A 57,671-nucleotide genomic window follows, 5' to 3' on the forward strand; every position below is an offset into this window, starting at 1 on the left:
TACGCACAAGTTCACCCGGCCCTACCGACCCCAAACCAACGGAAAGATCGAACGATTCCACCGCACCCTCGCCGCGGAATGGGCTTACGCCCACCACTACAACTCAGACGCCGCCCGAGCAGCCACCTACCAGGACTGGATCCATAGCTACAATCACCACAGACCCCATACCGGCATCGGCGGCAAATCACCCATCAACCGTGCTCACAACGTCAGTGGGAACAACACCTAGATCGACACTGAAGCCCCGCCCATGAGCCAACACGTCGCAACAGTCCGGTGCTCAATGTCTGGCGAGCCCTGCGAAGGGCCGGAACGGTTTTCGATGGACGAAGCGGGAGCCAGCCGCGCCGCAGCAGGTTCTTGAGGCAGAGGACGTCTGCTCTGCACGGGCGGGCAGACGAATCACGAAGCCGGCACGCAGTTGATCTAGCGATATGCGCATTTTCGGCAGCTACAGTCACCTGAAGCGACAGTGGGCCTTTTCGGCGGAATCGTGAGATTCGAGCTTTGACTGAGTAAGGCTGGAATTACCAATCCTGACCACAGGTATGAACTTTTGGGGCCCGGCGCGCAGCGTGAGGCCAGTCAGGCGGCGAAGTCCTCGTACCTTCTCGCGAGGGCGACGCGAGCCGGACGGTCGATCGCGCGACCTGGAAGCGTAAGGGTCTTACCGTGCATGTCCTGCAGGCCGTAGCGGAGCATTGGTCCGTCGACCTCATCGAGTAATTCGCCGTTGATGCGAACGACATAGTCCGGTGTGATTCCAAGGAGATTCCGGTCGTAGGCGGCATGGTGGATCTTGCACAGCGATAGACCGTTGGTCACGTCTGCAAAGCCATCCCGCTCGACATCGGGGATGATGTGGGCGGCATCTAGAAGTTCTAGATGTTTGAGCGAACAAATGGCGCAGGTGCTCGCGTAGGCGTGCATCACTTTGGCACGGAACGCAGGCTGATGAAGACGCGCTTTGACAGTCCGCTCGGCATACGCGCGTAGGTCCGGTGGGAGAGCTGCAGGATCGCCGAAGAACCGAAGGGATTCATCCATGGTGATCGTGAAGACCCTATCGATTGGGTCATCCGCCACAACATATACCGGGTAATGCGCCACGAAGACACCGGGGCGGATGCCTTCGAAGTAGATGAGGGGAGCCTGATGCTGAAACGCTCGCTTCAGCTTGAAGTTGTCTCTGTTCTCTCCAGCTCGATAGTCGTATTTTACGAATGCCGCAGTGTCAAGCCTGTCGGAATATGGGCTATTCACACTCGTCATTATGCTCAGCGTGGACTCGAAATCACGCGGGTTACGGATTCCCCTTCCGCGATCGATTAGCGGGATGCGGATGTCGCCAACGTGGAAGTTAGCGAGTTCATCGCGCGTGAATTCGTATTGACCGCCGAGTTGGCGCTCGTCGAGCCATCGGAAGATGGCGACGCGCAGATCCTGTTCGATATCGGGCGAGTACATGTAGCAGTTCTACCAGGTAATCCGTGTTGAGTTGGAACCTCTGTGCGAGACCATTTGTGCCGATGAGGGCGGCTTCTCAGATCGGTATGTAGCGCCGAAACGGAAGCATTCCACTCCTGCCCGCGTTACCCCTGACATGAAGTCCATTGTGTACAGCCAGACCGGTGACCCGTCCGTGCTCCAGCTCGTCGATCGGCCGGTGACCGAACCCGGAGCCGGCGAGGTGCGGGTTCGGATCGTGGTCAGCGGCGTGAACCCCACCGACTGGAAATCACGGCGCGGCTCGGCACCGGGCCAGGCGCTGGCGTTCGACGACGTCGTACCCGGCCAGGATGGCGCAGGGATCGTGGAGGCGGTCGGCTCTGGGGTGCAGCACGTGGGCGTGGGCGACCGGGTGTGGCTAGTGCTCGCCGCGTACCAGCGCGCGAACAGCGGCACGGCCCAGGAGCTTGCGGTGCTTCCCGCGGAGCGCGTGTTCCCGTTGCCCGCGAATGCGAGTTTCGACCAGGGCGCGAGCCTCGGAGTGCCGGCGATCACGGCGTACCGCGCGCTGACGGTCGCCGAAGACGGCCCGCGGCGGCTGCACCCGGGCGCCCTGGCCGGAAAGGTGGTGCTGGTGGCCGGCGGAGCAGGTGCGGTCGGGCACGCGGCGATCCAGCTGGCCCGATGGGCGGGGGCATCCGTTGTCACGACCGTGAGCGGACCGGCGAAGGCGGCGCTCGCCACGGCCGCCGGCGCGCAGCACGTGCTCACCTACACCGACCCGGACGTCGTCGCCCAGATCCGGGCGATCGCACCGGAGGGGGTGGACCTGATCGTGGAGGTCGCACCGGCCCAGAATGCGAGGCTGGACCTGGCCGTCATCCGTAATCGGGGGTCGATCGCGGTCTATGCCAACAACGGTGGCGACCAGGTGACGCTCGACGTGCGCCAGCACTTCAGCCTCAACGTGCGCTACCAGTTCGTATTGCTCTACACGGTGGGTGCCGACGCGATCCGGGCGGCGGCCGAGGACATCACCGCGGCCCTCGTCGACGGCGCACTGAGCGTGGGGGAGGAGGCGGGGCTGCCTTTGCACCGCACCGATCTCGCGCACACGGCGGATGCCCATGCCCTGGTCGAGAGCGGCGTTGTCGGGAAGGTGCTGATCGACGTCTCGGCGGGCCGGTAAGAACATGCGCGCCGGGCTTACACAAGATGGAATGTGCGAGCCCGGCCGGTTGTCAGTAGCTGCCAGCGCCTTCGGCCGAAGACGCACCGGAGAGCAGCGCGGCGCTACCGGAGACGCCGAGGCGGGTGGCGCCGGCTTCGAGCATGGCCAGGGCATCGTTAAAGGTTCGCACACCGCCCGAGGCCTTGACTTCGGCCCGGTCGCCCACGGTCTGCTTCATCAGGCGAACGGCGTGCACGGTCGCCCCGCCGGCCGGGTGAAAACCGGTCGAGGTCTTGACGAAGTCGGCCCCCGCGGCGACGGATGCCTGGCACGCGCCGACGATCTCGGCGTCGGTCAGCGCGGCGGATTCGATGATCACCTTGAGCACCTTCGGTGCGGGGACGCCTACACGAACGGCCGCGATATCGGCCTGCACGTCCGCGAACCGGCCGGCCTTGACGGCACCGATGTCGATGACCATGTCGACCTCGTCCGCACCCTGCTCGATGGCGAGGGCGGCCTCGGCGGCCTTGATGGCGCTGTGGTGCTTGCCGCTGGGGAAGCCGCAGACGACCGCGACCTTGAGGTCGGAGCCGGCGGGGATGCAGAGCGGCAGCATCGACGGGGAGACACAGATCGAGTAGGTGCCGAGCCTGATGGCCTCGGCGATGAGTGCGGTCACGTCTGCTGCGGTGGCCTCGGGCTTGAGGAGGGTGTGGTCGATGTGCTGGGCGACGATCGCGGAGCTGAGGGAGAGGGTGGAGGTCGAAATCATGGTATGTCCTTAGTTGGTTACGGGTTCGGGTGCGGGTTCGCCTTGGCGCTCCAGGACCACGATGAAGGCGCGGTAGAGCACCAGTCCGAGGGCGGCGACCGCCGCGAGAATCAGCAACACCGTTCCGTAAGAGGCTGCCTGGTCGGTGCCGGTGATGCCCCCGAGCAGGTTGGGCTTCAGGTCCATCAGGGTTGCGGTGTAGGCGATGCCGATCGGCACTGCCATGTTGATGGTGAGGTTGTAGAAGCCGATGGCGATACCGGATTTCTCGACCGGCACCCGCCCAATGGCGGTCGATACGAGTGGGCCGTACATCAACGCGAAGCCCATGCCGAACAAGACCATCGAGATCACGAAGATCCCGATCCACTTGTCCACCACCAGAGCCGGGATCAGCATCGAGGCGGTGATCACGATCAACGCCGTGGTGATGGCCTGCTTGGAGGTGAGGAACCGGGCGATTTTGCCGGTGGCCGAGCCGACGATCACGGCGGCGATGTAGCCGGGGATCAGCAGCAGGGAGACCTCACCCAGGTTGTAGCCGTAGATGTCGGATACCAGGAATGGGAAGAGGAACGTGTAGCCGAGCTGGACCGTGTAGATGACGAATACCACGCTGATCATCAGCGAGTATTGTGCGTTGGCGAAGAACGCGATGGTGATCACGGCGTTGTCGTTGGTTCGGATGTGCCAGATGAACAGGATCAGCCCCGCGATGACTGGCACCAGGTACCACGGGTTGAAGTTCTGCATGAACAGGATGATGCCGGTGGCGAACACCGCGATCAGGAAAAGCCCGAGCACGTCCACGTGGCTGTCGTTCGTTTCCTCCGCAGCAACCGTGCGGAGCACGAGCGGGATGGTCAGCAGGGAAAGCAACGTGACCAGGAAGAAGGCCGCCCAGCCGATGTAGGTGGCGATGAAGCCGCTGCCGACGGTGCCGATCAGTAGCGACAGTTGGAAGGCTGCGGTGCTGAAGCCCAGGTACTTCTTCTGCTCGTCGCCCCTGAAATGCTTGGTGACGTAGATCACGTAGAGGGTCTCGGCGGCCGCCAAGCCGGCGGTCTGGATCAGCCGGCCGACCAGGACCAGCCAGAAGTTGGCCTGGAAGATGAAGCCGACGATCGACCCGATCGTCATCACGAGGATCGCGAAAATGATGAGTTTCCGGATACTGATCGAGTCGGCCAGCGCGGCGTAAACTACGGCACCGATACCGATCAGGATGCCGGTCAGCGTGGCTTGCAGGCTGACGGTGTTGACGGGCAGGTTGAGGTCCTGCGCCAGCGCCGGCGACATGAACTTGAAGCCGTTGTCCAGCACCAGCGAAAACACGAAGAGGAACAGCAGGATAGGAACGGCCCGGGTCGGTGTGAAGGCCGGGGTTGGACGCTTGGCGTGACTCGCGTTGCTCATCAGATCAGTTCCAGCGCGATTTCGATCATTCCGGTGAAGGCGGTCTGCCGTTCCTCGGGGGTGGTCTTGGCGTTGGTGACGAGCTGGTCGCTAACAGTGAAGATGCCCAGCGCATCGACGCCCCCGGCCGCGGCGTTGGCGAACAGCCCTGCCGACTCCATCTCGGCGGCCAGGATGCCCATCTTCATCCACTTCCCCATGGCGTCCGGATCGGCGCCGTAGAACAGGTCGGACGAGAGCACATTGCCCACGTGGGTGCGTTGACCGCGCTCGTCGGCGATCCGTTTGGCGTGCTCGAGCAGCCTGTACGACGACAGCGGCGCCCATGAACCGGGCAGGTTGAACTGGTGCAGGTAGTTGGAGTCGGTCGACGCGCCCTGGGCGATAACTACGTCGTAGAGCTCCATGTTCTTCTGCATGGCGCCGCAGCTGCCCACCCGGATCAGGTTCTTGACCCCGAAAAAGTGGATCAGCTCATAGCTATAGAGCGAGATGGAGGGGATGCCCATACCCGTGCCCATCACGGACACGGGACGCCCCCGGTAAGTGCCCGTAAAGCCCAACATGTTACGAACCTCGTTGAAGCACCGGATGTCGTCGAAGTAGGTCTCGGCGATGAATTTTGCTCGCAGCGGGTCCCCCGGAAGGAGGATCGTCTCGGCGATGTCCACCCCTTTCGGATCAATGTGCGGCGTGCTGCTCGTGGGGGGATACAGACCCTTCATCGTTAACGGTGATCCGACCCTCGTGGTGGTTGAACTCATATTGACCCCTTCGTCTGCATAGTATGAAGTTATACCTCTCAGGTAGCATATCAAATGTGATACGTTCGGGGTGACAAGGAGGCCTCGTGGCGACCCGTTTGGAACCGCACCCGTTCTTTCACCAGCAGCTCTACCTCACGGTCGGCCAGCCGATTCGAGTCGCCGTCTACACGCGGCTCGCAGATGGAATCCGCTCTGGTGTGTTCCGGCTCGGCGAAATGCTGCCGAGGGAAACAGAGCTCTCGGCAATGCTCGGCGTCAGCCGCACACCCGTACGCGAGGCGCTGATGCTCCTCGAAGAAGACGGGTTACTCGTCACCCGTCGCGGAGTTGGACGATTCGTGACGGACTTCATCCCGCACGGCGGACTGGAGCAGCTGCGGCCATTTGAGATCGCCTTAGCCGACCCGAACATGACGTTGACTGTCCAGCCGGTGCGCTTCGAGTTGGAAGGGGTTACAGACTTCGTGTCCCACCGACTCTCGCTCGACCCGGCTGCCAACGCCTGGATCCGCGAGAGCGTCTTGCTGCAGGATGGCGTTCCCGTTGCCACTGTTCAAGAGCATCTCCCCGCTGGGCGCTACCTCAGTGATGTGAGCGCGCGAATCGCATCCGAACTCTCGGAGATCGCCGCCGAACCACGGACACTCCTCGCATCCATGCAGGCCAACGGCCACGTCTTCACAAACAGCGTGTGCCAGATCGTCGCAACCGACGCTGGCCCCACGCGAGGGAAACTGCTGAACATAGAGCCGGCAGCGGCGGTCCTCGTTCTGACCCAGACAGCGGAGCACGGCGGAGTTCCGATCTACGCCGCAAAATGTGTCGTCGCGCCCGGGCACGGGTCACTGTCGGTAAGGCAACACAACCCGAACTAGGGGTGCTTTTCGGCGACTGGGCTTAGTCGCGGGCGATGCGCAAAGCTGCGGTCTCTATCGCGCAACGGTGAACCCTTATCGAATGTCGACGATCTGCTTGCCGAGCGGCATCAGCGCCACCGGAATCAGCTTGAAGTTGGCGATCCCGAACGGGATGCCGATGATCGTGAAGCAGAGCGCGATGCCCGAGAAGAGGTGCCCAAGGGCGATCCAGAAGCCGGCCAGAATCACCCACACGACGTTGCCGAGGAAGGACCCGACGCCCGCGTTCGGCTTGTCGACCACGGTCTTGCCGAACGGCCAGAGCGCGTAGACGCCGATCCGGGCCGCTGCGATGCCCCAGGGGATGGTGATGATCAGCACGAACATGATCAGCGCCGCCAGCATGTAGCCGAGGAACAGCCAGAAGCCCGAGAACACGAGCCAGATGACGTTGAGGATGGTTGTCATAGTGATTCCATTCTCTCCCTGGTGGCCGGGTCGCCGGGCCGACGGTGTGGCTCACCGAGCGCGTGATCCTGCCGATTCCCTGAGCCGGGTGGCGGCGAGGGTGGCGTGCGCTGCCGCGATGACAGCGTCGAGGTGGATGCCGCGGCGCCGCAGAACCTGAGGGCCGCTGCCCGACTCGCCGAACTCCTCGATCGACACCACGCGCCCGTCGAGGCCCACCCAGCGGTACCAGGCATCGCCGCGGCCGGCCTCGACGGCGACCCGGGCACGCAGGGCCTCCGGCAGCACGACCTCGCGGTAGTCGGTACTTTGCTCCGCGAACCACTCGACACAGGGCATGGACACGACCCGGGCGCAGATGCCGTCCTCAGCCAAGCGTGCGGCGGCTTTGATCGCGAGGTGGACTTCACTGCCGGTGGCGAGGATGGCCAGGTGGTTCCCATCGCCGTGCTGCCAGCGCACGTAACCGCCGGCCGTGACCCCCGCGGGGGTGGTGTCGTGGCTCTCGAGCACGGGCAGGTCCTGCCGGCTGAGGACGAGGGCGACCGGCCGGTCGGGGGAGGCGAGAATACGACGCCAGGCGGCGACGACCTCGACGGAGTCGGCGGGGCGCACCACGTCGAGCCCCGGAACGGTGCGGAGTGACGCGATCTGCTCGACCGGCTGGTGGGTGGGGCCGTCTTCGCCGACGGCGACCGAGTCGTGGGTGTACACGTACACCGCGCCGAGTCCCATTAGTGCGCCGAGACGGATGCTCGGCCGCATGTAGTCGCTGAACACCAGGTAGGTGGAGGCGAACGGGCGCCACGGCCCTTGCAGGGCGATGCCGTTGAGGATGGCGGCCATGGCGTGCTCGCGGATGCCGAACCGGATGAACTCGCCGGCAGGGTTCGCGGCGGAGAAGCGGTCGCCGTCGACCTCCACGGTGGTGGAACCGGCGAGGTCGGCGGAGCCGCCCCACAGCGGGACTGAGCCCTGCAGCGCGCGGAGCACGGCGCCGTTGGTCTTGCGGGTGGCGATGGTGTCGCCGGCGCTGCCGACGTTCACGGTGTCGAGGGCGGAGCTGTCGAACTCGCCGCCGCGGAAGGCGGTCCAGCGCGCCGCCGCCTCGGGGTCGCCGGTGCTCCAGGTGGTGAGGTCGGCCTCCCAGCTGCTGTGTAGTTGCTCGCCGCGGGCGCGCGCACCTCGGGTGTGCTCGAGGGTCTCGGGGTCGACGAGGTCTTCGAGGGGAGCGTCGGGTGCGAAGCCCAGTGTTGTCTTCACCGCGGCGAGTTCGTCGGCGCCGAAGCCGCCCGAGTGCGCAGCCGACGAGCCACCGAACTTCGCGGAGGGGGTGCCGATGACCGTGCGGAGAGCCACGAGGGTGGGGCGGCCGGTGCGTTCCGCTGCGGCGCGGAGGGTGTGTTCCAGAGCGTCAAGGTCGTTCGGGGTGTCGATCTCGAGCACCCGCCATCCGTAGGCCCGGTACCGGGCGCGCACGTCTTCCGTGAAGGTGTCGGCGGTGCTGGAGTCGATGGTGATGCCGTTGTCGTCCCAGATCAGCACCAGGTTGTCGAGGCCGAGCGTGCCGGCCAGGCTCGACGCCTCACCGGAGACACCCTCCTGTAGGCATCCGTCGCCCGCCAGTACCCACACGCTGTGGTCGAGCAGGGTGGAGCCGGGGGTGAACACGGCGCTCTCGTGCCGGGCGGCCATGGCCATGCCCACGGCCGAGGCGACGCCCTGACCGAGCGGCCCGGTGCTCATCTCCACGCCCACGGTGTGGTGCACCTCGGGGTGCCCCGGTGTCTTCGAGCCGAGGGTGCGGCTCTTGGCGAGGTCGTCGAGGGTGAGGCCGTAGCCGGTGAAGAACAGCTGGGTGTAGAGCAGAAGACTGGCGTGACCGGCCGAAAGAACGAATCGGTCTCGGGCGGGCCAGTCGGGATGGGCGGGGGAGTGGCGCAGAACTCGGGAGAACAACACATGGGACAATGGCGCCAATGCCATGGCGGTGCCGCCGTGTCCGTGACCTTTTGCCTGCACTATGTGGGCGGCCAGGGCCTGGGCGCTCGCGACGGCGCGAGCGTCGAGTTCGGTATGCGTCATCGTTGACGAAAGATTCGGGATTTCGGTAGCCATGCGAGATACTTTGGTATACAAATGTACGTAAGTCAATAACGGATCCGTCGGGTGTGTAGCGCGCCTACGGATGCGTCGGAGGGGTATGAATACGATGGCGCACACTCTATCCACGGGCTCGGGCGTGGTGCTCGGCCTGATCCGGTCCGGTCTCGCCACCACCCGCAGCGACCTCATCGACCAGCTCGGCTGGTCGCGGATCACCCTGGCGCGGCGCCTGGACGAACTGTTGCTCGCGTCGATCGTGGTGAGTGTGGGGCAACTCGATTCCCGCGGCGGCCGCCCACCCGAGGAGTTCGCGGTCAATCCGCACGCCGGCCTGTTGCTCGCCGTGGACATCGGTGGATCGCACACCCGGCTGGCCATCACCGACCTGGTGTCCACCATCCTCAGTGAGGATGAAGCCGACATCGGACTGAGCGAGGGGCCGGCCGAGATCTTCGAATGGGCCGGCCAGGTCTTCGACCACATGCTCGATCGGCTCGGCAAGACCCGCGCCGACGTGGTGGGGATCGGCGTGGGTGTGCCCGGACCGGTCGATTTTGTGACCGGGCGGCTCGCCACCGGGCAGGTGGACGCGCAGTGGGACGGCGTCTTGGTGAAGGACTATTTCGCCGGCCGCTTCGACAATGCCGTATTCGCCGTGGACCGAGACGTGAACATCATGGCGCTCGCCGAGGCGCGGCGGGGCTGGAGCGAATACCGAGACGTCGCGGTGCTCAAAGCCGGCATCGGGGTCGGTCTGGCGTTTGTGCTCGACGGCGCGATCTACCACGGCTCCCGAGGAGGCGCAGGCGATCTCAGCCCTGTGCGCACCGGCGGAGCTCGCACCGAACGGCTCGAAACGAGCGCCAGCGGTGCGGTGATCCGCCGCGAACTGCAGCGCCAAGGCTACCGGGTGCGCACCAGCAACGACATCGTCGGCCTCGCCAACCAGGGCGACCCCGAGGCGCTGCGGCTGCTCAACGAGACCGGCACCGCCATCGGGCAGAGCCTGGTGCACGTGGTCGGTCTGCTCAACCCGCAGGCCGTGGTGGTCGGCGGCAACCTTGCCCAGGCCGGCGAGCCGTTCCTCGGCGCCATCCGCGACGCTATCTTCGCCGGCGCCCGGGATTTCGCTCTACAGGGGCTTGTGGTGGAGAAATCTCGTCTCGGCCACATCGCCGGCATCACGGGAGCCTCGCTCATCGCCCAGGACGCACTCTTTGAACCCGACCGCATCAGCCGGCTCACTCGTGGCGGCCTGCCCGCTCTCTCCCTGCCCGTCCCGTCGATCTAACTCGCGCTGGAGTCCTGGCAGTTTCCACACTTCCCGCGCCCGCCATTCGTTGCCCACGACGCCATTTGGCGACGCTAGATAGTCAATTTCAAAAACTTTGGTACATTTGTAGACAAAAGGTCGCTTAGGCTTGTACAGTCATCCCAATCGCCCTCGCAGTCAGGGGGTGGATCGAATCCAAACAACGGAGTTAATTCGTGGCATTCAACCTCGCCGAATCACTGTCGTCCATCGTGACCCAGGCGGATGCAGCCGACTGGCGCGCCGCGATCCGTCTCGCCGGCGACGGCCTCGTGTGGGGTGGAGCAACCACGGATGCCTACACCGACGAGATGATCGACGCGGTCGAAAAGCACGGCCCCTACATCGTCATCGCCCCGGGCATCGCCCTGGCGCACTCACGGCCGTCGTCGGCGGTTCTCACCGGCGGACTCAGCTGGGTGAGCCTGGCCACCCCCGTCGAATTCGGCAACAAGGCCAACGACCCCGTCAACCTCGTGATCGGGCTCGCCGCCGTCGACCACGACGCTCACCTCACCGTGATGCGTGCACTCGCCGGTGTTCTCTCCGACAGCTCGGCCATGGAGCGCCTCACCGCGGCCACCAGCCCCGACGACGTTCGCGCCGTGCTCCGCGGGCTCTCCTCGGTCGCGTAAAGCGCGGCACACGCATCCACCCCACTCTTCTTCACTCTTCTCTCACCCAATCGAAAGGCACCCCATGAAGATCGTCGCCGTCTGTGGAATGGGCATTGGAACCTCAGTGCTGCTGAAAATGAACGCCGAGAAGGTTCTCGCCAAGCTCGGGATCGATGCGGATGTCGAGGCCGCCGACATGGGCGTGGCTCGCGGCGCCGCTCAGACGGCCGAGATCGTGCTCACCTCGGCGGAGCTGGCCGAAGAACTCGGCGATGTTCCCGCCGAGGTCATCGTCATCAACAATTTCTTCGATCTCGAGGAGATCACCGAGAAGCTCACCGCCGCAGTCGAGTAACCCCTTTCACCTTCCCTTCTCACAGAATATGGAGCTCCCACAATGGAGTGGCTCGTCGTCGTACTGAACTTCATCGGACAACAGATTCTCAATGTGCCGGCCTACCTGATCGGCATTATCACCGCCATCGGCCTGATGGCGCTGAAACGCAACGCCGGGCAGGTGATCGGCGGCGCACTCAAAGCGGCGCTCGGCTTCCTGATCCTCGGCGCCGGCGCCGGCGTTGTGGTGGGCTCCCTTGACCCGCTGGGCAAACTGATCCTCGCGGTCACCGGCGCCCAGGGCGTTATTCCCACCAACGAGGTCATCACCGCCATAGCGCAGGATGAGTTCGGCGCTCAGAGCGCCTACGTGCTCACCCTCGGGTTCCTCGTGATGCTCGCCCTGGCCCGCTTCACCCCGCTGAAGTACGTCTTCCTCACCGGGCACCACATGGTCTTCATGGCCACGATGCTCACCGTGGTGCTCTCCGTCGGATTCGGAGACGGCGCCGGCTGGCTCGTGGTCGTCATCGGCGCTCTGCTGCTCGGCGTGATCATGGTGGTCATGCCCGCGTTCGCGCACCCCTGGACCAAGAAGATCACCGGCAACGACACCATCGCGATCGGCCACTTCGGCACCCTCGGCTACATCGCTGCCGGTGCCGCCGGCCAGGCCGTCGGTCACCGCAGCAAGTCGACCGAAGAGATCAAGTTCCCGCAGGGCCTCAAATTCCTGCGCGACTCGATGGTCGCCACCTCACTGTCGATGGTTCTCATCTACATGGTCTTCGCCATCTGGGGCCTCATCGCCCTGCCGCTGCAGGAGGCGCTGGACATCTTCGGCTCCGCCGACGCCGGCGCGTTCATCATGGCGGCCTTTGCCCAGGCCCTGCAGTTCGGTGTGGGTGTCGCGGTCATCCTCTACGGTGTGCGCACCGTGCTCGGCGAGCTGGTCCCCGCGTTCCAGGGGATCGCCGAAAAGGTTGTGCCCGGTGCGCGTCCCGCGCTCGACATCCCGATCGTGTTCCCGTTCGGCGCCAACGCCGTGCTCATCGGCTTCCTGAGCTCGTTCGCCGGTGGCCTCCTTGCGCTAGGTGTGCTGGCAATCTGGCTGAACCCGATGTTCGGGCTCGCACTGATCCTCCCCGGCATGGTGCCGCACTTCTTCACCGGTGGTGGAGCCGGTGTCTACGGCAACGCGACCGGCGGACGCCTCGGTGCCATGCTCGGTGGCTTCGTCAACGGCGTGATCATCACCATCCTGCCCGCCATCCTGCTGCTGGTCCTCGGCGACTTCGGCTTCGCCAACAGCACCTTCGGCGACGCCGACTTCGGTTGGTTCGGCACCCTCGTGGGTGTCAGCGTCGGTGTGGGCGGCGGACTCGGGGTCGTCCTTGCGATCCTCATCGCCGTGGTGCTCGTCAGCGTCGCGATCGTCTACCAGATCCACGTTGTGGACAAGGGCTGGGTGCCCGGGGCCAAGCGTGACGTCTGGATCGCCGAAGAGAAGGCGGCCGAGAAGGCCGTTCTCGACGCCGAGAAGGCTCGTCGCAAGGCGGAAAAGGAAGCGGCGGCCGAGGCCGGTTAGGTTCACCGGCTCGACGTTTCGCCAGAGGGCGGCCCCGCGGTGCGGGGTCGCCCTCTGTTCCTGTTCGGAGTGCTTCGGGGCTGGGTTCTGACACCTGTACCGGCTGGGAGCACGGTCAACGTATTCGACCTGGTCACGCCGATCGGCATGAATCGTTCCAGGTGTGTTCGCTCAACCGTGCGTGCGAGTGCCGCGTTCAAGGCAGCGATGTCGAAACTCGACGGATCATTGACATCTAGGCCATCTTTCGCCAAGAGCGGTGCCATCTCCTAAAGAAGGTCATTGGCCATGCCTGGCCGGTGGACCATGCCGGCTGCGCCGAATGCGCTTCGGAAGTTGGGGTCGTCTAAGGGAGTGGACATGCTCCGAGCTTGGGCGCGGGGCGGCTGCGAAGTCGCGGTGAGGAAGGCGGTTTCGTGCGATTTTCGGTATGCCTGCGCGATCGGTGATGCCGCACTGGTGCGCGTCGTGGGGCCGAAGCCCGAGATGAGGGCAAGGCGAGAATCTTTCCACCCCCGCCCGCGTTGCCCCTGACGTGAAGTCCATTGTGTACAGCCAGACCGGTGACCCGTCTGTGCTCCACCTCGTGGATCGGCCGGTGACCGAACCCGGTGCCGGCGAGGTGCGGGTGCGGATCGTGGTCAGCGGCGTGAACCCCACCGACTGGAAGTCGCGCCGCGGCTCGGCACCGGGCCAGGCGCTCGCCGCGTACCAGCGCGCAAATAGCGGCTCGGCCCAGGAGTACGCCGTGCTGCCCGCGGAGCGCGTCTTTTTGCTTTCCGCGAATGCGAGTTTCGACCAGGGCGCGAGCCTCGGAGTGCCGGCGATCACGGCGTACCGCGCGTTGACGGTGGCCGAAGACGGACCGCGGCGGCTGCACCCGGGCGCCCTAGCCGGGAAAGTGGTGCTCGTGGCCGGCGGAGCAGGTGCGGTCGGGCACGCGGCGATCCAGCTGGCCCGATGGGCGGGGGCATCCGTTGTCACGACCGTGAGCGGGCCGGCGAAGGCGGCGCTCGCCACGGCCGCCGGCGCGCAGCACGTGCTCACCTACACCGACCCGGACGTCGTGGCCCAGATCCGGGCGATCGCACCGGAGGGGGTGGACCTGATCGTGGAGGTCGCACCGGCCCAGAATGCGAGGCTGGACCTGGCCGTCATCCGTAATCGGGGGTCGATCGCGGTCTATGCCAACAACGGCGGCGACCAGGAGACGCTCGACGTGCGCCAGCACTTCAGCCTCAACGTGCGCTACCAGTTCGTATTGCTCTACACGGTGGGGGCCGACGTGATTCGGGCGGCGGCCGAGGACATCACCGCGGCCCTCGTCGACGGCGCGCTGGGCGTGGGGGAGGAGGCGGGGTTGCCGCTGCACCGCACCGACCTGGCGCACACGGCGGATGCCCATGCCCTGGTCGAGAGCGGCGTTGTCGGGAAGGTGCTGATCGACGTGTCGGTGGGGTTCGCTCCGGCGGCGTGAGCAATGTGAACCGTGAACCGTGAACCGTGCGCTCTGAGCAGGGAGTGACGGCCCGCGCCCGCCGAACGCGCCAACGCTCACCCCCAGTGTCGCCGGAGCTTCAGCCCATTGAATGGCCAACCGCCGACCTGCGCCCATCGTGTGCACTCTACGGGGAACGAGCGCCGAGTAAAACCCGGGACAATTCTGCGTCAGCTGCGTGCGCAAGACATCAACTGCGGCATCGCTTCCAACGGCGTCAGTACAGCCAGTTAACGCAAGGCGAACTTTCGTTCAGGTGGCCTGGGGCGGTATTTGCTGCGACTTAGTGTGAATGAACCGTTGCTAAAACTTGATTCGGTCGGTGAGTGGCCATCTGCCCTCTCGCGGCCCAGAAAAGGACTCACAATTGAACAAGCGCATTCTCACAGCGGCCACTCTTGCGGCCGTGCTTCTGGGCACCGTCGCGTTGGCGTCATGCAGCAGCACGGCAGGCGAGGCGTCGTCGGGGGAATCCTCCGGAACCCTCATCGTCTACACGAACAGCAATTCGGATGGGCGAGGGGAATGGGTGACCGCCAAGGCCGCCGAGGCCGGGATGAAGATCGAGATCGTGGGGCTGGGCGGGGCCGACCTCGCCAACCGCATCGTCGCCGAGAAGAATAACCCGGTGGGCGACGTCGTCTTCGGCCTGAACAATATGTTCTTCGAAACGCTGAAGGCAGAGGATGCCGTCACCGCCTACACGCCGGAGTGGTCGGGGGATGTCGACAAGAAAGCCGGTGACGCCAAGGACGGGGCGTTCTGGCCCCTCGTCGAACAGGCCATCGTCACCGTCTACGACACCAACACCGTGACGAGCGCAGACGCCCCGAAACAGGTCAGCGACCTGTGGGACGGCGCCGAATACCACGGCCGATACGAAGTGAACACCAGCCTCGGCCAGGCCACCCCGCAACTGGTTCTCGCCGGCATGCTCGCGCCCTATGCCGACGAGAAGGGCGACCTGGGCATCTCGGATGCCGGCTGGAAGCAGGTGCACGACTACTACAAGCACGGTTCACCAGCGATCGAGGGCACCGACCTGTATGCGCGCCTGACCCGCGACGAGGTCGACTACGGCGTGCTCCCGAGCAGCGGAATCACCAGCCGCGACGCCGAATACGCCACCAAGACCGGCGTGATCAGCCCGGAAGACGGTGTCCCCTACGTCACCGAGCAGATCGCGGTCATCAACGGCGCGCCGCGCCAGGACCAGGCCGAGAAGTTCATCGACTGGTTCGGCGGAGCCGAGGTGCAGGGCGAGTTCGCCGCCGAATTCGCGTCCTACCCGGTGAATGAGAAGGCTCGCGCCGAGGCGCTTCCGGAGGTCGTCGAACTGATCGAGTCCCTCCCCAAGCAGGACATCGACTGGTCGCTGACCCGCGAACGCATCTCCGAGTGGGTCGAGAAGACCGAGCTCGAGTACCTGCCCTAAGTCTCGGCCCGGGCACGAACAGTCATGATCAGATTCGAGAACGTCGAAGTGAGCTTCGGCGAGAAAATCGCCATCCCGGACCTGACCCTCGAGATCGAGCAGGGTGAGTTCTTCACCCTGCTCGGGCCCTCCGGGTGCGGCAAGACGACGGCCCTGCGCACGCTCGCCGGGTTCATCGAACCGTCCCGGGGTGAGATCTACATCGACGGGAAGGTGGCCACCCGGCTGCCGAGCGAAAAACGCAGCGTGGGCATGGTCTTCCAGAACTACGCGCTGTTCCCCAGCATGAGCGTGTGGGAGAACATCGCGTTCGGCCTGCGGGTGCGAAAGACCAGGAAGGCCGAGACGGCGCTGCTCGTCGACGAGATCGCCGCTCAGGTCGAGCTCAGCGAGGAGCAGCTCGCGAAGAACGTGTCCGAACTCTCCGGTGGCCAGCAGCAGCGGGTCGCCATCGCCCGGGCCCTCGTGCTCAAGCCGCGCATCCTGCTGCTCGACGAGCCCCTCTCCAATCTCGACGCCAAGCTGCGCGTGCAGCTGCGCGAACAGCTGAAGAACCTGCAGCGGGAACTCGGCATCACCACGGTGTACGTCACGCACGACCAGGAAGAGGCCCTCACCATGAGCGACCGGATCGCCGTGTTCAACCACGGTGTGGTCGAGCAGGTAGGCACCCCGGAGGAGATCTACAACCGCTCCGGCACCGAGTTCGTCTGTACCTTCGTCGGTGCGATGAACAAGCTCTCGGGCGACGTCGTGCACCAGCTGCGCCAGCGCGGTGGCACCGGTCTCGCACCAGCGAAAACGTCGTACCTGCGCCTGGAGAAGGTGTCGTTGCAGGCGCCCCCAGGCAACACGGATGCGATCCGGCTCGATGGCGTTGTCGCCGGCCGTTCCTACCACGGCTCGCACAGCACCTACACAATCGACAGTCATGGCAGCAGCATTCGTGCTCTGGTGCCCGAGGGCGGCGGATCTGCGCTCGAACCGGGTTCTGCGGCGCGACTGTATATCGACCCGTCGTCGATCCTGCAGTACTAGAGGGGAACATCCGTGCGCACTTCGTCGTGGGCTTCAATGTTCCGATCCCCGTTCGTCGTCATCATCACCCTGGTGACGCTGTGGTTCGTGGCGACGTTTTTGGTCTTCCCGAACGCCAACCTGCTCATCAGAACCTTCTTCCCGGAGGGTCAGTTCAGCTTTCGGGCCGTCGAGAAACTGGTCAGCTCCGAACGTGCGATGAACAGCCTCTGGCACAGCTTCGCGTTGGCCGCCACGCTGGCCGTCACGGTGAATGCCGTCGGCATCTTCATCGTTCTCGTCACCGACTATTTCAAGATCCGGGGCGCACGGATGCTGTGGCTCGGCTACGCCACCACCCTTATCTACGGGGGCATCGTGCTCGCCGCCGGCTACAACTTCATCTACGGCCGCTACGGATTCGTCACCAACGCCGTGCGCAACTGGTTTCCCGAGATCGACCCGAACTGGTTCTCCGGTTACTTCGCGGTCGTCGTCGTGATGACGCTGGCCACGACGACGAACCATATGCTTTTCCTGGGATCGTCGCTGGCGAAGATCGACTACCAGACCATCGAGGCGGCGCGCAATATGGGCGCATCGACCATGGGCATCCTCTGGCGAATCGTGTTGCCCGCCCTGCGCCCGATGATCTTCGCCGTGACAGTTCTCACCTTCCTGACCGGTCTCGGCGCACTGACAGCGCCGCTCGTGTTGGGCGGCACCGATTTCCAAACGATCGCCCCGATGATCCTCACCTTCTCCAAAAGCACCGGGTCGCGTGACCTCGCCGCGCTGCTCGCCGTAATCCTCGGCCTGGCGACCATCGTGCTTCTGGCAATGATGAACCGGGTCGAAAAGTCGGGGGTGTACTTCTCGGTGGCGAAGGTGGCGACCCCGCTGCAAAAACAGAGAATCCCGAACCCAGTGGCGAACGCTGCCGTGCACGTGGCCGCCTACGCTCTCTTCGTCGTCTACGCGACGCCGGTGCTGCTGATCGTGCTGTTTTCCTTCGTGCACTCGAGTGCCATCGTCACGGGGAGCATCAGCTGGAATTCGTTCACGCTCGACAACTACGCCACGGTCTTCGGCACGCCCGCGGTGCTCCGGCCGTTCGTGGTCAGCGTCGTCTACAGCGCGCTGGCGTCGGTGATCGTGGTCGGCGGGATGCTGTTCGTCTCACGGTTGCTGCAGAAGCACCGCAACCCGTTGACCGTCACGCTGGAGTACCTGCTGCACATCCCCTGGATCCTGCCGACGATTCTCATCGCCCTCGCCCTCGTCATGACGTTCGACCGACCCAACGCGATGGTCGGCGGCCAGGTGCTGACGGGAACGACGAGTCTCCTGCTGATCGCCTACGTGATCGTAAAGATCCCGTTCACCCTGCGGTTGCTCAAGGCGGCTTTCTCGTCGGTGCCGGAGTCGCTCGAGGAGGCCGCCCGCATCCTCGGTGCCGGGTCGATGTTCACCCTTCGCACGGTGCTGGTTCCGCTGGTTCTCCCGACCGCGGCTGCGATCACTGCGCTCAATTTCAACAGCCTGCTCGACGACTATGACGCCGCGGTGTTCCTGTATCACCCGCTCTACCAACCCCTCGGTGTTGCGATCAAGGCGAGCACGGAGGGGGAGAACAACCTCGACTCCATGTCGATCACGTTCGTCTACACCGTGCTGCTCATGATCATCATGGGGTTCACCATGTACCTGGTCTACGGGCGAGGAGGCTCGTCGACGAAGCGCCGTACGCGCCGCGCGCGCACTGTCGCGGCGAAGTAGTCGGGGCGGAGTCCTCCCTGCGGCTGAACATCAGCCCGAGCGGTCAGGCTTCACGTGCGGCAGGGCAAGCGCCTTGCCCGCGTGACCGAAGGTCGATCTGCGACCTGGAGTCAGACTGCCGACTCCGCGGCATGCGTCACCGCGTCGAGCACGGCCCGCACGGCCGCCGGGTCGCCGAGGATGCGGAAGTGCCCACCAACCCGGAGCTGGATGTTGCGGGCGCCGACGAGTTCACTGCCCTCGGGGATATGCGGGTCGAACACCCCGTAGATAGACGTGATGCGGTTGTTGACCCGGTGGTCCAGGCCGAGGTCGTGCAGGGCCATGTTGACGGGGGCGAAGGCACGGATGCTCGGCACGACCCAGTAGCGCGCATAGCGGGAGCCGCCGAAGGGTGAACTGATCGCGGTCATTCCGCTTACCCGGCGGCCCGGGTCATCCGTCGTCATGAGCAGTTTGCCGATCAGGCCGCCCTTGCTGTGCGCCACGATGACGACGCCGTTCAGGTTCTCCCGCTCGAGGTAGGCGGCCACGGTCGCTGCGGCATCCGCCAGAGACCGCCGGTTGCGGCCGAGCTTCGCCACCACGTGCACCGGATGCCCGTGGCCATGCAGAATTTCAATCAACGGTCGCATGAACTGCCAGGATTCGTACACCCCCGGGATGATCACGATCGGGGCTTTGGCGCCGGAGCGGAAGTCCGTGGGCCGGGCGCGGGAGAGGAACGCACGGGTCTGGCCGGTCGCCGCATAGACGTAGTCGAGCAGCCACCACCAGGCCTCGCGCAGATGGCGACTGAGCAGACGGGGGTTCAGGAGACGGCGAATCATTGTGCCGGGTGCGCGACCGACGGAAGCCGGAGGGCGTGCCCCTCGATGATGGCGGCGGTTTGCACGGCGGCACTGTGGTGCACCAGGTGGCGGTGCCCCGCAACCTCGAACACATGCCCGTCCGGCGCGGCGGCGGCCAGTGCTGCGCACCAGGTGCTGCCGGAGACGGGGTCGTTGGTGCCGCGGATCACGAGGACGGGGGAGCGCACCTCGCCAAGGGCCAGGTCGGTGCGGTAGCCGAGCATGGGGACGAGCTCGGTGGAGAACCAGCGCGGGCCGCACTCGAGGTAGTCACGGAACACGATCAGATTGCCCGACGGCGACTCCTTGGTCACATCCCGGGTCAGGCCCAGGGCCTGTTGCACGGCTGTCGACCGGCGGGGATCGGTGACAGGGCCGATCAGAACCAGGTGGGAGACGGCATCGGGGCGTTGCCGGGCCACCTCGGAGACGAATTGGGCGCCCATCGAATGGCCGACCAGGACCGCCCGCGGCACCTCGAGTCGATCCAGAAGCCGGCCGAGCAGGGCACCGTATTCTTCGACAGCGAGCGGCCGAACGGGCCGGCGGGTGCCGCCGAATCCGGGCAGATCGAGCGAATGGGTGTGCCCGGTGGCGGCCAGGCTCCGCTGCACCCGGCGGTAGTAGCGGTGCGACGCCCCGATGCCGTGGACCAGCAGGTAGGTCGGCGCGTCCGGCGACGGCGAGGTGCTTTTCAGGGAGTGCACGGTGAATTGATGCCCCTCCACCTCGATGCTGCGGCCACGGGCAGGAACAGCGGCCGCGCGCCGTCGTTCGACACGCACTCGGTCGGTGCTCGTCACAGGGTTTCCTTCGGGTTCAGGTGCCAAAATCCTAGCCTCCGGCAGTGTCGGGTGGCCTGGGCGCTCATGGGGGCTGAGACATCCGTCACTGATAAGACGAATGCGGGCCGGATTCGTCACGCCTGCGGCGCCGATCGGCGGCTCTCGACGACCCGCGCCATCCCGCAGGATAGAAGGCATGGCCCACCGTCAACGAAAACCCGCCGATTCTGACCCCGCCCGCGACCGGGCGGACAAGACGTGCGCCTCGTGTGGGCGGCGCATCGAGTGGCGCGCGAAGTGGGCCGACAACTGGGATTCGGTGAAGTACTGCTCGAGCGCGTGCCGCGCACACGGGGTCACGGCGACCGACCTCAAGCTGGAAGAGAGCATCACCACACTGCTCAGTGCGCGGGCGACGGATGCCACGATCTGCCCGTCCGAGGCGGCGAAAGTGGTCGGCGGTGAGAGCTGGAACGACCTCATGGAGCCGGCCCGACGCGCCGCACGCCGTATGGTCGCCCGCGGCGACCTGCAGATCACGCAGGGCGGGGCCGTGGTCGATCCGTCGACGGCGAAGGGTCCGATCCGGTTGCGGCGGGTGCGGGCATAGGCGCGGTGACCCGCGCGGGGCGAGCATAACTCCTGCAAATTCTGCCTGCCGATTTGTCCACCCGCGTAATCACGCGGATCATGCGGGAAGTCTCACCGTATTGCAGGAGTTATGCGATGAGGGTCGGCAGCGGCAACTGACCTGTTCGCCGCCACCGCGCGGTCGCCGCTCGTCACCTAACGGATTGGTTCACCCCGAGCCGATAATCGGCTCCGTGGTGCTCCTCGGGCAGACGGTCGCCGCGCCCGTGCAACTTGTTGCGTAGAGTGCCCTCGACGTACTCCTCCGGGTAGGCCCCGCGACGACGCAGCTCCGGAATCACGAACTCGACCACGTCTTCGAACGTTCCGGGTGTGATCGCGTAGGCGAGGTTGAATCCGTCAACATCGGTATCGGCGACCCACTCCTGCAGGTGATCGGCAACCTCTTCCGGTGAGCCGACGATGAACGGCCCCAGGCCGCCGATTGCGCCGAGCTTCGCGATGTCACGCACGGTCCACTCGGAGCCGTCATCATTCGCCGCCTGAAAATTTGCCACCGCCGACTGGATCGCGTTGCTCTTCACGTTGCCGATCGGCTCGTCGAGGTCATACCGAGAGAGATCGATGCCCATCCAGCCCGACATGAACACCAGGGCGCCTTCTTCGCTCGCGTAGGAAAGGTAGTCCTGATGTTTTGCGTGCGCCTTCTCGCTGGTCTCGTCGGTGATGATTGTCAGCAGCGTGTAGATCTTCGCGGAGTACCGGTCTCGACCGGCCTGCTCGAGCGCATCCCGGATCTTGCTCACGGTCGCGGTGAGGCCGGACTTGGTCGAAGCGGCCACGAAGATCGCCTCGGCGTTGCCGGCGGCGAAGGCGATACCGCGCGGCGATGCCCCGGCCTGATAGATCACCGGCGTGCGCTGCAACGACGGCTCGGACAGGTGGATCCCCGGCACGGTGAAGTTCTTGCCGTAATGCCCGATCTCATGCACCTTGCTCGGATCGGTGAACACCCCGGTCTCCCGGTCGCGGATGACGGCATCGTCTTCCCACGAGCCCTCCCACAACTTGTACAGCACCTCGAGATACTCGTCGGCGACGTCGTAGCGGTCGTCATGCTCCAATTGGTCTTCATGCCCCATGTTGCGGGCGGCGCTCGGCAGATAACCGGTGACGACGTTCCAGCCGACGCGACCCTTCGTCAAATGGTCGAGTGTCGACATCCGTCGCGCGAACGGGTACGGATGCTCGTACGCTGTACCCGCGGTCACGCCGAACCCGAGGTTCTCGGTCACCGCCGCCATGGCGGAGACGAGCAGAATCGGGTCGTTCACGGGAACCTGGGCCCCGTGCCGGATCGCTGCCTCGTTCGAACCGCCATAGACGTCGTACGTTCCGAGCACATCGGCGATGAAAATGCCATCGAAAGTGCCTCGCTCGAGCAGCCTGGCCAGGTCGGTCCAATAGGAGAGGTCCTTGTATCGCCAGGACTGGTCAAGCGGATGCCGCCACATTCCTGAGGACTGGTGGGCGACGCAGTTCATGTCAAAAGCGTTGAAGCGAATTTGTCTGGGCATGCCACCCATCCTGTGGCGCGGTCGTTGACGGCGCCACAGCACTCGCCATTTTGCGTAACACACGGGGAGCTACGGGCTGATCGTCTTCTCGGTCGCCCCTGCATCGGCTCCAGCACTTCGGGCGCCATTCTCAGCGTGCTCGGTTGGCGCTGAATGTTCAACCTCGTGCTCCCGATCGCCCTCAGCAACCTGTTCGCGATGCCCGCAGCTTTCTTTATCCGACGGTCGGTGGCTGCGGCACGCCTGATCGAGGTGCACGGCCTGCCGAATCCCGTGTCAATCCCCGGCTACCCATGACCCTCGCAGTTTAAAATGAGCGTTTGTACAGAAACATGAGGCAGGATAGGAAATCTTGCCTGCGCCGTCACCCGAAAGCGCAGGCGCGAGGCTCAGTGAGCCGGCGCGCTCATGCGTGCGGGCTTGCGTAACACGGAAGTCAAGCGCACATACATGCCCGAAACACCCGAAGAAATCCGCATCCGATTCGCTGCCCAAAATAAGCGAAGCAACAGCATTCCCAGCAGCAACGGCACCACCGGTCCCGGCACGATCAAACGCCCGCACCGCATCGCTATCATCGCCACGAGTGTGCTCGCCATCACCGGCCTCGCAGTCGGCGCCGGCTTCGCCGGTCAGTCCGCCTCCGCCACCCAGGACCGCGTCTCGGCCACAACCGCACTCGCCGACAGCACCGGCCTGCACCGTGAACAGCTCGGCGCCTACAGCGCGGTCGCCAAGGCGCACGTCGACAACTCGGCCTCCATCACCCTGAACGAGGCCAACCAGGTCATCGCCGCCACCCAGGACAAGGTGGATGCCTCCAGCCTCGCCGCGGTCGCCAGCTCGCTCGCCAGCTACGAGATCCTCCCTCTCGACGAGATCACCTCGCTGACCGCCCAGACCAAGGCCGAGACCGCCGCCGTCACCGCGGCGTCGATCGAAGCCGACCGCGTCGCCGCCGAGGCTGCCGCCGCGGCCGCAGCCCAGGCCGCAGCCGAGGCAGAAGCGCAGGCCGCCGCCGAGTCCACCCGCGCCCAGTCGGTGGCGGGCGGCAACACTCCCGCCGCCGCGCGCGCCACGGCCCAGGCCATGGCCGCATCCCAGTACGGCTGGGGTGAAGACCAGTTCTCCTGCCTGAACCAGCTGTGGCAGAAGGAATCGGAGTGGAAGTACGACGCCGTGAACTCCAACGGCGGAGCCACCGGCATCCCGCAGGCGCTGCCCGGCAACAAGATGGCGACGGCCGGCAGCGACTGGGCCACCAACGCGACCACGCAGATCGCCTGGGGCCTGGGCTACATCAAGGCCTCCTCCTACGGCACCCCGTGCGCCGCCTGGTCTCACTCGCAGGCCAACAACTGGTACTGATGCCCTGATTACCCGCAGCACCAAGGCCGGTCGTCCCCTCGTGAAGGGGCCGACCGGTTTTCTCGTTGCCGGGCTCTCAGCTGTCGGTTCGCATGCACCGAAAAAACCCGTGCTGCACTAGCCTTCGAAGAGCGGATGTTGTGGGGACAGCATGGCTCGGCGCGTTCGACGCCGCATCGAGGCGCCCGGCTCCGGCAGAAACAGGGGAGCGACAGCATGCACGAGATCGCACCGACCGGACATCCGTTACGGCGCTTCGTGCAGGTCATCGCCGCGCTCGCGGTCGCGGTCGCGGCGGCGCTCGCGCTCGGGATGTCGGCCGTCGGGATGCCCCTGGCCGCGTCGGCAGACACCGGTGACTTCACATTCACCTCCTTCGAGGCCGACTACTACCTTTCCCGTGATGACGCCGGGCACTCCACCCTGCGCACGGTCGAGACGTTCGTGGCGCAGTTCCCGAACTTCGACCAGAACCGGGGCATGGTGCGCCTCCTCCCCAACGATTACAACGGGGTGCCGCTGAACACCACCGTCGAATCGGTCACCGACGCCACCGGAGCCCCCGTCAACTTCGAGACCTCTGACCAGGGCTCCGTCACCGAGGTGCCGCTCGGCACCGATGAGTTCGTGCGCGGCCAGCAGACCTACACGATCACCTACACGCAGCAGAACGTGGTGCGCGCGTTCGCCGACACCGACGACGACGAGCTCTACTGGGACACCAACGGCACCGGGTTCGACCAGTCGTTCGGCTCCGTCACCGCGCGTGTGCACGTCGACCCGAGCATCGCCGAGTTCCTCACCGGAGACACCGCCTGCTATTCCGGCGCCCAGGACGACGGCGCCCGGTGCGAGATCAGCCAGACGACGGATGCCGCAGTGCCCGGATCCACGGGCCAGCTGTTCACCTCGTCCGTGCAGGGCCTCGGTCCTCGGCAGAACCTGACCGTGGCCATCGGCTTCGCACCCGGCACCTTCGTGCCGGTGCCGGCCTCGGCCAGCGACGGTGCGAGCGATTCGGACAACGGTGGGGGAGGACCGGCGACCGGGCTGCTGTTCCTGGTGGCGGCTGTCGGCTTCCTCGGGGTCGTGCTCGCCTTCATCCGTCGCCGACTCGGCCAGCGCGACGCCCGCGGCCGAGGCACCATCATCGCCCAGTACAGCGTGCCGAAGGGTTACAACCTGCTGGAGGCGGGGGACCTTGCGAATCGGTCGAAGTCCGCTATCGCCGCAGAGCTTGTGAGCCTGGCGGTGCGCGGCACGGTGCGCATCCTCGACTACCCGGTCAGCGCCGGCGGCGGCGACTACACGCTGCAGCTGCTGACCGTGGAGGGCGTGGACGCTCAGGAGCGAAAGCTGCTGGAGACGCTGTTCCCCCGCCTGACGATCGGAGCGACGCGGGAACTGGGGGTCGCCGACAGCGCGCTCGCCGCCAAACTGAGCGCGTTCCTCCCCGCCGCGACAGCGTCGGTCATCGAGCGCGGCTGGCGGGCCAAGGTGGCCGGCCGCGGCGGCAGGTGGATCGCCATCGGAATGGCCGTCGTGCTGCTGCCAGCCCTGGCCGTCCTCGGGGCGGTGGCGCTGATCGACGGCTCCCCGAAGTTCGGCGAGGTGATGACGGTCGCCGTCATCGCCGCGCTGTTCCTCTACCTGGCCCTCTATCTCGCCCAGGGCACGGTGCAGCTCACCGATTCCGGGGCCGATCAGCGGGACTACCTCAAGGGGCTGAAGGTCTATCTGAAGCTCGCCGAGGAGGAGCGTTTCCGCATGCTGCAGAGCCCGGACGGCGCGCTGCGGGGCACGACGCCTGCCGTGCCGGGTGTCGCATCGGGGGCGCTGCCGAGCCCGGGGACGGATGCCGCCGGCGCACCCGACACCGTCGAACTGGTCAAGCTCTATGAGGAGCTGCTCCCCTTCGCGGTGCTCTGGGGCGTCGAACGGGACTGGGCGAAGGAACTCGTCGTGCTCTACGAGCACGGGGCGCCGGAGCCGGGCTGGATCGTGTCGCAGGGAGGCTTCAGCGCGAGCGGCTTCGGCGTCGCCATGAACGGTTGGGTCGCCTCGGTCCTCACCTCTGCCACGGTTCCCGTCAGCTCCAGCAGCGGCGGCGGGTACTCCGGCGGCGGCGGAGGCGGCGGCCGTTGACGGCTGTGCAGCCGTCCCGCAGCCGTCCCGCAGCCGTCCCGCAGCCGTCACTCATCCGTCGCCGGTGGTGCCGGCGCGGGTGCCGCGCCGCTGCGCTGGTGGCAGGCCACCCGCAGAGCGGCGCACGTCCCGCGCGTCGAGCAGAGTGGAACGGGGAAGGGCGACGGATGCCCCGCGCCGCCTACGCGGCGTCGCTCGGCATGCGCAGGGTGAGGCTGCCGGCATCCACCCAGGTCTTGAAGGCCACGGCGGTGCCGAACCCGTCGCCGTCGAGTTCGATCTGTTCCGGACGGTTGAGCCGCAGCACGAGCTTCGTGCCGGTGGCGTAGTTGAGCGCGTCGACATCATTGGTGCGCAGTTTGCGGCCCAATGCCGTTCGGCTGAGCACGCCGTTCTCCCACAGCACCTTCGACAGAATCTGCAGCCAGCCGCCGAAGCCCTCCGGCTTCAGGACGACCACGTCGAAGAGTCCGTCGTCGAGGGCGGCGTCGGGAATCAACTCGATGCTGGCCGGAAGCGACCCGCAGTTGCCGACCATGATGGTGTGTGCGCGCATCGACTGCTCGGGCTTCGTGTTGAGCCGGTACCGGAACCGTAGCTCGCTGCCGTCCTTGCCGACGGCGATCAGGGATTTCACGTAGGCCAGCCAGCCGGCCTTCGCCTTGAGGTCGTCGTCGGTGTTCGCGAGCATCTTGGCATCGAGGCCGAGCCCGGCCATCACCAGGTAGGCGTGCCGGTCGACTGATCGGTCTGCCCGCTCGATGTCGATCAGGCACACGTCGATCACCTTGTCCTGGCCGGCGAACGCGGCTTGCAGGGCCAGCCCGGTGTCGGCGAGGGGCAGCTGCAGGTTGCGGGCGAGCAGGTTACCGGTGCCCGACGGCAGCAGCGCCAGTGCGCACTCCGTGCCGTGTACGGCTTCGGCGACGGCGCGCACGGTGCCGTCACCGCCGGCCACGATGATCATGGTGGCTCCGGCCTCGATCGCTTTCCGGGCCGGTCCCTGCCCCGGGTCCTCCGCCGACGTCTCGAACCACAGCGTCTCCGGCCAGCCGGCGGCCGATTGCTGGGCCTCGACGGCATCCCGGAGCTCGTCGACGTCAACCTTTATGGGGTTGTAGACGACAGCGGCGAGCCGGGGTGCGCTCACGTCATCGGTCAGGTCGTCGTGGTGCAGATCCGTGCTCGTCATGTGGGGTCCGTTCGATGGTGGAAGCGGGTGCCTTCCGTAAATGGGGTCTCACACATCTAGACGGATGTCGCTGCCCATTTGTCACGCGACTCCGCAGTCGGGCGTGCCTTCCCACGCGTAGACCCGCTCCTTATGCTGGCACCACTTCGCTCGAAAATCACGTTCCTCTCGTTTGCTTCAGGATGGGAAGGCTCTCCTGAACCCCGGCCGAATCTGCCGGGACGCTTTCGAGGGTCCCGGGACGCGGGTACTGTCACCAACGGTTCTGCGCAGCCGGCCACGCCAGGGCCGATTGCTGCCGGGCCGATCGCTGCCGCACCGCTCTCCGCGGAGCCGGCTGACGGCATCCGGAACAGTCACCGAAACGAAAGGGTCAATTCAATGCCCCCCGCGACACAAACACAGAATGTCACCGATGCGCGCACCATGGCTCGGCGAACGGGCACCCTCCTCGGAGGGATGCCCTATTTGAGGTTCGGCACGGGCTCGCCGCTGGTGGCCATCCCGGACCTCACCCAGAACTTCGAACCGACGGTCGGCGTCGAGCGCATGCTCGTGACCCGGATGCTGGCCCCGGTGGCGGTCCGGCACCGCGTGCTCAGGCTGACCCCGCGCCCGGGCCTCGACCCGAACGCCAGTATGGCCGACATCGCCCGGGACTACGCCGACGCCCTGCGCCTGGAGTTTCCGGGGCCGGTCGACGTGATCGGCACGTCGACCGGCGGGAGCATCGCCCTGCAACTCGCCGCCGACCACCCCGATGTGGTGCAGCGTCTCGTCGTGGTCTGCGCGGCCTACACCCTGGGGTCGAACGGCAAGAAGGTGCATCGTCGGGTCGCTGAAGAGGTTCTTGCCGGGCGCCCGCGGCAGGCCAGCCGGGAGATGTTCAGTGTCCTCGGCAACACGCCTCCGGGTCGGCTGGCAGCCGGCATGGGCTGGATGCTCGGACCCCGCACGTTCGGCAATGCCAGCCCCGACCTGATCACCATCATTCGCGCCGAAGACGCCTTCAACCTGCGCGACCGGCTCGGCGAGATCGAAGCTCCCACCCTGCTGATCGGTGGCGACCGGCACGGTTTCTACACGCCCGAGCTGTTCCGCGTGACGGTGGCGCGCATCCCCAACGCCCGCCTCATCCTCTATCCCGGCAAGGGGCACATGGCCGCGATCTCAGATCCGCGCCTCCTGCCGGACATCCTCGAGTTCCTCGACGGCCCCGACCCGGGCGGCCGTGCTCCGGGCGCCCACTCCCCGAGTGCGCGCCCTGCGGGCACTCGTCCGTCGACACTGTGGCCGTCACCTCGCCGGTCCGTTGCCGATCCGGAACCTCGGTGAGACGACGGCTGTCGCGGGCTTCGCCCGGGACGATTACGAGATGGGGCTGCGGACCAGCATCGAGGCACGGGGGTGGTGCTCCCGCCGTATCCGGCACGAGCTCAGGCCCGAGCTGGTCGGCTGGACGACTGCCCTAGGTGAGTGCGGGGATGATCGCGCCAGAGAACACCTGCCAGGCCAGCGCGGTCTTGGCAACCAGGCTCAACGTGATGTAGGCGCGCTCGCCGCGGAGGTAGTCGCGCCAGCCGCCGACCTGACGGTACTGCAGCACCTGGTTGACGGCGAACGTGTTGAAGAACAGGAAGAGGGAAACGATGATGCCATAGACGAAGGCCGGCGGTGCGGCCTCGGTGTTCGAGCCGGGGGCGATGAAGTAGATCAGGATGACGACCCACGGCACCACGCCCACCATCGACCCGAAGATGAAGGGCAGGAACTTGCCGTTGCCGGGTGTCTCGTACTTCTCCTGCAGTGCCCCGAACATGATCATGGCGGCGTTGGCGGCGAAGATCGAGAACAGGGCCGCGATGTCGGTGATACCGGTGATCTGGGCGATCAGCCAGATCATGATTGAGGAGCTCAGGGAGTATTCGACCCAGCGGAAGTAGTTTCGGTTGGCTTTGAGCCCCGCCGCGTAGCGGGGGAAGAATTTCGGCGACGAGATCAGGAAATGGAAGAAGGCCGAGAGCGCCAGGAACGAGACGACGCCGATGCCCACGTTGACGTTGAACAGGGTCACCCGCTCGGGCGGCAGCGGCACGCCGGGAGGACCCGACAGATAGTCGGCGGTGACGGCAAAGGTGACCTGAGTGCTGAGCAGGGTGAGCACGTACGCGAAGCCCAGGGCCTGCACGAGGTGCAGTGAGCCGGCCACGATGTTGTAGACGCGGAGGCGGGAAATTTTCTGATCGGGGGTGTCGTTTTTGCGTGCCATCGGGATTCCTTCACAGGTCAGGTGAGGCCGAGACTAGCAGGGTCGCCGAGTGCCGTTACCCCCGCGTCAGACCACGCCGAGCGGCAGGTGTTTTCCGGCCGGCAGCCGCACCCGAATCGGGTCCCCGGGAGCGACGCTTCCCCCGGTGACGACGATTCCCATGATCCCCGCCTTGCGGATCACCAGACCGGCATCATCCGTGTCGATCAGCGTCTTCATCAGCCCCTTCTGGTACCCGTTGATCAGTGAGCAGGGGTTGCGCACCCCGGTGATCTCCACGACCGCGTGGGTGCCGAGTCGCAGCCGGGCACCCCGCGGAAGGCCGGACAGATCCAGCCCGCGGGTTGTGATATTCTCGCCCAGCTCGCCGGGGGAGACCTCGAAGCCGGCCCCCCGCAGCTCGTCGAAGAGCTCGGCGGGCATGAAGTGCACCTGGGTAAGGTTCGCCCTGGTCGGATCCTTCACGATCAGGTAGCGGTGCTGCGTCGTGGCTCCGGCGTGAGCGTCTCCCTCCACCCCGAATCCCGCGATCAAACGGATGTCCGGGACTGTCGGCTTGCTGAACGCGTGCCGTTCGTCTCGGCTGACCGACTCCACCGTTGCCGCCACTGTTGCCGCCGCATCCTGCATCATGCCCCGAGTCTCGCATGAGGGCCGCCGAGAATTCACCCCGCCGATATAGCATTTCTGCGTTGCAAACGTAGGCTGGGTGGGTGTTCAGCGAGTCGAGTCGAATCGAAAAAGGTCAGTCGTGAAAGTCATCAGCTATAACCTCCGCAAGAATCGTGCCAGTGGAGAGCTCATCGCCCTGGCCGAGAACTACGATCCCGACGTCCTGTGCCTGCAGGAATGCGACACCCTCGAGCTCCCCGAGGAGATCGGTCTCCTGCACCTCGCCGACTCCACTGTGCGCAACCGACTCGGCCTGGCGATCTACTATCGCAAGGACCGGTTCACCAACGAGCACACCCAGACCTTTGCGCTCAAGAAGTCACTGCACGACCGCGTGCTGACCCCCGCGCATGAGCGCCTGATCGGCACCCGACTGACCGACCTCGTCGCCCACCGCGAAATCGTCGTCGCTTCGTTCCACGCCGCGCCGCTCACCGCGCTCAACTCCCTGCGGCGCAACCAGATCCGCACCGCGCACGAAGAACTGCACGTGCTCGGGCCGGGCCTGCCGACCCTGATGGTGGGCGACTACAACTACCCGATCTTCAAGGGGCGCCTCGGCGACCACATCACTCAGTCCGGCTACGACCTCACCCTGAGCGACACCCGCACGTACACGCGCTACAAGTTCTTCCGTGGGCATTTCGACCTGGCAACCTCCATCGGACTGACCATCGACAGTGTCGAGACGCTGCCCCTCGGCACCTCCGACCACCTGCCCATCCTGGTCACCTCCACCTACAGCGACGAGCCGGTGAACGCCACGAATGTGCCGGCCAGCCTCGCCGAGACCGAACGCGCTCCGGGCGGCGAATTCGCGATCTAAGGGGCGGGGCCTCGTTTACCGGGTGTCGCCGCGCGTCCAGAGCAGGTGGGCACGCACCGACAGGGATCCGCCGATCAGGAGGGCCACGCCCGCCATCCAGAGCAGGACGGTGAGGAACGCGTTGGCCGTCACGGCGTTGAGAATGATCAGGGCCACCCCGAAGGCACTGAAACTGAACCCGGCGACGGCGCAGGTGGTGAAGGACCAGTTCTTCATGCGGGTGGTTCCAATCGGGTGGGGATTCGCCAGCGTTCACGGTAGCAGGCCCGCGGGGCGCTCACCGTGCCTCGCCTGCCCAGGACGAGTGAGTCCGAATCGGTTGATTGCATCGCTCCCGGATTGGCAGAGCTGACTGCACCGCGCGGACGCTGTTCAGCACGGGCGAGCGCCGGGTTCGGCGTCGAACCAATTCGACGGAGATTTTGGGTGAAATCGCCTTCCAGAGTGGGTTTAGGGCAGATTTCGGCAGAATCTCCGTCGAATTCGTTCGGGACGGATGGCTGGTCGACCTCGTGTCGCCGGAGGTCGCCGACAGAGTGGAAGCCGACCAACGTGGAGCAGCTCTGGATCCACGGCGGCATCCTCACTCGGTGTCGAAGCTGGCCGTGGCCTGCCGCTGGCTCTCGGTGTGCCAGTTTCTCAGGTGATGCCGGCCCGCCGGCGCGACTCCGCGTGCTCGCCCATGCGCGCGCTCGACTCCCTGGTGAACTGCTTCCAGGCGTCGAGCTTGCCGGGCAGGATCGGCACGAACAGACTGATGCTGTCCATGACTCATCCTCCCTTAGATCTTTTTTCCAGCGCATGTTTCAGTCCCGAGTTTCGAGTCCCGAGTCCCGAGTCCCGACGGGCTCAATCACCGACCAGCAGAATCTTGCCCACGTGAACGGATGCCTCCAGCCGCCGGTGTGCCTCGGCGGCCTTCTCAAACGGAAAAATGCTGTCGATCACCGGGCGGAAGCGGCCGGATTCGAGCCAGGGCCAGACATCCGTCCTGAGGGCCTGCATGATGGCCGCCTTCTCCTCGAACGGGCGGGAGCGAAGGGTGGTACCCCAGTACCGGCCGCGCTTCTGCATCAGATGGAACGGATTGAAGTCGGCGTTCTCGCCGCTCTGGTTGGCGATCACCATGATGCGGCCGTCGACCGCCAGTGCCGCCACGTTGCGGGCCGCGTAGGAGCCGCCGATGATGTCGAGGATCACGTCGGCGCCGCGCCCCTCTGTGGCGGTCTGGATTTCGGTGGGGAAATCCTGCTCGCGGTAGTTGATCAGGATTTCCGCGCCCAGGCTGCGGCACACCGCCAGCTTCTCGGCTGAGCCGGCCGTCACGGCCACCCGCGCGCCGGCGAGCACGCCCAGCTGGATCGCGGTGGTGCCGATGCCGCTGGTGCCGCCGTGCACGAGCAGCGTCTCCCCGGCGGCCAGCCCCGCGCTCAGGAACACGTTCGACCACACGGTGGCCAGCGCCTCCGGCAGGCCCGCCGCCTCGACGAGGTCCATGGAGTCGGGCACGGTCAGGGCCAGGTCCTCGTGCACCACGGCCTCGGTGGCGTAGCCGCCGCCGGCCAGCAGGGCACACACCCGGTCGCCGACCGCGAACCGCTTTGCCCCGGCGCCGACTTCACTGACGACTCCGGACACCTCCAGGCCGGGCCACTGCGGCGCCCCGGCCGGCGACGGGTAGCTGCCCAGCCGCTGCGCGACATCCGCTCGGTTCACGCCGGCCGCGGCGACCCGAATCCGGATGTCGCAGGGCCCGACGGGCAGGTCGTCCACGGTGGTGAGGGTGAGGGCATCGGGGCCGCCGGGGGTGTCTACGATGATCGCGCGCATCGGGTCAGCCTACGCGCGTGCACTTTGCGACGGATCCACCACTGCGCGGTGGTTCGGTCTGTGGAACCCGGCCACCGAATCTACGATGGTAGACAGGGGCGTGGCCGTAGCATGCCGTGGTTCGTACGCACGTGATCCGCAATGACGCGGAGATTTTCTGATGGAGGCTTATTTCAATGACGTCTGAGTCCACCCGCACCGGGAAATCACCGGCAGACAGCACACTGGACGCTTTCCTGGGCGACTACTACGAGCACCTGGCCGGGGAAGACCGGCAGAACTCCGATGGGGGAACCCTCCGCGAGCGGGCCGTCCAGCATCGTCAGGTCGCCCAGAGCCGCACCCCCGGCACCCCGAACATCGAGATCCGGAACGAAGCCGGCCGCAGCATCGTCTACATCGTCACCGACGACATGCCATTCCTGGTCGACTCGGTCACCGCCGAGCTGGTGCGCCAGCACTCGGCCATCCACCTCGAGGTGCACCCGCTCCTCGTCGTGACCCGCGACCGGAACACCAACGAGCTCCTCGGCGTCACCCGCGTGCACGGCGGCGACGGCGCCCGGCCCGGTGACGTCGACGAGACCGTCACCCAGGTCGAGTCGTGGATCGCGATCGAGATCGAAACCGCCAACGACGAGGCGCGGGCTGCTCTGGTCGCCGGGCTGGCCACGGTCCTCGGCGACGTTCGCGCCGCCAACGAGGACTGGCAGGCCATGCGAACGAAGGCCGTGGAGATCGCCGACGCGCTCGGTGATGTCGCCCACGCCGAGGGCATCCAGGAGATCAAGCAGGCGCAGGAACTGCTGCGCTGGCTCGACCGCGACAACTTCACCTTCCTCGGCTACCGGGAGTACGACCTGGAGACCGTCGACGGAGAGGACGTGCTGAGCATCCGTGACCGCAGCGGCCTGGGGCTGCTGCGCTCCACCGAAGACGGCCACCAGATTCAGCACCTGACGGATGCCGGCCGGCTCAAAGCGCGCGAGCGCAGCGCCCTGGTGATCACCAAGGCGAACTCGCGTTCCAGCGTCCACCGCCCGGCCTACTTCGATTACATCGGGATCAAGACTTTCGATGCGGACGGCAACGTGCGGGGGGAGCAACGCTTCATCGGCCTGTTCGCCGCCACGGCGTATACGAGCTCGGTGCGGGACGTGCCGATCCTGCGCGAAAAGGTCGACGCCGTGATGGACCAGGCCGGGTTCCCACCAGGGTCGCACAGCGGCAAGGAACTCCTCGGCATCCTGGAAACCTACCCCCGCGATGAGCTGTTCCAGATCGACGTGCCCACCCTGTTCACCACCACGCTGGCCATCCAACGTCTGCAGGAGCGGCGGCGCACCCGGCTTTTCCTCCGCCCGGATGTCTACGGCCGGTTCATGACCGCGCTGGTCTACTTCCCCCGCGACCGGTACACCACCGCCGTGCGGCTGCGGATCGAGAAGGAGCTGCGGGACACCTTCCACGCCGAGTCCGTCGACTTCGAGGCCCGAATGACCGAGTCCGCGCTGGCCCGGCTGTTCTTCCGCATCCGGTTGCAGAAGAACGACACGGTCGGTGTCGTCGACGCCGTCGCACTGGAGCACCGGCTGGTGATGGCGGTGCGGTCCTGGCCCGAGGGGATCGGCGAGAAACTGCGCGCGAGTCACCCGCTGGACGAGGCGGAGCGCCTCTCCGAACTCTGGTCGGAGGCGTTCCCCGCCAGCTACCGGGTGGATTACGAGCTCGAGGAGGCCGTGCAGGACATCGGGCGATTCGAGGCCGGCGCCGCGGCGGCCGCCGAGGCGGAGGCCGCCGGGACCGGGCCGATCCGGCCGGCGCTGAACGTGTATCTTCCGACCGGCACGGGCGCCGGTGACACGGTCATCGACGCCGACGACGGGAGCACCGCGGGACGCGGCGTCACGGTGGAGGATGCCCGGATCAAGCTCTACATGATGGAGCCCAAGAGCCTGAGCCAGATCCTGCCGTTCCTGCAGAACCTCGGCATCGAGGTGCTCGACGAGGTGCCCTTCGAGATCGAGACCGCCGACGGCCGCGCGTTCTACCTCTATGACCTGGGCTTGAGCTACCCCGAGGGCGTGGACCCGGTTGCGACCGGCGCACTCCTCGCCGACTCCTTCGGCGCCGCCGTCAGCGGGGCCATCGAGTCGGACGGCCTCGACCGACTCGTGCTGCGGGAGGGCATGCCCTGGCACCGGGTCGTCATCCTGCGCAGCTACGCCAAGTACCTGCGCCAGGCCGGAAACACCAACTCCTACGGCTTCATCGCCGATACCCTGCTGGCCAATCCGGCCGTCACCCGAGGGCTGGTGGCGCTCTTCGAGGCGCGGTTCGATCCGGACCTGGCCGAGCCGGAGCGCATCCGTCGCAGCCAGCAGGTCAAGGATGAGCTGACGGTGGCCATGGAAGCGGTCACCACGCTCGACGCCGACCGGGTGCTGCGCACCCTGATCAACCTGATCGAGTCCTCGCTGCGCACGAACTTCTTCCAGGACAAGCCCTACCTGAGCATCAAACTCGACCCGACCTCGATCGAGCTGTTGCCGTTTCCGCGACCGAAGTACGAGATCTGGGTGTACTCCCCTCAGGTGGAGGGTGTCCACCTCCGCTTCGGCAAGGTGGCCCGCGGCGGGCTGCGCTGGTCGGACCGGCGGGAGGACTTCCGCACGGAGGTGCTCGGCCTGGTCAAAGCGCAGACGGTCAAGAACGCGGTGATCGTGCCGACCGGCGCCAAGGGCGGTTTCTTCGCCAAGCAGCTGCCCGATCCGGCGCTGGACCGCGCGGCCTGGATGGCCGAGGGCATCGAGAGCTACAAGACCTTCATCCGGGGGCTGCTCGACCTCACCGACAACTTGGTGACCACGGCGGACGGGGAGCAGCTCGTGCCCCCCGCCCGGGTGGTGCGCCACGACGACGACGATTCCTACCTGGTCGTCGCGGCCGACAAGGGCACGGCCACCTTCTCCGACATCGCCAACGGCCTCGCCGCCGAATACGGTTTCTGGATGGGCGACGCCTTCGCCTCCGGCGGCTCGGTCGGCTACGACCACAAGGCCATGGGCATCACCGCCCGCGGTGCATGGGAGTCGGTCAAGCGCCACTTCAGCGAACTGGGCGTCGACACGCAGGCCGAGGACTTCACGGTCGTCGGCGTGGGCGACATGTCCGGCGACGTCTTCGGCAACGGCATGCTGCTCTCGGAGCACATCCGTCTGCTGGCGGCCTTCGACCACCGACACATTTTTTTGGACCCGACTCCGGATGCCGCGCGCTCCTTCCAGGAACGAGCGCGCCTCTTCGCCCTGCCGCGGTCGTCGTGGGCGGACTACGACACCAGCCTGATCAGTGCCGGCGGCGGGGTCTTCCCGCGCCAGGCCAAGGTGGTGCCGATCTCCGCCGAGGTGCGCGCCGCACTCGGGCTGCCGGACGGGACGGTGCGGCTGAGCCCGCCGGAACTGCTCCGCGCCATCCTGACCGCCCCGGCCGACCTGCTCTACAACGGTGGCATCGGCACCTATGTGAAGGCCAGCGGCGAGACGGCCGCGCAGGTCGGCGACAAAGCGAACGACGCCATCCGGGTCGACGGCCGGGATCTGCGGGTCAAGGTCGTCGGCGAGGGCGGCAACCTCGGGATGACCCAGCTCGGGCGCATCGAGGCGGCCCTCACCGGCGTGATCCTGAACACCGACGCGATCGACAACTCCGCCGGGGTGGACTGCTCCGACCACGAGGTCAACATCAAGATCTTCGTCGACCGGATGGTGGCCGCCGGCAAGCTGGCCGAGTCGGAGCGGTCGGAGTTCCTCGCCTCCATGTCCGACGAGGTGGCGCGGCTGGTGCTGGAAGACAACGTCGACCAGAACATTCTGCTGCTCAACGACCGGGCGAAGGTGACCACCTGGAGCCCCAGCTACGAACGGCTGATGGACTGGCAGGAGGCCTCGGGCGACCTCAAGCGCGAGCTGGAGGCGCTGCCCACCACGGCGACGCTGCGGGAGCGCCTCGAAACGGGCCAGGGCCTGACCTCACCCGAGCTGTCCGTGCTGGCCGCCTACGCCAAGATCGATCTGGCGACCACGCTGCGGGACAGCGACCTGCCCGACGACCCCTGGTTCGGCCGAACCCTGCGCCGGTACTTTCCGGTGCAGCTGTCCGAGCGCTTCGACGCCGAGCTCGACACGCATCCGCTGCGCCGCGAGATCATCGCCACCGTCGTCGCGAACGACATGATCAACCTCGGCGGCGTGACCTTCGCCTTCCGGGCCATGGAGGAGACCTCGGCGAACCAGGCCACGGTCGCGAAGGCGTTCGTCGCGCTGCGGGAGATCTTCGAAATCGACGTGCTCGTCGCCGAGGTCAACGCCCTGCCGTCGTCGTTCCCGACCAAGCACTGGACGTCGATCCACCTGGACATCCGTCGCCTGCTCGACCGGGCCGTGCGCTGGCAGGTCAACCAGGGGGCGTCGCGACCGGTGGGCGAGGTGGTGGCCCAGTACAAACCGCAGATGGACCTGATGCGGGCCCACCTGGAGGATTACCTCAAGGGCGGCGACCTCAAACGCGTGCAGTCCCTGCTGGAGACCGCCCAGGAGTGGGGCGTTCCGGAGAACCTCGGTCGCCGGTGGGCAGAACTCTTCGAGGCCTTCGCCCTGCTGGACGTGGCGCAGATCTCCGCCCAGGTCGATGAGCCTCTGGCCGACGTCGCCGGCGTCTACTACACGGTCTACGATCGATTCCGGGTGGACAACCTGCTGGAGCGCATCACCGTGCTGCCGCGCAAGGACCGCTGGCAGGCCCTGGCCCGCGCCGCCCTCCGCGACGACCTGTACTCGACGGTCGCCGATATGACGCGGGCGGTGCTGAAGGAAACGCATGCCGGCCACGCCGACGCCCGACTGCTTGCCTGGGAGGCGCTCAACGCTGAACAGCTGGGACGGGCTCGCAGCGTGTTCGAGGAGGTCAACGCCCTCGGTCAGGACGACATGGCGTCCCTGTCCGTTGTTGTGCGGCTACTGCGCTCGATCGTGCGCCGCTGACCTGCCGGCTGCGGGCATCCGTCGCAACGCGCTGCGCGCTGCTCGCTCGCTGCCACCCACTACTACTGCCCGCTGCCACCGCCCGTTTGGGGCTAACTCAGGAGAATGGTGAGCCTGATGAGTGTGGGCCGGCATCGGCCGCGGAATCACGAGGCGGTTGCCGGCCGGGCGCGGGGATCTCCTGAGTTAGCCACAATCCGTGCTGCCAAAAACGGATTCTGACCGCATCGGCGGCGCCGCTCGCCGGATGTCCCGGGCGGTCTTTCCGGGTCACGACCTAGTGGCCGCGGGCGATCCATTCATCCAGATGCCCGGCCTCGGCGCCGATTGTCGTCGACTCGCCATGGCCGGTGAGCACGACGGTGCTCGCCGGGAGCATCAGCAGCTTGCCCTTGATCGAGGCGAGGATCGTGGGGAAGTCGCTGAACGACCGGCCGGTCGCGCCGGGTCCGCCGTGGAACAGCGTGTCGCCGCTGAAGACAGTGCCGAGCGCGGGCGCATAGAAGCAGACGGCGCCGGGGGTGTGCCCGGGCGTGTGCAGCACCTCGAGTTCAATACCGGCCACCCGGATGCGCTGGCCGTTCTCGAGCGGACGGCTCGGCGGGGCATCCGGGTAGACCCGGTCCCACAGCATCATGTCGTCGGGGTGGAGGTAGGTCGGCGCGGTGTGCGCGGCCTGCACCCCGGCGACGGCACCGATGTGGTCGTCGTGCGCGTGCGTGCAGAGGATGCCCACCAGCTTGCGGTCGCCGACCGCGGCGAGGATGGCGTCGACGTCGTGGGCCGCGTCGACCACGACGCACTCGTCGTCGTCGCCGATGATCCAGACGTTGTTGTCCACGTCCCAGGTGCCGCCGTCGAGGCTGAAGCTGCCTGAGGTGACGAGGTGTTCGATCCGCGCCGTCATCAGAGCACGACCACGGAGCGCAGCACGTCGCCGCGGGCCATCTTCGCGAAGGCCTCCTCGATGTGTCCGATTCCGATTCGTTCACTGACGAACTCGTCCAGCGGCAAGCGGCCCTGCAGGTAGAGGTCGGTCAGCATCGGGAAGTCGCGCTCCGGCAGACAGTCGCCGTACCAGGACGACTTCAGAGCACCGCCCCGGCCGAACACGTCGAGCAGCGGGATCTCCAGCATCATCTCGGGGGTTGGCACGCCCACCAGCACGACGGTGCCGGCCAGGTCGCGGGCGTAGAACGCCTGCCGCCAGGTCTCGGGACGCCCGACGGCGTCGATCACGACATCCGCACCGAAACCGCCGGTCAGTGCCTGCACGGCCGCGACCACGCCGTCCTCGTCGAGGCCGGCTGAGTCGATGGTGTGGGTGGCGCCCAGCGTCTGGGCGGTCACGAGCTTCTTCGCGTCGCGGTCGATCGCGATGACGACGGATGCCCCGGCGAGCCGGGCCCCGACGACCGCCGCGTTGCCCACGCCGCCGCATCCGATCACGGCGACCGAGTCGCCCCAGGTCACGTTGCCCGTGTTCATGGCGGCCCCGATGCCGGCCATGATGCCGCAGCCGAGCAGTCCGACGACCGCAGGGTCGGCGGCAGGGTCGACCCTGGTGCACTGCTTCTCGTGCACGAGGGTCTTCTCGGCGAATGCGCCGATGCCGAGAGCGGGGCTGAGCTCGGTGCCGTCGGTGAGGGTCATCCTCTGGGTGGCGTTGAAGGTGTTGAAGCAGTACCAGGGCTCGGCGCGCTTGCAGGCGCGGCAGTCGCCGCAGACGGCGCGCCAGTTCAGCACGACGAAGTCGCCCACGGCGACGTGGGTTACGCCCTCGCCGACGACGCTGACCCGGCCGGCGGCCTCGTGGCCGAGCAGGAATGGGAACTCGTCGTTGATTCCGCCCTCACGGTAGTGCACGTCGGTGTGGCAGACGCCGCAGGTCTCGATTTCGACGACGACCTCACCGGGAGCGGGGTCGGGGATGACGATGTCGACAAGCTCCACCGGCGCGCCCTTCGATCGAGCGATGACGCCTTTAACGGTGATCGACATGGGACTCCTCTGGGTTGGTGCCCGGACAGGCGGTGGTGGAACCCAACCACACTACCTAAACTCCCTGCCCCGCCCTGTCTCACCAACTCGACGGAGAGTGTGGCAGAGAGAACCCGTTTCGGTCCGAAACAGGCTCGTAGAGACAAAATCGCAGTCAAATTCGTTAGGGGTTCACGGTGCGGATGTCGCGCGCGGAGCCACGCAACCGGCCGAGGCGCGACCGGTTAAGCGAACTCCTGGCAGTGATCGCACCACCAGTCGCCGCCGACCGGCGCCATCGGGTCGTAGCAGGAAGCGCAGGTCGGTGTGGGGAGCACTTTGTCGTCGTTCATTCGGAGTTCAGTTTCGATTCTGCAAACGGGTTCCCCAGCCCAGAGAAGGGCATTCGCAAGCTTCCAGTGCAGGCAGACCGCAACCCGGATGTCTAGGAAAATTGATAATTCTGACTACGAACTTTCAAGTATCGCATTGGATGCGCTCGGCGCGGCAGCACTCGCTCCGGCACCGGATCGGTGCTGTGACACCCCCGCTCGGGACACCTGACGTCGGCCGGGTTCTGGACCCGGTCTGCGTTCCGGCCGGCACGCACCACCATCGGCCGGCTGCCGACGGTGCCGACGGTGCCGACGGTGCCGACGATCGCCGCGACAGCCGTGAACTTCGTGGTCCTGCTGTCCATGTCGGTGTCGTTTCTCACCGGGCGGGGGCTCAGTCTGGTCTTCATCTGCCTCCGTTGACACCCCCCGGGGGCCCGGTCTACCGTGACTGGTGTTCGAGCGCGGTCTCCGCCAACCGAGCGGTTGTGACGAGTCTTGCGACTGCTCCTGAGCACGGGAGTTCTCTGATGGGCGCAGTGGGTTTGCTGTACGTGGGGGCCGTTCTCTTCATCAACGGCCTGATGCTGGTGGGGGTGATTCCAGGCAAGTCGGCCGGAATCCTCAACTTCTTCGTCGGCGGGATGCAGGTGATCTTCCCGACGCTGATCATCCTGGGAGCCGACGGCGACCTGTCCACCATTTTCGGGGCGTCCGGGCTCTACCTCTTCGGCTTCACGTACCTCTATGTAGCGATTCTGCAGTTCACGGGCATCAGTGGGGAGGGCCTCGGCTGGTTCTCGCTGTTCGTGGTTTTCTGCGCCACGGTCATCGGCATTCTTCAGTTCACCCTGCTGGAGGACCCCGTTTTCGGTGTCATCTGGCTCATCTGGGCGGTGCTCTGGTTCCTTTTCTTCCTCGTGCTGGGCCTCGGCAGGGGGTCTCTGACCCGCACGACCGGCTGGTTCACCATCTTCATCAGCCACATGACCGGAACGATCCCCGCGTTCCTGCTGCTGCTCGGTGAATACGACACCAACACGGGCTATGCGCTGATCGTGGCGCTCGCCGCCGCGCTGTCACTGGGGGTGGCGTGGGTGCTGGGGCACGGCCCCGTCCCCACGCGGCAATCGACCGAACCCGCGGCGTCGACCCGGCCCGCGGCGTCGACCCGGCCCGCCTGAGAAGGGAACGCAACCTCCATGCCCATCTACGAGTTCCTGTGCGCCGACTGCTTGAGCTTTGAGCTGATTCTTCCGATGGGCACGGCGCCGGATGTCGTGGCCTGCCCGACCTGTCGGGGCGACGCCCGGCGCCGGATCACCGCCCCGCATATCTCCCGGACGGCTTCGTCGGCGTTCGCGCTGATCGACGCGGCCAGTCGCAGCGCACACGAACCGGCCGTCGTCGATTCGAAGAAGCCCGGGGTGCGCACGGGCCAGACCCCGCGCTACACGTCCAATCCGCTTCATCAGAAACTGCCGCGGCCCTAAGCAGTCCGGTCCGGCTCGACCAGTACAGGAGACGACATGCCCAAGAAAATATTTCCCCTGGATTCCAGCAAGAAATTCGAGGACCAGGAGCTCGTCGGCCACAACCGATGGCACCCGGAGATTCCTCCCGTGGCCACAGTCAAGCCGGGAGAATCGTTCCGGGTCGACTGCCGGGAGTGGTTCGACGGTGCGATCGTCAATGACGACTCGGCCGACGACATCCTGAACGCACCGCTGATGACGGTGCACAAGCTCAGTGGACCTTTCGCTGTCGCGGGTGCTCAGCCGGGAGACCTGCTCATCGTTGACATCCTCGATGTCGGCCCGATCCCGCAGGAGGATGCCGGACCCCTCGCCGGGCAGGGCTGGGGCTATACCGGCATCTTCGCCAAGAACAATGGCGGCGGTTTCCTGGTCGACCAGTTTCCGGATGCCTACAAGGCCATCTGGGACTTCACCGGCCAGACCGCGACCTCCCGCCACGTACCCGACGTCTCCTTCACCGGCCTGATCCACCCGGGTCTGATGGGCACTGCGCCGTCGGCCGAGCTGCTCGCGAAGTGGAACAAACGCGAGGGTGACCTGATCAAGACGAACCCCAACCGGGTTCCGCCACTGGCGCTGCCGCCCGAGCCTCAGTTCGCGGTGCTCGGCAGCCTCGCCGCATCCGAGTTCGACCGGGTGGCCGGCGAAGCGGCTCGCACCGCCCCGCCCCGTGAGAACGGCGGCAACCAGGACATCAAGAACATGTCCAAGGGCACCCGCATCTTCTACCCGGTGTTCGTCGACGGAGCCAACCTGTCTCTCGGCGACCTGCACTTCTCCCAGGGTGACGGTGAGATCACGTTCTGCGGCGCCATCGAGATGGGCGGGTTCATCGACCTGCGGGTGGACCTCATCAAGGGCGGGATGGACACCTACGGCGTGAGTGAGAACGCGATCTTCATGCCCGGTAACGTCGACCCTCGGTACAGCGAGTGGCTGGCGTTCTCGGGGACCTCGGTGACCCTCGACGGAGAGCAGCGCTACCTGGATTCGCACCTGTCCTACCAGCGGGCCTGCCTGCACGCGATCGACTATTTGGTGAAGTTCGGCTACAGCCCGGAGCAGGCGTACATCATCCTCGGCGCCGCACCGATCGAGGGCCGGCTGTCGGGAGTGGTGGACATCCCGAACTCCTGCTCCACCGTCTACATCCCCACGGCGATCTTCGACTTCGACGTGCGGCCCTCCGCCGCCGGGCCGCACCAGATCGATCCAGGCATCGGCGCACCAAGGTCGAACAACAAGTGAGGGTGAGCTAGCAGCACGACACTACCCATACACGGGGCGCCCGGTCCAGCGGATCGGGCGCCCCGCTTTCGTTCTGGTCAGGGTGTGTATCTGGTCAGCGCGAGGGTTCCAGTCGCACCAGCACCGCCTTGGAGACGGGGGTGTTGCTGCCCTCCGCGGTGGAATCCAGGGGCACCAGCACGTTGGCCTCGGGGAAGTAGGCGGCGGCGCAGCCGCGGGCGCTCGGGTAGGCGACGAGCCGGAGCCGCCGCAGCACACGGTCGACGTTGTCGCTGAACTCGCTGTGCACATCGACGAGCATGCCGCTGATCAGACCCAGCTCCGCGACATCCTCCGGGTTGACGAAGATGACCTGGCGGCCGTTCTTGATGCCCCGGTAGCGGTCGTTGGGGCTGTAGATCGTGGTGTTGAACTGGTCGTGCGAGCGCAGCGTCTGCAGGAGCAGACGCCCCGGCGGCCGTTCGAGGGGCTCGAGTTCGTTGACCGTAAGCAGGGCCTTGCCGCTGGGGGTCGGGAACGTGCGCAGGTCGCGCGGAGCATGGGGGAGGGAGAAACCTTCCTGCTGGCGGATGCGCTGGTTGAAGTCGGCGAAGCCGGGAATGACGTGCGAGATGTGGTCACGGATGATGTCGTAGTCGCTCTCGAAACCGGCCCAGTCGATCGAGGCGGTGCCGTCCAGGGCGGCCCGGGCGAGGCGCGACACGATGGCCACCTCGGAAAGCAGCTGATCCGACACCGGTGGGAGCAGGCCGGTGGACGAGTGCACCGCGGAGACCGTGTCCTCAACCGACACGAACTGCGGGCCGGTGGCCTGCAGGTCGATTTCGGTGCGGCCCAGGGTCGGCAGGATCAGCGCCTGCTCGCCGACCACCGCGTGGGACCGGTTCAGTTTGGTGGAGATCTGCACGCTCAGCGCCGTCTTCTGCATTGCGGCCTCGGCGACGACGGTGTCGGAGATCGCGCCGACCAGGTTGCCGCCCAGGGCGATCCAGACCTTGACCAGGCCGCCCTGCATGGCGCGAATGGAGTTCACGCTGTCCAGGCCGTCCACGCGGGGCGGGTCGAACCCGAATTCTCGTTCCAGGGCATCCAGGAACACCGGTGGCATCTTCTCCCAGATGCCCATGGTGCGGTCGCCCTGCACATTGCTGTGCCCACGGATCGGGGACGCGCCCGCGCCGGGCTTGCCGATGTTGCCGCGCAACAGGAGCAGATTGATGATCTCCCGGATGGTCGGCACGGCCTTCTTGTGCTGGGTGATGCCCATCGCCCAAGTGATGATGACCCGTTCCGCCCGCAGATACCGGTCGGCCAGCTCGTCGATCTCGGCCGCGCGCAACCCCGTGGCCGCCAGGACCGCATCGTCATCCTGGTGGGCGAGGTGCTCGCGCAACTCCTCCAGCCCGACACAGCTCTCACGCAGGAACTCATGGTCGAGCACGGTTCCGGGCCGGGCGGCCTCGGCGTCGAGCACCCGGCGGGAGAGGGCCTGCATGAGGGCCATGTCGCCGCCGAGCCGGATCTGCAGGTACTGGTCGGCCATCACGGTTCCGGCCCCGACGACGCCCCGCACCCGCTGCGGGTTCTTATAGCGCATCAGCCCGGCCTCCACGAGCGGGTTGATGGCGACGATGGCGGCGCCCGCCTCCTTCGCCTCTTCCAGCGCCGTGAGCATCCGCGGATGGTTGCTACCCGGGTTCTGTCCCATGATGATGATCAGGTCCGCACGGGCGAAGTCGGCGTAGGTGACGGTGCTCTTGCCGATCCCGACGGTCTCCGCCATCGCGTGGCTGGTCGACTCGTGGCACATGTTCGAGCAGTCCGGCAGGTTGTTCGTGCCGAACGCGCGCACGAACAGTTGATAGAGAAAGGCAGCCTCGTTCGACGTGCGGCCGCTCGTATAGAAGGCCGCCTGGTCGGGCGAGTCCAGCCCGCGGAGGGTCTCGCCGATCAGGTTGAACGCATCGTCCCAGGTGATCGGCCGGTAGTGCTCGGACCCGGCCGGCTTATGCACCGGCTGCACGAGGCGGCCCTGCATGCCGAGCCAGTACTCCGACTTCGTGAGCAACTCGCTGATCGGGTTCTGGGCCCAGAACTCGGCGGGAACCGTGACCGGGGTTGCCTCCCAGGTCACCGCCTTGGCGCCGTTCTCGCAGAATTCGAATATCTTGCGCCGATCGGGATCCGGCCAGGCGCAGCTCATGCAGTCGAAGCCGTCTCGCTGGTTCATCGCGGTCAGTGCCTTCAGGCTGCGGGGCACACCCATCTGCCGGAAAGCCGGCCCCATCGCATGGGTGACGCCGGGCACCCCCGCCGCCCACTCCCGGGGTGTGCCGACCTTGATCTTGTCCTCGTCGATATCGTCAATGCTGCTCATACATCGGTAGTAGCATCCCTTGCCGGGAGCGGCAAGGCATGTGCGACGCGCCCTCAGTCCGAAATGGGTCCAACGATTCCCCCCATCGGTCACTACGAGGTCAGAAATGACCGTACCGTTGATATGTGGTCTTCGAGCATCGGACTTGAAGAGTGTGGGGGCCACGCACACGAGAGGTTTTTCTAGTTTGAGCGACGAATGCATCCATGGACTCGAGGGTGGCCTCTGCGCCAGCTGCTTCCCGAAGGCCGCTCCCGAAATCGTGCCCGGCGTGGCCACCCGCGCCAGCCGGAGCAAATCGACGGGACGCGCACCGTCGCTTCGCAGTTCGCCGTCACCGCGCACCGTCACCCTGGGCGGACCCAACCCCACCCTGAGCGCGAAGACCGCTACCGCGAAGCCGGCCACCGCCAAGGCTGCCAGCACCGTGAAGCCCGTCAGGAGCACGAAATCCTCCCACGACAACGTCGGTGAGCAGCGGATCTACCACGTCACCCACATCCGTAACCTCGCCGGCATCCTGAACAGCGGGCGCCTGCTTGCCGACGCGAGCGACGCCTGGACCGCCCGGCCGGCCGTCGACCTGTCGTCGGCACCGCAGCGCGCGGCCCGGCGTGCCGCGCTCGTCGCCGGAGACGACAGCGCGAGCGTCGCCTGCTACGTGCCGTTCTTCCTCTCGCCCAATGCGCGCCTGTGGGACAGCCTCCTCACCGAATCCAACGATCCGCGCCTGTCGCCGGAGGCGCACCGCTCCCCGACGTACGACTTCGTCATTCTGGTCAGCACGGTCAAGAAGCTCCTCGATGCCCAGGCCGGCGCCGAGGAAACCGTCGCAGCGAGCGTCGCGGTGACCAACGGGGATGCCGCCGGGGCCCTGACCAGGTTCGGCGCTGCTCCCGAGACTGCCGACCGCATGCTGCGTTCGCTGCGCGCCGATCAGGAATCACAGAAGATCCGGGAGGCGGAGCTGCTCGTCACCGAGTCGTTCCCGTTCGAGTTGGTCACGCTCGTCGGCGTCGCCAACGACAAGGTGCGCGACGCGGTGCGCACGATCCTCGCCGCCGCGGCGCACAAGCCCAAGGTCGTCGTATACCCGCCGTGGTTCCACGCCGTGGAGGAAACCGCAGCGCCCTAGCCGGTCAGACGTCCGGAGCACCCTCTCGCCCCGGCCTGCCCTGCCCTGTCCGGTTCTGTCCGGCTCTGCCCTAGTCTCGGGGAATGGGTAGACGACAGGGCCGCTCGCGCGTGCCGATCGGTGTTCTCGTTCTCGGAGTACTCGGCTTCGCCTGGGTGCAACAGTCTGGATTCCTGGCGACCGAGTTCGGGAGCCTGCTGAGCTCGGTGAGCCAAGGCTCCGGCCAGAGCACCGGCGAGAGCACCGGTCCGGTGGCGACCGTGGCGGACGGCGCCGCCGAGGCAGCGGTCGGCGGCATCCCCGCGCGACCGAGCGGAGCCGTCCCGATGACCGTGGAACATGTGCACGATGGTGACACGCTTTTTCTGCGAACGGACCAGCCGAACGCCCTGGTGGCGACGACGGATGCCGTCAAAGTACGACTGCTCGGAATCGATACGCCGGAGGTGGGGGACACCGCCGAATGCTTCGGCGATCAGGCCACGGAGCAGTTGCGGGCACTCCTCCCCGATGGCAGCCGCACCTGGGTCACCGCCGACCAGGACCCGACCGACCGATACGGCCGTAGCCTGTTCTATCTCTGGACCGAGGACGGGCGATTCGTCAACTACGAGCTCGTCGCCGGCGGCGCCGCCGAGTCGCTGATGATCCCGCCGAATGACGCGCACTACCCGCTGCTGCGTACGGCCGAGGACGCCGCAACGACGGCGGGCGCGGGCCAGTGGGGCGCCTGCTGATGCGGCGGCGCCGTGCCACCGATATCCCCGCCCGTCGTCGCCCGCGCGTCGTCCTCAGCGCGTCGTCCTCAGCGCGTCGTCCTCAGCGCTTCGCCCGGCGCGGCAGGACCAGCCAGACCGCCACGATGACCAGAAGCACCGCGGCCCCGGCCACCTGACCGGCCGTTCGGCCCAGCACCACGTCGAAGACCAGCAGGGTGGTGCCGGCGAGGATCACGGCGACACCGACCAGTGTGGCCCGCACGAGCACGTCGGCGATCCGCACGATCTGCTTCATCGCATGCTTCCCGAAAAGCAGCCGGTGAAGGCTGACCGGCCCGAGCGCCAGAACGGTGGTGGTGGTGGCCGTGGCGACAAGAATCAGATACACGGTCAGTTGGTACAGGTCGAGTTCGGTGAACCGCGGTTGGAAGGCGAGGGCGAGCAGAAAACCACCCACGATCTGGGTGCCCGTCTGGGTGACCCTGAGCTCCTGCAACAGCGAGAGCCAATTGCGGTCGAGGCGCTGGACATCCGTTTCGTTGCGGCGGGGCGCGGATGCCGGCTCCGTCGCCGTGGGTTCCGGTGGTCCTGACAGGCTCATGCCCCGATCGTAATGCGCTTTGCGAAAACGTGATCGCACGCGGCGAGCACGGAACGGGCGAGGTCAGGCGCGCACCCTCAGGATCCACTTGCGCAGTTCCTCGACCCACAGCACGACGGATGCCATGCCCACGCAGACGGCCCAGTGCAGCGGGTCCATCGAGGTGGTGCCGAACGCGGTCTGCAGGAGCGGGAGTTCGACCACGGCCACCTGCAACAGGATCGCAAGCAGGATCGCCCCCCACAGCCACGGATTCACGAACAGCCGGTGAAACGCGGTGGTCAGCTCGGAGCGCGCGTTGAGCGTGTTGAACAGCTGGGCGAAGACCAGGGTGGTGAACCCCGCGGTGCGGGCCACGGTGAGGCCGTCGGTGCCGGGTTCCAGCGCCGGCAGCAGCCCGCCGGGCAGGAACAGGTCGATCGTGGCGAGGGTGACCACCGCCATCACCAGGCCGGTCGACATGATGCCCACCCACATGCGCAGGTCGATCATACGGTCGTTGATCCCGCGCGGGGGGCGGGCCATCACGTCCTCGATCTCCGGGTCGACGCCCATCGCCAGGGCCGGACCGGAGTCGGTGATCAGGTTGATCCAGAGAATCTGGGTGACCAGCAGGGGCAGCACCACGGTCTCGCTGCTGGCGCCGGTCAGGCCCAGCACCCCGGCGAGGAGCACGCCGAGGAACACGGTGAGCACCTCGCCCATGTTCGAGGACAGCAGGTACCGCAGGAACTTCTTGATGTTGTCGAGAATGACCCGGCCGGCCCGCACCGCGGCGACGATGGTGGCGAAGTTGTCGTCGACCAGGATCATCTTCGCGGCCTCCTTGGTCACCTCGGTGCCCGTGATGCCCATGGCCACGCCGATGTCGGCGGACTTCAGGGCCGGGGCGTCGTTGACGCCGTCGCCGGTCATCGCCACGATGTCGCCGTTGGCCTGCAGGGCGTCGACGATCCGCAGCTTGTGCCGCGGGGAGACGCGGGCGAACACGGATGTGCCGCGCACCGCCTCCCGCAGCCCCGGCTCGTCGAGGTGGTCGAGGTCTGCTCCCGCCAGCGCCGTCGCCCCCGGTTCGACGATCCCCAGGTCGCTCGCGATCCGCGCGGCCGTGGCGGGGTGGTCGCCCGTGATCATGATCACGCGCACGCCCGCCCGGTGGGCTTCCTGGACGGCTGACGTCACCTCGGCGCGGGGCGGGTCGATGATGCCGACCACCCCGGCGTAGATCAGGCCCTGCTCGTCGGCCTCGTCCAGCGGGGCCGTGTTCTCGTCGGCGCGTCGGTAGGCGACACCCAGGGTGCGGAAGGCCTGGGCCGAGAGCGCCTGGATGTCGGCGAGCAACCGTGGCCGCTGCTCGGCGGTCAGAGGTACGACCGTCTCGCCGACCTGCACGTAGGCGCAGCGCTCGAGCAGCACGTCGGGCGCGCCCTTGCTGAAGATGCGCAGACTGCCGTCGCCGGTCGCCTGGTGCAGGGTGGACATCATCTTGCGTTCCGAGGTGAAGGGCATCTCACCCCGACGTTCGAACCGGGCCATGTGCTCGGTGGTGCCCTCGAGTTTGGCCGCGGCCACCAGGAACGCGGCCTCCGTGGGGTCACCCTGGATCTCCCACTCGCCGTCCTGCTCGGTCAGCTGGGCGTTGCCGGCGAGGGAACCGACGCCCAGCACCAGCTGGGCCTCAAAGCGGAGTGCCGGGTCTGTGAGCGGCTCGGCGCCCTGGCGCAGTTCGCCCTCGGGGCGGTAGCCCACCCCGGTCACGTCTACCCGGCCGGAGGCGGTCAGCAGCTGCTGGATCGTCATCTCGTTGCGGGTCAGCGTGCCGGTCTTATCGCAACAGATCACGGATGCGGAGCCCAGGGTCTCCACGGATTTCAGGTTCTTGACAACGGCGTTCTGCCGCGCCATCCGTTGTACCCCGATGGAGAGGATCACCGACAGGATCGCCGGCAGCCCCTCGGGAACGGCTGCGACCGCGAGGGATACCCCGAGCAGGAACACGGTCACGAAGTCGGCGGGCGTGGACACGCCCTGCACGAGCACGACGGTGAGCATCACGACCGTGGCGATCGCGATCACGACGACGCTGAGCAGCCTGCCGATGTGGCCGATCTCGGTTTGCAACGGGGTGGGGTGAGCCTCGGTGCGGTCAAGCATCGTGGCGATGGCGCCGACCTCGGTGTCCATGCCGGTTCCGGTGACGATGCAGCGGCCGACGCCCTGGCTGACGGCGGTGCCCTTAAAGACCATGTTCAGGCGATCGCCGAGGGCGGCCGCGGCGGGAAGGGTGCGCGGGTTCTTGGTGACGGCCTCGCTTTCGCCGGTGAGGGAGGCCTCCGCGATCCGCAGCGAACTCGCCTCGGTGAGGCGGGCATCCGCCCCCACGCTGTCGCCCTCACCCAGAACCAGCAGGTCGCCGCGCACCAGGTCAGTGCTGGGCACGGTGGCGAGCAGGCCGTCGCGCAGGACGGTTGAGGATGCCGCTGTCATGGTGGACAGGGCGGCCACGGCGTTGTCGGCGCGCGCCTCCTGCACCAGGCCGAGCACGGCGTTGAGCACTACGATCACGGCGATCACGATGGCGTCCACGGGCAGGCCGGGTGCCCCCTCGATCAGCCAGGCGCCGAACGACACCGCGGTGGCGACCAGCAGCAGGTAGATCAGCGGGTCGTTGAACTGGGCCAGGATCCGGCGCCAGAACGGCACCGGGCGCACGCCGCTCAGCTCGTTCGGGCCCTCGGCCGCGAGGCGACGCGCGGCTTCGGCGCCGGTGAGGCCCCGGGCGGCGTCGGTCTCGAGCCGGCGGGCGATCTCGGTGGCATCGGTAACGGCGGGATCGACCGCGAGACGGTCGATCGGGTTCGGTTCTTCCGATTGAGCTGATTTCTCCGATTGAGCAGACGCGTCCATCGGGTGGGTTCCTCGTTTCCGGGAGTGCCGGGTCGGTCTGGCCCGCGGCTTCACCCAGTGTAGAACCGGGGCCGGGCGGCCGACGCCGATCCCGTAGGTCACGTAGCCCTCGAAGTCTCCGGCCGGAGCGTAGCGGGTGATCGCGTCGTAGTCGATGAAGGCGGGCGGCGCCGAGTAGACGCTCGACTGGCCCTGTTCGGTGTGCGCCTGCGCCGCGGTGAAGACGACCCGCAGGATGCGGCTGGTGCCGGGCATGGGGATCGGCAGTCCGCTGGCGTCACCGTCGAGTTCGGGCACGAACTCCAACGCGTAGCCGGGGAACCCGCCCCTGAAGCGGAAGCTCATCTGATCGTAGGGCGGCGTGTCCGACGGATGCACCCCCACCCCGATCGTGGACAGGGTGCGCAAACGGGCCTACACCTCGGCTGGCTCCGCGACAAGGTCACCGGGCGGCACGGCGGGTGCGACGTCACGCGCGTGCGCCGACTCGGTATCTGCGACTCGTCGGTCGGCGAGCCAGGTGTCCAGCGCGGCGGCGGAAACCGGCTGCGACAGGTGGAAGCCCTGCGCGAAGTCGCAGCCGAAGCCGACCAGCTGGTCGTAGGCGGCGCCGCTGTCCACGCCCTCGGCCACCATGCGCAGCCCCAGACTGTGGGCCAGCGCAATCGTCGAGGACACCAGGGTCGCGGCTCGGGCATCGCCGGCCATCGGGAAGACGAAGGATCGGTCGAGCTTGAGCTCGTCGATGGGCAGATCGCGCAGGTAGGCGAGCGAACTGTAGCCGGTGCCGAAGTCGTCGACGGAGATGCGGATGCCCTGCTCGCGTAGCCGGGTGAGGATGCCGCGGGCCCGGCCCCGGTCATTGAGCAGGAATTCCTCGGTGATCTCCAGGGCCAGGATCGACGAGGGCAGACCGCGGGCGGCGATCATGGCACTGATCCGGTCCGGCAGTTCCGTGTCGACCAGCGAGCTGGCCGACAGGTTCACGGCGATGGTCAGCGGACGCCCCTGCGCCTGCCAGAGCACCGCCTGGTCCAGCGCCTGCCGCAGCACGACCTGCGTCAGAGTGTGCATCAGCCCGGCCTCCTCGATGATCGGCACGAACTGATCGGGCGGCAGCAGGCCGCGCTCGGGATGGTTCCAGCGCACGAGGGCCTCGACGTCCCGCACCGCCCCGCTGCCGAGGTCGACCTTGGGCTGATAGTGCAGTACCAGCTGCTCATCGATGAGAGCGAGGCGCAGTTCGGCCAGGGTGCGCAGCCGGGTCTCGCCATGGCTGTCGTCGTCGCTGTCGTACACGTGGTGGCCACTGCGGCTCGTTTTCGCCTTGTACATGGCCATGTCGGCCTTGCGGAGCAGCGCCGTCAGGTCTTTGCCCTGGTCGGGATAGAGGGAGATCCCGACACTGGCGCTGGTCTGCAGCGTGATGCCCTCCAGAATGAACGGCTCGGCCAGCGCGGCACGCAGTTTGACGGCCACCGTCAGGGCATCCTCCCGCGCGGAGTCCGTGAGCAGGATCGCGAACTCGTCGCCTCCGAGGCGGGCCAGGAGGTCGCCGGCACGCAGCTGCCGGTTCAAACGGATGCCGACCTGGATCAGCAGCCGGTCACCGACGTCATGGCCGAGGCTGTCGTTGACCTCCTTGAACCGGTCAAGGTCCAGCAGCAGCAGGGCATTCTTCCGGCCCTCGACCGCGGCCAGGCGGGTGGGCACGTCCGCGTTGAATGCGCGACGGTTGCGCAGACCGGTGAGGTCGTCCGTTCGCGCCAGCAGGTTCAGAACCCGTTGCCGGCCGGCCAGCGGCACCACCGCCAGCGTCATGGTTGCCCCGGCCAGGACCACGGAGAGGTTTGACACCGTGACCTGGCTGGCGAGGATCAGAACCCCCAGTCCGGCGATCGTCGACACCATCGGCACGGCCAGAGCGGACACGGTTGTGGCCGTGGCCCTGCGATCCCGCACCGGGCGCGGGAGGGAGGTGCTGTCCACCCAGAGCGCAATCAGTACGACCCCGATGTTCCAGGTCGCGTCGAGTGGGGTGCCCACCCTGTACAGGTCACCCTGCAGCGCGAAGACGGTGTCGGCGCCGCCGAAGACCACCAGGCCGGCGACGAGGAGCATCCAGCGCTTGCCGGCATCCGGGCCGTGCGACGCCACGATCCCGGCGATCGCCGCCACCACCAGCAGGTCGAGCGCCGGATAGGCGGCCGCGATGACAGCGCCGAGGCTGAGCGGGTCCGCGGCGGCGGAATCGAAGACGGGGCTGAGGATGACGGCCAGCACTGCGGCGGCACCCAGCGAACCCACGGCGGTGTCCAGGAAGACGGACCAGGCCGATCCGCGCAGTTGCCGGTTCACGAGCACCGCCAGCGCCCAGAGCAGGAGCAGGTAGAACAGCAGATAGCCGATGTCGGCCGGCGACGGGAACGGTGACACACCGTCGGCATCCGCGCTGACGAGGTAATAGGCGTCCGCCAGGGCGTTCATGGTCAGAGCGGCGGTGGCGAGGCCCACCTCGATTTGCCCGCGCCCGACCCGGTAGACGGCGGCGCAGCCCACGAGCACGGGTGCCCACACCGAGAGCATGGCGAGCCAGCCGTCGACCAGCGGGCTGAAGTCATCGCCCTTCAGGGCCAGACCGAGGGTATAGGCGATGACCAGGACCAGCATGAGCGTCAGCGCGCCGAAGCGGAACCGCTCACGGGTGCTGCCGGTCATGGCAGGGCCGCCGCGCTCTGCCGGGCGGTCAGCCACTCGTCGAGTGCCGCGGCGGAGATGGGGCGTGACATGAAGTATCCCTGGGCGAAGTCGCAGCCGTAGCGCACCAGCTCGTCGTAGGCGACGCTGTTCTCCACGCCCTCGGCGACCATTTTCAGGCCGAGGCCGTGCGCGAGGTCGATCGTGGAGGCCACCAGCGCGGCGGCCCGGGCGTCGTCGGCCATCGGGAAGATGAAGGACTGGTCCAGCTTGAGCTCGTCGATGGGCAGGTCACGAAGATAGGCGAGCGAACTGTATCCGGTGCCGAAGTCGTCGACCGAGATCCGGATACCGCTGGCGCGCAACCGAGTCAGGATGTCCCGGGCTCGGTCGCGGTCGGCCATCAGGAAGTCCTCGGTGATCTCGAGCATCAGCGCGGTGGGCAGAAGCCCGCGGGCCGACAGCATGGTGCCCACCCGTTCGGGCAGATCGGCGTCGATCAGCGAGCTGGCGGACACGTTCACCGCAACCGTCAGGGTGCGGGCCTGGGCCGACCAGAGCACGGACTGGTCCAACGCCTTCCGCAGAACTTCCTGGGTCAGCGCGTGCATGAGGCCGGCCTCCTCGACCAGGGTCAGGAACTGGTCGGGAAACAGCAGGCCCCGCTCGGGGTGGTTCCAGCGCACGAGGGCCTCGACGCCGGAGACGAATCCGGTCTTCAGGCAGATCTTCGGCTGGTAGTGCAGAACCAGCTGGTCCTCGGTCAGGGCGAGGCGCAACTCCTGCAGGGTGCGCAGCCGGGCGTCACCGTGGCGGTTGTCCGCGCTGCGGTAGACGTGGTGGCCGCTGTGGGTCGCCTTCGCTTTGTACATCGCCATGTCGGCCTTGCGCAGCAGTGCGGTCAGGTCATCGCCCTGGTTGGGGTAGAGGGCGATTCCGATGCTCGCGCTGGTCTGCAGGGAGATGCCTTCCAGAGTGAACGGCTGGGCCAGGGTGGCCCGGAGTTTGTTGGCCACCGCCTCGGCCTCCACCTGGTCGGTGTGCTCGAGCAGGATGGCGAACTCGTCGCCGCCCAACCGCGCGAGCAGGTCACCGGACCGCATTCCTTCCAGCAGACGACGGCCGACCTGCACGAGCAACCGGTCGCCGGCGTCGTGCCCGAGGCTGTCGTTGACCTCTTTGAAGCGGTCCAGGTCCAGCAGCAGCAGCGCCCGGTTCCGGCTCCTGTCGTCGGCCAGTCTCGACGAGACCTCGGCGTACAGCGCACGCCGGTTCGGCAGACCGGTCAGTTCGTCGGTCTTGGACTGGCGACGCAGGGCCACCTGCCGGGAGACCAGGGGAACGGCTGCGAGGGCCAGGGTCGCCGCCGCCAGCCCGACCGCGATGTGGGGAACCGGCGTCTGGCTGGCGAGGAGCAGCACACCCAGGCCGGCTGCGGTCGACACCGCCGGCAGCGCCAGGGCCGCCACGCCGTTGGAGGAGTTGTTCTGAACCAGATCGGGCCGCGACGAGGCATCCGCCCACACAGCGATCAGGGCCAGCCCCACGGCCCAGCCGGCGTCCAGAGGAGTGCCGAGAACGTACCTGGTTTCGAGCATCGCGAAGACGAGACCGGTCGACGTGAAAATCAGCAGGCCGAAGACGAGGAGGATCCAACGGCGGCCGGCAATCGGGCCCTGCGAGGTGGTGAGCGCGACGACGACGGCAACCAGCAGCAGGTCGAACAGCGGGTAGGCGACGGCGGCGGCGATGGCCTTGTTCGCCCCGGCCGCGTCGAGTGAGTTCGCCATCGGGCCGAGCAGCACGGCCAGCACCGAGGCCGCGCCGAGTGCACCGATGGCGCTGTCCAGCACCACCGACCAGACCATGCCGCGCAGCTGGCGGCGCACCATGATGACCAGCACGGCCAGCATGAGGGCGAAGAACAGCAAGTAGCCGACCTCGCTCACGCGGGGGAACATCTCGGCGCCCCAGATCAGCATCCACAAGGAGTAGGAATCGACGATCGCGATGATGGTGACCGCCGCGGCCGTGAGCAGGAGTTCGGGATGCCGGAATCGCGTCAGACCGTTGGCCGCGATCCGCACTCGGCTCCGCGAGCGCTTACGCATCACGGCGGCCCAGCACACGACGACCAAGGACAACTTCAGGAGGGACGCCAGCCAGCCGTCGACGAAGAGGTGGAACCCGTCGTCGGGCATCAGCAGGCCGATGACGTAGCTGCCGAGGAACACGGCCATCAGCCAGGCGGGCCAGGAGGCGCTCCTGGTAAAGAAACCTCGAACTAGGCGGCCGTAGGGCGCCCCTGAATTCAACTGCACGGAACCCCCACGTTATCTAAATTCAGATTAGCAGCGGTGCGAGACGGAGAACCAACCGACCCGCTCGATTGGGGATGGGAATCGTGGGCGGGCGCGGCGGCGCACCGCCCTACGATTGAGTGAACGACCGACGAGCTGGAGGCAATCATGACGACACTGGTGGGGTTTTCGAGCAAGTACGGTGCCACCGAGGGAATCGCCGAGCGCATCGCCCGCAAACTGCGGGAGGCAGGGCAAGATGCCGTGGCCCGGCCGGTCGCATCCGTTGACCAGGTGGACGGGTACGACGCCTTCGTGATCGGCAGTTCCGCCTACATGGGGTCGTGGCGCAAGGACGCGACGGAGTTCGTGCGGCGCCACCAGGAACTGATCACGGCGCATCCGGTGTGGCTGTTCAGCAGCGGGCCGCTGGGCACCGCGGGCAAGGACGCCCAGGGGCGGGATCTACTCAAGGAGAGTGAGCCGAAGCAGTTCGAGGAGTTCGGCCAGTCGCTCCAGCCGCGCGGAATGCGGGTGTTCTTCGGTGCGCTCGACCCGGCCGTGCTCGGCCGCCGGGACAAACTTGTGCGGCGCATCCCGAGTGGGCGCGAGCTGCTGCCCGAGGGTGACTTCCGCAACTGGGTCGCGATCGACGAATGGGCGGCGGAGATCGCCCGGGAGCTGTCCGTCTAACTCCCCAGCAGGCTGCGGATGTCGTCGGCCGTGAGGTTTCCACTGAACCCCGGCGCATCCGCTGGGGCGTCGCCGAGCACCTGGTCGAAGAGCTCGGCCTTCTGTTTCTGCAGGGCCATGACCTTCTCCTCGATGGTGCCGGTGGCGACCATTCGGTAGACCATCACGTTCTTCGTCTGGCCGATGCGGTGGGTGCGGTCGATGGCCTGCGTCTCGGTGGCCGGGTTCCACCATGGGTCGAGCAGGAAGACGTAGTCCGCCTCGGTCAGGGTGAGGCCGAACCCGCCGGCCTTCAGACTGATCAGGAACACCGGCTCACTGCCGGTCTTGAACCGGTCGATCACCTCGGAGCGGCGCAGGGTGGACCCGTCGAGGTAGCAGTAAGGGATGCCCCGGGCTTCGAGCCGCGCGGCCGCCTTCTTCAGGAACGACGTGAACTGGCTGAAGACGAGCGCACGGTGACCTTCGGCGACGACGTCACCCAGCTGTTCGAAGAGGGCGTCCAGTTTGCTGGACGACACTCCGGTGTACTTCTCGTCGACCAGGGACGGGTCCAGGCTGAGCAGCCGCAGCAGGGTCAGCGAGCGGAACACGATGAACCGGTTTTTGTCGAGGTCGTCGATCAGGCCGAACAGCTTCTGCCGTTCCCGCTGCAGGAACGTGTCGTAGAGCGCGCGGTGCCGGGGGTTCAGCTCGATCTCAAGCACCTGCTCCTGTTTGGGCGGCAGCTCGGGGGCGACGACCGCCTTGGTGCGACGCAGCAACAGTGGGCGGATGCGCCGGCGCAGCCGCGTGAGCACCTCGGGGGTGTCGCCGCGGTCGATCGGGCGCACGTACTCCTCCGTGAACCGCCGAAGTGAGGGGAACAGGCCCGGTGCCACGATCGCGAACAGGGCATGCAGCTCGAGCAGGCTGTTTTCCATCGGCGTGCCCGTGAGCGCGAGCTTGAACGGCGTCGTCAGGTCGCGGGCGCACAGGTGCACCCGGGTGGCGCGATTCTTCACGAATTGTGCCTCGTCCAGGATCAGCCCGGCCCAGCCGTGCGCCTGGTAGGCCTCGAAGTCGAGACGGAACAGCGTGTAGGAGGTGACGACGACGTCGGCGCCGGCCGCGGCATCCGTCAGCGGGATGCCGCCGGCCGCCTCGGTGCCTGTGATCACCCGAACGTCGAGGCCGGGCGTGAAGCGGGCGGCCTCGGAACGCCAGGTGGCGACGACGGATGTCGGGGCGACGACCAGGAACGGCCGCCGCTGGGCCGGCTCGGCCGGGTGGGCGGTCGCGTGCGCCAGGAGTGCGAGCGTCTGCAGGGTCTTGCCGAGGCCCATGTCGTCGGCGAGGATTCCGCCCAGCTGGTGCTGCCAGAGGAAGGTCAGCCAGGTGAAGCCCTGCGCCTGGTATG

At 66.8% G+C, this 57,671-nt stretch carries 48 protein-coding genes (1 of these 48 running past the window's edge); 24 read left to right on the top strand and 24 right to left on the bottom strand.

What is annotated here, in order from left to right; genetic code table 11:
* A partial coding sequence (locus E3O22_RS10795; RefSeq protein WP_134397100.1) for an integrase core domain-containing protein occupies nt 1–232 on the top strand: 232 nt, incomplete at its 5' end.
* 356 nt (nt 233–588) lie between these two features.
* Here E3O22_RS10795 and E3O22_RS10800 read toward each other — a convergent pair.
* Nucleotides 589–1,470, bottom strand: a complete 882-nt coding sequence (locus E3O22_RS10800) for an HNH endonuclease (RefSeq protein WP_134393528.1) — start codon at nt 1,468–1,470, stop codon at nt 589–591.
* Between the two features lie 136 nt (nt 1,471–1,606).
* Here E3O22_RS10800 and E3O22_RS10805 point away from each other — a divergent pair, with 136 nt between their 5' ends.
* Complete coding sequence (locus tag E3O22_RS10805) at nt 1,607–2,641, top strand: NADPH:quinone reductase (protein WP_134393529.1); 1,035 nt, start codon at nt 1,607–1,609, stop codon at nt 2,639–2,641.
* A 52-nt stretch (nt 2,642–2,693) separates the two neighbouring features.
* Here E3O22_RS10805 and deoC read toward each other — a convergent pair whose 3' ends face one another.
* From deoC to deoD, 3 genes are read right to left on the bottom strand one after another with little or no spacing between them, the layout of a single operon-like run.
* A complete protein-coding gene (gene deoC, locus E3O22_RS10810; RefSeq protein WP_134393530.1) occupies nt 2,694–3,398 on the bottom strand; it encodes a deoxyribose-phosphate aldolase in 705 nt (234 codons plus the stop codon).
* Nucleotides 3,399–3,407: 9 nt separating this feature from the next.
* Nucleotides 3,408–4,814 carry an MFS transporter gene (locus E3O22_RS10815; protein ID WP_134393531.1) on the bottom strand — a complete coding sequence of 469 codons (1,407 nt, stop codon included), beginning with the start codon at nt 4,812–4,814 and terminating at the stop codon, nt 3,408–3,410.
* Complete coding sequence (gene deoD / locus E3O22_RS10820; protein ID WP_370448385.1) at nt 4,814–5,578, bottom strand: purine-nucleoside phosphorylase; 765 nt, start codon at nt 5,576–5,578, stop codon at nt 4,814–4,816. The genes E3O22_RS10815 and deoD overlap by 1 nt, the downstream gene beginning before the upstream one ends.
* Nucleotides 5,579–5,664: 86 nt before the next feature.
* Here deoD and E3O22_RS10825 point away from each other — a divergent pair, with 86 nt between their 5' ends.
* Complete coding sequence (locus E3O22_RS10825; RefSeq protein ID WP_134393532.1) at nt 5,665–6,456, top strand: GntR family transcriptional regulator; 792 nt, start codon at nt 5,665–5,667, stop codon at nt 6,454–6,456.
* Between the two features lie 75 nt (nt 6,457–6,531).
* Here E3O22_RS10825 and E3O22_RS10830 read toward each other — a convergent pair whose 3' ends face one another.
* Nucleotides 6,532–6,906: a YccF domain-containing protein gene (locus E3O22_RS10830; RefSeq protein WP_134393533.1), complete on the bottom strand. Its 375-nt coding sequence runs from the start codon at nt 6,904–6,906 to the stop codon at nt 6,532–6,534.
* 51 nt (nt 6,907–6,957) lie between these two features.
* Nucleotides 6,958–9,024: a transketolase gene (gene tkt, locus E3O22_RS10835; RefSeq protein ID WP_134393534.1), complete on the bottom strand. Its 2,067-nt coding sequence runs from the start codon at nt 9,022–9,024 to the stop codon at nt 6,958–6,960.
* 94 nt (nt 9,025–9,118) lie between these two features.
* Between tkt and E3O22_RS10840 the strand changes: the two genes are divergently transcribed.
* The 8 genes from E3O22_RS10840 to E3O22_RS10875 all read left to right on the top strand — a co-directional run bounded on the left by E3O22_RS10840 (nt 9,119) and on the right by E3O22_RS10875 (nt 18,594).
* Nucleotides 9,119–10,303: an ROK family protein gene (locus E3O22_RS10840; RefSeq protein ID WP_134393535.1), complete on the top strand. Its 1,185-nt coding sequence runs from the start codon at nt 9,119–9,121 to the stop codon at nt 10,301–10,303.
* A gap of 197 nt (nt 10,304–10,500) precedes the next feature.
* A complete protein-coding gene (locus E3O22_RS10845) occupies nt 10,501–10,959 on the top strand; it encodes a PTS sugar transporter subunit IIA (protein ID WP_134393536.1) in 459 nt (152 codons plus the stop codon).
* 64 nt (nt 10,960–11,023) lie between these two features.
* Entirely contained in the window at nt 11,024–11,296 is a 273-nt protein-coding gene (locus E3O22_RS10850) for a PTS sugar transporter subunit IIB (protein ID WP_134342816.1), read from the top strand.
* Between the two features lie 42 nt (nt 11,297–11,338).
* Nucleotides 11,339–12,865 carry a PTS ascorbate transporter subunit IIC gene (locus E3O22_RS10855; protein WP_134393537.1) on the top strand — a complete coding sequence of 509 codons (1,527 nt, stop codon included), beginning with the start codon at nt 11,339–11,341 and terminating at the stop codon, nt 12,863–12,865.
* A gap of 535 nt (nt 12,866–13,400) precedes the next feature.
* On the top strand, nt 13,401–14,342 hold the full coding sequence (locus E3O22_RS10860; RefSeq protein ID WP_134393538.1) for a zinc-binding dehydrogenase: 942 nt from the start codon (nt 13,401–13,403) through the stop codon (nt 14,340–14,342).
* A 388-nt stretch (nt 14,343–14,730) separates the two neighbouring features.
* The gene (locus E3O22_RS10865; RefSeq protein WP_134393539.1) at nt 14,731–15,798 is read left to right on the top strand and encodes an extracellular solute-binding protein; all 1,068 of its coding nucleotides are present in this window, start codon (nt 14,731–14,733) and stop codon (nt 15,796–15,798) included.
* Nucleotides 15,799–15,822: 24 nt separating this feature from the next.
* Nucleotides 15,823–16,836: an ABC transporter ATP-binding protein gene (locus E3O22_RS10870; protein WP_134374055.1), complete on the top strand. Its 1,014-nt coding sequence runs from the start codon at nt 15,823–15,825 to the stop codon at nt 16,834–16,836.
* A gap of 36 nt (nt 16,837–16,872) precedes the next feature.
* Entirely contained in the window at nt 16,873–18,594 is a 1,722-nt protein-coding gene (locus E3O22_RS10875) for an iron ABC transporter permease (RefSeq protein ID WP_166784628.1), read from the top strand.
* A 110-nt stretch (nt 18,595–18,704) separates the two neighbouring features.
* On the opposite strand, the gene E3O22_RS10880 is transcribed toward E3O22_RS10875, so the two are convergent.
* Together E3O22_RS10880 and E3O22_RS10885 are read right to left on the bottom strand one after the other, a co-directional pair.
* Nucleotides 18,705–19,424 carry a triacylglycerol lipase gene (locus E3O22_RS10880; RefSeq protein ID WP_134393541.1) on the bottom strand — a complete coding sequence of 240 codons (720 nt, stop codon included), beginning with the start codon at nt 19,422–19,424 and terminating at the stop codon, nt 18,705–18,707.
* A complete protein-coding gene (locus tag E3O22_RS10885; protein WP_166784629.1) occupies nt 19,421–20,248 on the bottom strand; it encodes an alpha/beta fold hydrolase in 828 nt (275 codons plus the stop codon). The genes E3O22_RS10880 and E3O22_RS10885 overlap by 4 nt, the downstream gene beginning before the upstream one ends.
* 178 nt (nt 20,249–20,426) lie before the next feature.
* On the opposite strand from E3O22_RS10885, the gene E3O22_RS10890 reads away from it, so the two are divergent.
* Nucleotides 20,427–20,840: a DUF2256 and DUF3253 domain-containing protein gene (locus tag E3O22_RS10890; RefSeq protein WP_134393543.1), complete on the top strand. Its 414-nt coding sequence runs from the start codon at nt 20,427–20,429 to the stop codon at nt 20,838–20,840.
* A gap of 172 nt (nt 20,841–21,012) precedes the next feature.
* Here E3O22_RS10890 and E3O22_RS10895 read toward each other — a convergent pair whose 3' ends face one another.
* The gene (locus tag E3O22_RS10895; protein ID WP_104099292.1) at nt 21,013–22,398 is read right to left on the bottom strand and encodes an LLM class flavin-dependent oxidoreductase; all 1,386 of its coding nucleotides are present in this window, start codon (nt 22,396–22,398) and stop codon (nt 21,013–21,015) included.
* Between the two features lie 153 nt (nt 22,399–22,551).
* Here E3O22_RS10895 and E3O22_RS15935 point away from each other — a divergent pair, with 153 nt between their 5' ends.
* From E3O22_RS15935 to E3O22_RS10905, 3 genes are all read left to right on the top strand, one after another.
* Complete coding sequence (locus tag E3O22_RS15935) at nt 22,552–22,695, top strand: hypothetical protein (protein WP_166784630.1); 144 nt, start codon at nt 22,552–22,554, stop codon at nt 22,693–22,695.
* Nucleotides 22,696–22,848: 153 nt separating this feature from the next.
* Entirely contained in the window at nt 22,849–23,766 is a 918-nt protein-coding gene (locus E3O22_RS16040) for a hypothetical protein (protein ID WP_174722060.1), read from the top strand.
* Nucleotides 23,767–23,982: 216 nt separating this feature from the next.
* On the top strand, nt 23,983–25,911 hold the full coding sequence (locus tag E3O22_RS10905; RefSeq protein ID WP_166784631.1) for a DUF2207 domain-containing protein: 1,929 nt from the start codon (nt 23,983–23,985) through the stop codon (nt 25,909–25,911).
* Between the two features lie 181 nt (nt 25,912–26,092).
* Here the strand turns inward: E3O22_RS10905 and E3O22_RS10910 are convergent, their stop codons facing one another.
* Entirely contained in the window at nt 26,093–27,103 is a 1,011-nt protein-coding gene (locus E3O22_RS10910; protein WP_134393545.1) for a diacylglycerol kinase family protein, read from the bottom strand.
* A gap of 426 nt (nt 27,104–27,529) precedes the next feature.
* Between E3O22_RS10910 and E3O22_RS10915 the strand changes: the two genes are divergently transcribed.
* Entirely contained in the window at nt 27,530–28,438 is a 909-nt protein-coding gene (locus E3O22_RS10915; protein WP_166784632.1) for an alpha/beta fold hydrolase, read from the top strand.
* Nucleotides 28,439–28,571: 133 nt separating this feature from the next.
* Here E3O22_RS10915 and heR read toward each other — a convergent pair whose 3' ends face one another.
* Together heR and E3O22_RS10925 are read right to left on the bottom strand one after the other, a co-directional pair.
* Nucleotides 28,572–29,372: a heliorhodopsin HeR gene (gene heR / locus E3O22_RS10920; protein ID WP_134393547.1), complete on the bottom strand. Its 801-nt coding sequence runs from the start codon at nt 29,370–29,372 to the stop codon at nt 28,572–28,574.
* Nucleotides 29,373–29,438: 66 nt separating this feature from the next.
* Entirely contained in the window at nt 29,439–30,005 is a 567-nt protein-coding gene (locus E3O22_RS10925) for an MOSC domain-containing protein (RefSeq protein WP_370448386.1), read from the bottom strand.
* A gap of 118 nt (nt 30,006–30,123) precedes the next feature.
* Between E3O22_RS10925 and E3O22_RS10930 the strand changes: the two genes are divergently transcribed.
* Nucleotides 30,124–30,870 carry an endonuclease/exonuclease/phosphatase family protein gene (locus tag E3O22_RS10930; RefSeq protein WP_134393548.1) on the top strand — a complete coding sequence of 249 codons (747 nt, stop codon included), beginning with the start codon at nt 30,124–30,126 and terminating at the stop codon, nt 30,868–30,870.
* A gap of 15 nt (nt 30,871–30,885) precedes the next feature.
* Here E3O22_RS10930 and E3O22_RS10935 read toward each other — a convergent pair whose 3' ends face one another.
* The 3 genes from E3O22_RS10935 to E3O22_RS10940 form a co-directional block, all read right to left on the bottom strand.
* Nucleotides 30,886–31,086, bottom strand: coding sequence for a hypothetical protein (locus E3O22_RS10935; RefSeq protein WP_134393549.1), 201 nt, complete (start codon nt 31,084–31,086; stop codon nt 30,886–30,888).
* A 423-nt stretch (nt 31,087–31,509) separates the two neighbouring features.
* The gene (locus E3O22_RS16565) at nt 31,510–31,638 is read right to left on the bottom strand and encodes a hypothetical protein (protein ID WP_255570051.1); all 129 of its coding nucleotides are present in this window, start codon (nt 31,636–31,638) and stop codon (nt 31,510–31,512) included.
* Nucleotides 31,639–31,719: 81 nt separating this feature from the next.
* Nucleotides 31,720–32,700 (bottom strand): NAD(P)H-quinone oxidoreductase, encoded by a 981-nt coding sequence (locus E3O22_RS10940; RefSeq protein WP_134393550.1) that lies wholly within the window; start codon nt 32,698–32,700, stop codon nt 31,720–31,722.
* A 176-nt stretch (nt 32,701–32,876) separates the two neighbouring features.
* Here E3O22_RS10940 and E3O22_RS10945 point away from each other — a divergent pair, with 176 nt between their 5' ends.
* The gene (locus tag E3O22_RS10945; RefSeq protein ID WP_134393551.1) at nt 32,877–37,742 is read left to right on the top strand and encodes an NAD-glutamate dehydrogenase; all 4,866 of its coding nucleotides are present in this window, start codon (nt 32,877–32,879) and stop codon (nt 37,740–37,742) included.
* Nucleotides 37,743–38,019: 277 nt separating this feature from the next.
* On the opposite strand, the gene E3O22_RS10950 is transcribed toward E3O22_RS10945, so the two are convergent.
* The 3 genes from E3O22_RS10950 to E3O22_RS10960 all read right to left on the bottom strand — a co-directional run bounded on the left by E3O22_RS10950 (nt 38,020) and on the right by E3O22_RS10960 (nt 40,440).
* Nucleotides 38,020–38,649, bottom strand: coding sequence for an MBL fold metallo-hydrolase (locus tag E3O22_RS10950; protein ID WP_134393552.1), 630 nt, complete (start codon nt 38,647–38,649; stop codon nt 38,020–38,022).
* Nucleotides 38,649–39,743, bottom strand: a complete 1,095-nt coding sequence (locus tag E3O22_RS10955) for an S-(hydroxymethyl)mycothiol dehydrogenase (RefSeq protein WP_134393553.1) — start codon at nt 39,741–39,743, stop codon at nt 38,649–38,651. Before E3O22_RS10955 ends, E3O22_RS10950 begins: the two co-directional genes overlap by 1 nt.
* A 424-nt stretch (nt 39,744–40,167) precedes the next feature.
* The gene (locus E3O22_RS10960) at nt 40,168–40,440 is read right to left on the bottom strand and encodes a hypothetical protein (protein ID WP_134393554.1); all 273 of its coding nucleotides are present in this window, start codon (nt 40,438–40,440) and stop codon (nt 40,168–40,170) included.
* A 147-nt stretch (nt 40,441–40,587) separates the two neighbouring features.
* On the opposite strand from E3O22_RS10960, the gene E3O22_RS10965 reads away from it, so the two are divergent.
* Genes E3O22_RS10965 through fmdA form a run of 3 tightly spaced genes read left to right on the top strand, consistent with a single transcriptional unit; the run spans nt 40,588 to nt 42,843 of the window.
* Entirely contained in the window at nt 40,588–41,241 is a 654-nt protein-coding gene (locus E3O22_RS10965; RefSeq protein ID WP_134393555.1) for an AmiS/UreI family transporter, read from the top strand.
* A gap of 18 nt (nt 41,242–41,259) precedes the next feature.
* Nucleotides 41,260–41,550: an FmdB family zinc ribbon protein gene (locus E3O22_RS10970; protein ID WP_134393556.1), complete on the top strand. Its 291-nt coding sequence runs from the start codon at nt 41,260–41,262 to the stop codon at nt 41,548–41,550.
* A gap of 36 nt (nt 41,551–41,586) precedes the next feature.
* Nucleotides 41,587–42,843: a formamidase gene (gene fmdA, locus E3O22_RS10975; RefSeq protein WP_134393557.1), complete on the top strand. Its 1,257-nt coding sequence runs from the start codon at nt 41,587–41,589 to the stop codon at nt 42,841–42,843.
* Between the two features lie 94 nt (nt 42,844–42,937).
* On the opposite strand, the gene E3O22_RS10980 is transcribed toward fmdA, so the two are convergent.
* On the bottom strand, nt 42,938–45,220 hold the full coding sequence (locus E3O22_RS10980) for an FdhF/YdeP family oxidoreductase (RefSeq protein ID WP_134393558.1): 2,283 nt from the start codon (nt 45,218–45,220) through the stop codon (nt 42,938–42,940).
* Between the two features lie 187 nt (nt 45,221–45,407).
* On the opposite strand from E3O22_RS10980, the gene E3O22_RS10985 reads away from it, so the two are divergent.
* Entirely contained in the window at nt 45,408–46,355 is a 948-nt protein-coding gene (locus E3O22_RS10985; RefSeq protein WP_166784633.1) for a DarT ssDNA thymidine ADP-ribosyltransferase family protein, read from the top strand.
* An 83-nt stretch (nt 46,356–46,438) separates the two neighbouring features.
* Nucleotides 46,439–47,092, top strand: coding sequence for a thermonuclease family protein (locus E3O22_RS10990; RefSeq protein ID WP_134393560.1), 654 nt, complete (start codon nt 46,439–46,441; stop codon nt 47,090–47,092).
* Between the two features lie 82 nt (nt 47,093–47,174).
* Here the strand turns inward: E3O22_RS10990 and E3O22_RS10995 are convergent, their stop codons facing one another.
* The 4 genes from E3O22_RS10995 to E3O22_RS11010 form a co-directional block, all read right to left on the bottom strand.
* Nucleotides 47,175–47,675: a DUF6328 family protein gene (locus E3O22_RS10995; protein ID WP_134393561.1), complete on the bottom strand. Its 501-nt coding sequence runs from the start codon at nt 47,673–47,675 to the stop codon at nt 47,175–47,177.
* Between the two features lie 63 nt (nt 47,676–47,738).
* Complete coding sequence (locus E3O22_RS11000) at nt 47,739–50,990, bottom strand: cation-translocating P-type ATPase (protein WP_241976617.1); 3,252 nt, start codon at nt 50,988–50,990, stop codon at nt 47,739–47,741.
* 6 nt (nt 50,991–50,996) lie between these two features.
* Nucleotides 50,997–53,300, bottom strand: coding sequence for a bifunctional diguanylate cyclase/phosphodiesterase (locus E3O22_RS11005; RefSeq protein WP_134393562.1), 2,304 nt, complete (start codon nt 53,298–53,300; stop codon nt 50,997–50,999).
* A complete protein-coding gene (locus E3O22_RS11010; RefSeq protein WP_134393563.1) occupies nt 53,297–55,600 on the bottom strand; it encodes a bifunctional diguanylate cyclase/phosphodiesterase in 2,304 nt (767 codons plus the stop codon). Before E3O22_RS11010 ends, E3O22_RS11005 begins: the two co-directional genes overlap by 4 nt.
* Nucleotides 55,601–55,747: 147 nt before the next feature.
* Here E3O22_RS11010 and E3O22_RS11015 point away from each other — a divergent pair, with 147 nt between their 5' ends.
* Nucleotides 55,748–56,272, top strand: coding sequence for a flavodoxin domain-containing protein (locus tag E3O22_RS11015; protein WP_134393564.1), 525 nt, complete (start codon nt 55,748–55,750; stop codon nt 56,270–56,272).
* On the opposite strand, the gene E3O22_RS11020 is transcribed toward E3O22_RS11015, so the two are convergent.
* A protein-coding gene (locus tag E3O22_RS11020; protein WP_134393565.1) for a DEAD/DEAH box helicase crosses the window boundary here: on the bottom strand, nt 56,269–57,671 show its end. It continues 1,675 nt past the right edge of the window; the window shows 1,403 of its 3,078 coding nt (coding positions 1,676–3,078); its start codon lies off the right edge, out of view; its stop codon occupies nt 56,269–56,271. The two genes, E3O22_RS11015 and E3O22_RS11020, sit on opposite strands and share 4 nt — an antisense overlap.

Source organism: Cryobacterium sp. TMT2-18-2 (assembly GCF_004402245.1).
GTDB lineage: Bacteria > Actinomycetota > Actinomycetes > Actinomycetales > Microbacteriaceae > Cryobacterium > Cryobacterium sandaracinum.

What these genes read in the sequence shown, in the direction of transcription:
- E3O22_RS16040 (WP_174722060.1), top strand. Translation starts at nt 22,849, where the DNA reads ATGCCCGAAACACCCGAAGAAATCCGCATCCGATTCGCTGCCCAAAAT.
- E3O22_RS10840 (WP_134393535.1), top strand. Translation starts at nt 9,119, where the DNA reads ATGGCGCACACTCTATCCACGGGCTCGGGCGTGGTGCTCGGCCTGATC.
- E3O22_RS10890 (WP_134393543.1), top strand. Translation starts at nt 20,427, where the DNA reads ATGGCCCACCGTCAACGAAAACCCGCCGATTCTGACCCCGCCCGCGAC.
- E3O22_RS10990 (WP_134393560.1), top strand. Translation starts at nt 46,439, where the DNA reads ATGGGTAGACGACAGGGCCGCTCGCGCGTGCCGATCGGTGTTCTCGTT.
- deoC (WP_134393530.1), bottom strand. Translation starts at nt 3,398, where the DNA reads ATGATTTCGACCTCCACCCTCTCCCTCAGCTCCGCGATCGTCGCCCAG.
- E3O22_RS11015 (WP_134393564.1), top strand. Translation starts at nt 55,748, where the DNA reads ATGACGACACTGGTGGGGTTTTCGAGCAAGTACGGTGCCACCGAGGGA.
- E3O22_RS10895 (WP_104099292.1), bottom strand. Translation starts at nt 22,398, where the DNA reads ATGCCCAGACAAATTCGCTTCAACGCTTTTGACATGAACTGCGTCGCC.
- E3O22_RS10995 (WP_134393561.1), bottom strand. Translation starts at nt 47,675, where the DNA reads ATGAGCCTGTCAGGACCACCGGAACCCACGGCGACGGAGCCGGCATCC.
- E3O22_RS10800 (WP_134393528.1), bottom strand. Translation starts at nt 1,470, where the DNA reads ATGTACTCGCCCGATATCGAACAGGATCTGCGCGTCGCCATCTTCCGA.
- E3O22_RS10940 (WP_134393550.1), bottom strand. Translation starts at nt 32,700, where the DNA reads ATGCGCGCGATCATCGTAGACACCCCCGGCGGCCCCGATGCCCTCACC.
- E3O22_RS10830 (WP_134393533.1), bottom strand. Translation starts at nt 6,906, where the DNA reads ATGACAACCATCCTCAACGTCATCTGGCTCGTGTTCTCGGGCTTCTGG.
- E3O22_RS10955 (WP_134393553.1), bottom strand. Translation starts at nt 39,743, where the DNA reads ATGTCGATCACCGTTAAAGGCGTCATCGCTCGATCGAAGGGCGCGCCG.
- E3O22_RS10925 (WP_370448386.1), bottom strand. Translation starts at nt 30,005, where the DNA reads ATGATGCAGGATGCGGCGGCAACAGTGGCGGCAACGGTGGAGTCGGTC.
- E3O22_RS10850 (WP_134342816.1), top strand. Translation starts at nt 11,024, where the DNA reads ATGAAGATCGTCGCCGTCTGTGGAATGGGCATTGGAACCTCAGTGCTG.
- E3O22_RS10935 (WP_134393549.1), bottom strand. Translation starts at nt 31,086, where the DNA reads ATGAAGAACTGGTCCTTCACCACCTGCGCCGTCGCCGGGTTCAGTTTC.
- E3O22_RS15935 (WP_166784630.1), top strand. Translation starts at nt 22,552, where the DNA reads ATGTTCAACCTCGTGCTCCCGATCGCCCTCAGCAACCTGTTCGCGATG.
- heR (WP_134393547.1), bottom strand. Translation starts at nt 29,372, where the DNA reads ATGGCACGCAAAAACGACACCCCCGATCAGAAAATTTCCCGCCTCCGC.
- E3O22_RS16565 (WP_255570051.1), bottom strand. Translation starts at nt 31,638, where the DNA reads ATGGACAGCATCAGTCTGTTCGTGCCGATCCTGCCCGGCAAGCTCGAC.
- E3O22_RS10945 (WP_134393551.1), top strand. Translation starts at nt 32,877, where the DNA reads ATGACGTCTGAGTCCACCCGCACCGGGAAATCACCGGCAGACAGCACA.
- E3O22_RS10880 (WP_134393541.1), bottom strand. Translation starts at nt 19,424, where the DNA reads ATGATTCGCCGTCTCCTGAACCCCCGTCTGCTCAGTCGCCATCTGCGC.
- E3O22_RS10875 (WP_166784628.1), top strand. Translation starts at nt 16,873, where the DNA reads ATGTTCCGATCCCCGTTCGTCGTCATCATCACCCTGGTGACGCTGTGG.
- E3O22_RS10950 (WP_134393552.1), bottom strand. Translation starts at nt 38,649, where the DNA reads ATGACGGCGCGGATCGAACACCTCGTCACCTCAGGCAGCTTCAGCCTC.
- E3O22_RS10815 (WP_134393531.1), bottom strand. Translation starts at nt 4,814, where the DNA reads ATGAGCAACGCGAGTCACGCCAAGCGTCCAACCCCGGCCTTCACACCG.
- E3O22_RS10970 (WP_134393556.1), top strand. Translation starts at nt 41,260, where the DNA reads ATGCCCATCTACGAGTTCCTGTGCGCCGACTGCTTGAGCTTTGAGCTG.
- tkt (WP_134393534.1), bottom strand. Translation starts at nt 9,024, where the DNA reads ATGGCTACCGAAATCCCGAATCTTTCGTCAACGATGACGCATACCGAA.
- E3O22_RS10980 (WP_134393558.1), bottom strand. Translation starts at nt 45,220, where the DNA reads ATGAGCAGCATTGACGATATCGACGAGGACAAGATCAAGGTCGGCACA.
- E3O22_RS11005 (WP_134393562.1), bottom strand. Translation starts at nt 53,300, where the DNA reads ATGACCGGCAGCACCCGTGAGCGGTTCCGCTTCGGCGCGCTGACGCTC.
- E3O22_RS10870 (WP_134374055.1), top strand. Translation starts at nt 15,823, where the DNA reads ATGATCAGATTCGAGAACGTCGAAGTGAGCTTCGGCGAGAAAATCGCC.
- fmdA (WP_134393557.1), top strand. Translation starts at nt 41,587, where the DNA reads ATGCCCAAGAAAATATTTCCCCTGGATTCCAGCAAGAAATTCGAGGAC.
- E3O22_RS10855 (WP_134393537.1), top strand. Translation starts at nt 11,339, where the DNA reads ATGGAGTGGCTCGTCGTCGTACTGAACTTCATCGGACAACAGATTCTC.
- E3O22_RS10805 (WP_134393529.1), top strand. Translation starts at nt 1,607, where the DNA reads ATGAAGTCCATTGTGTACAGCCAGACCGGTGACCCGTCCGTGCTCCAG.
- E3O22_RS10910 (WP_134393545.1), bottom strand. Translation starts at nt 27,103, where the DNA reads ATGACGAGCACGGATCTGCACCACGACGACCTGACCGATGACGTGAGC.
- deoD (WP_370448385.1), bottom strand. Translation starts at nt 5,578, where the DNA reads ATGAGTTCAACCACCACGAGGGTCGGATCACCGTTAACGATGAAGGGT.
- E3O22_RS10915 (WP_166784632.1), top strand. Translation starts at nt 27,530, where the DNA reads ATGGCTCGGCGAACGGGCACCCTCCTCGGAGGGATGCCCTATTTGAGG.
- E3O22_RS10905 (WP_166784631.1), top strand. Translation starts at nt 23,983, where the DNA reads ATGCACGAGATCGCACCGACCGGACATCCGTTACGGCGCTTCGTGCAG.
- E3O22_RS10965 (WP_134393555.1), top strand. Translation starts at nt 40,588, where the DNA reads ATGGGCGCAGTGGGTTTGCTGTACGTGGGGGCCGTTCTCTTCATCAAC.